Origin of the sequence: Colwellia demingiae (assembly GCF_007954275.1) — a bacterium.
Classification (GTDB): Bacteria; Pseudomonadota; Gammaproteobacteria; order Enterobacterales; family Alteromonadaceae; genus Colwellia; species Colwellia demingiae.
Genome location: NZ_VOLT01000015.1, coordinates 1 through 57671, shown reverse-complemented (window position 1 = coordinate 57671; position 57671 = coordinate 1). Strand labels below are relative to the sequence as shown.

The 57671-nt window shown below is 37.2% G+C and carries 46 protein-coding genes and 1 tRNA gene; 20 read left to right on the top strand and 27 right to left on the bottom strand.

Annotated features, from left to right (window positions below):
* Positions 1-28: 28 nt before the first annotated feature.
* The 4 genes from ESZ36_RS20825 to ESZ36_RS20810 all read right to left on the bottom strand — a co-directional run bounded on the left by ESZ36_RS20825 (position 29) and on the right by ESZ36_RS20810 (position 11162).
* A complete protein-coding gene (locus tag ESZ36_RS20825) occupies positions 29-1600 on the bottom strand; it encodes an N-acyl-D-amino-acid deacylase family protein (protein WP_146791448.1) in 1572 nt (523 codons plus the stop codon).
* 8 nt (positions 1601-1608) lie between these two features.
* A complete protein-coding gene (locus tag ESZ36_RS20820) occupies positions 1609-2898 on the bottom strand; it encodes a M14 family metallopeptidase (protein ID WP_146791446.1) in 1290 nt (429 codons plus the stop codon).
* A gap of 90 nt (positions 2899-2988) precedes the next feature.
* Positions 2989-6024 carry a TonB-dependent receptor domain-containing protein gene (locus tag ESZ36_RS20815; RefSeq protein WP_246129189.1) on the bottom strand — a complete coding sequence of 1012 codons (3036 nt, stop codon included), beginning with the start codon at positions 6022-6024 and terminating at the stop codon, positions 2989-2991.
* Between the two features lie 392 nt (positions 6025-6416).
* Positions 6417-11162 carry an NAD-glutamate dehydrogenase gene (locus ESZ36_RS20810; protein WP_246129188.1) on the bottom strand — a complete coding sequence of 1582 codons (4746 nt, stop codon included), beginning with the start codon at positions 11160-11162 and terminating at the stop codon, positions 6417-6419.
* A gap of 622 nt (positions 11163-11784) precedes the next feature.
* On the opposite strand from ESZ36_RS20810, the gene ESZ36_RS20805 reads away from it, so the two are divergent.
* The 4 genes from ESZ36_RS20805 (at position 11785) to ESZ36_RS20790 (ending at position 17373) form a co-directional block, all read left to right on the top strand.
* The gene (locus ESZ36_RS20805; RefSeq protein ID WP_146791444.1) at positions 11785-13062 is read left to right on the top strand and encodes a type III PLP-dependent enzyme domain-containing protein; all 1278 of its coding nucleotides are present in this window, start codon (positions 11785-11787) and stop codon (positions 13060-13062) included.
* Between the two features lie 128 nt (positions 13063-13190).
* Complete coding sequence (gene gltS / locus ESZ36_RS20800; protein WP_146791442.1) at positions 13191-14402, top strand: sodium/glutamate symporter; 1212 nt, start codon at positions 13191-13193, stop codon at positions 14400-14402.
* 288 nt (positions 14403-14690) lie between these two features.
* Complete coding sequence (locus ESZ36_RS20795; protein ID WP_146791440.1) at positions 14691-16412, top strand: Na+/H+ antiporter NhaC family protein; 1722 nt, start codon at positions 14691-14693, stop codon at positions 16410-16412.
* A gap of 70 nt (positions 16413-16482) precedes the next feature.
* Positions 16483-17373, top strand: a complete 891-nt coding sequence (locus ESZ36_RS20790; RefSeq protein ID WP_146791438.1) for a LysR family transcriptional regulator — start codon at positions 16483-16485, stop codon at positions 17371-17373.
* Between the two features lie 105 nt (positions 17374-17478).
* Here ESZ36_RS20790 and ESZ36_RS20785 read toward each other — a convergent pair whose 3' ends face one another.
* From ESZ36_RS20785 to ESZ36_RS20760, 6 genes are all read right to left on the bottom strand, one after another.
* Positions 17479-18120 (bottom strand): DsbA family protein, encoded by a 642-nt coding sequence (locus ESZ36_RS20785; RefSeq protein WP_146791436.1) that lies wholly within the window; start codon positions 18118-18120, stop codon positions 17479-17481.
* Positions 18121-18166: 46 nt separating this feature from the next.
* The gene (locus ESZ36_RS20780) at positions 18167-18631 is read right to left on the bottom strand and encodes a disulfide bond formation protein B (protein ID WP_146791434.1); all 465 of its coding nucleotides are present in this window, start codon (positions 18629-18631) and stop codon (positions 18167-18169) included.
* A 128-nt stretch (positions 18632-18759) separates the two neighbouring features.
* Positions 18760-19758 carry a M20/M25/M40 family metallo-hydrolase gene (locus ESZ36_RS20775; RefSeq protein ID WP_246129187.1) on the bottom strand — a complete coding sequence of 333 codons (999 nt, stop codon included), beginning with the start codon at positions 19756-19758 and terminating at the stop codon, positions 18760-18762.
* A complete protein-coding gene (locus ESZ36_RS20770; protein ID WP_146791432.1) occupies positions 19755-20939 on the bottom strand; it encodes a tetratricopeptide repeat protein in 1185 nt (394 codons plus the stop codon). Before ESZ36_RS20770 ends, ESZ36_RS20775 begins: the two co-directional genes overlap by 4 nt.
* A 137-nt stretch (positions 20940-21076) precedes the next feature.
* Positions 21077-22540 carry an acyloxyacyl hydrolase gene (locus ESZ36_RS20765; protein ID WP_146791430.1) on the bottom strand — a complete coding sequence of 488 codons (1464 nt, stop codon included), beginning with the start codon at positions 22538-22540 and terminating at the stop codon, positions 21077-21079.
* Between the two features lie 133 nt (positions 22541-22673).
* Positions 22674-22764: transfer RNA gene (locus tag ESZ36_RS20760), tRNA-Ser, on the bottom strand.
* Positions 22765-23245: 481 nt separating this feature from the next.
* Here ESZ36_RS20760 and ESZ36_RS23145 point away from each other — a divergent pair.
* From ESZ36_RS23145 to ESZ36_RS20740, 4 genes are all read left to right on the top strand, one after another.
* A complete protein-coding gene (locus tag ESZ36_RS23145) occupies positions 23246-23617 on the top strand; it encodes a lipid-binding SYLF domain-containing protein (RefSeq protein WP_342779755.1) in 372 nt (123 codons plus the stop codon).
* A 684-nt stretch (positions 23618-24301) separates the two neighbouring features.
* Positions 24302-25822: a hypothetical protein gene (locus ESZ36_RS20750; RefSeq protein ID WP_146791428.1), complete on the top strand. Its 1521-nt coding sequence runs from the start codon at positions 24302-24304 to the stop codon at positions 25820-25822.
* A 223-nt stretch (positions 25823-26045) separates the two neighbouring features.
* Complete coding sequence (locus ESZ36_RS20745) at positions 26046-27869, top strand: nitrilase-related carbon-nitrogen hydrolase (RefSeq protein ID WP_146791426.1); 1824 nt, start codon at positions 26046-26048, stop codon at positions 27867-27869.
* A 140-nt stretch (positions 27870-28009) separates the two neighbouring features.
* Positions 28010-28729, top strand: a complete 720-nt coding sequence (locus ESZ36_RS20740; protein ID WP_146791424.1) for a substrate-binding periplasmic protein — start codon at positions 28010-28012, stop codon at positions 28727-28729.
* Between the two features lie 50 nt (positions 28730-28779).
* Here the strand turns inward: ESZ36_RS20740 and ESZ36_RS20735 are convergent, their stop codons facing one another.
* Positions 28780-29775, bottom strand: a complete 996-nt coding sequence (locus ESZ36_RS20735) for an AraC family transcriptional regulator (RefSeq protein WP_146791423.1) — start codon at positions 29773-29775, stop codon at positions 28780-28782.
* A gap of 270 nt (positions 29776-30045) precedes the next feature.
* Between ESZ36_RS20735 and ESZ36_RS20730 the strand changes: the two genes are divergently transcribed.
* From ESZ36_RS20730 to ESZ36_RS20720, 3 genes are all read left to right on the top strand, one after another.
* Complete coding sequence (locus tag ESZ36_RS20730; RefSeq protein ID WP_146791421.1) at positions 30046-31203, top strand: acyl-CoA dehydrogenase family protein; 1158 nt, start codon at positions 30046-30048, stop codon at positions 31201-31203.
* A 14-nt stretch (positions 31204-31217) separates the two neighbouring features.
* Positions 31218-31985 (top strand): 3-hydroxyacyl-CoA dehydrogenase, encoded by a 768-nt coding sequence (locus tag ESZ36_RS20725; protein ID WP_146791419.1) that lies wholly within the window; start codon positions 31218-31220, stop codon positions 31983-31985.
* Between the two features lie 77 nt (positions 31986-32062).
* Complete coding sequence (locus tag ESZ36_RS20720) at positions 32063-33232, top strand: CaiB/BaiF CoA transferase family protein (RefSeq protein ID WP_146791417.1); 1170 nt, start codon at positions 32063-32065, stop codon at positions 33230-33232.
* Between the two features lie 101 nt (positions 33233-33333).
* Here ESZ36_RS20720 and ESZ36_RS20715 read toward each other — a convergent pair whose 3' ends face one another.
* Entirely contained in the window at positions 33334-34452 is a 1119-nt protein-coding gene (locus ESZ36_RS20715; protein WP_146791415.1) for a PepSY-associated TM helix domain-containing protein, read from the bottom strand.
* A 54-nt stretch (positions 34453-34506) separates the two neighbouring features.
* On the bottom strand, positions 34507-36588 hold the full coding sequence (locus tag ESZ36_RS20710; protein ID WP_146791533.1) for a TonB-dependent siderophore receptor: 2082 nt from the start codon (positions 36586-36588) through the stop codon (positions 34507-34509).
* A gap of 344 nt (positions 36589-36932) precedes the next feature.
* Here ESZ36_RS20710 and ESZ36_RS20705 point away from each other — a divergent pair, with 344 nt between their 5' ends.
* Both ESZ36_RS20705 and ESZ36_RS20700 read left to right on the top strand, forming a co-directional pair.
* Positions 36933-37988, top strand: a complete 1056-nt coding sequence (locus ESZ36_RS20705) for a lipase family protein (protein WP_146791413.1) — start codon at positions 36933-36935, stop codon at positions 37986-37988.
* A complete protein-coding gene (locus ESZ36_RS20700) occupies positions 37981-39006 on the top strand; it encodes a hypothetical protein (protein ID WP_146791411.1) in 1026 nt (341 codons plus the stop codon). Before ESZ36_RS20705 ends, ESZ36_RS20700 begins: the two co-directional genes overlap by 8 nt.
* A gap of 190 nt (positions 39007-39196) precedes the next feature.
* Here ESZ36_RS20700 and ESZ36_RS20695 read toward each other — a convergent pair whose 3' ends face one another.
* Positions 39197-39838: an NAD(P)-dependent oxidoreductase gene (locus tag ESZ36_RS20695; protein ID WP_146791409.1), complete on the bottom strand. Its 642-nt coding sequence runs from the start codon at positions 39836-39838 to the stop codon at positions 39197-39199.
* Between the two features lie 228 nt (positions 39839-40066).
* Between ESZ36_RS20695 and ESZ36_RS20690 the strand changes: the two genes are divergently transcribed.
* The 3 genes from ESZ36_RS20690 to ESZ36_RS20680 are packed head-to-tail and all read left to right on the top strand — an operon-like array spanning position 40067 to position 42401.
* Positions 40067-40888, top strand: coding sequence for an arylamine N-acetyltransferase family protein (locus tag ESZ36_RS20690; RefSeq protein ID WP_146791407.1), 822 nt, complete (start codon positions 40067-40069; stop codon positions 40886-40888).
* A gap of 9 nt (positions 40889-40897) precedes the next feature.
* Entirely contained in the window at positions 40898-41773 is an 876-nt protein-coding gene (locus ESZ36_RS20685) for a DMT family transporter (RefSeq protein ID WP_146791406.1), read from the top strand.
* A 37-nt stretch (positions 41774-41810) separates the two neighbouring features.
* Positions 41811-42401: a Crp/Fnr family transcriptional regulator gene (locus tag ESZ36_RS20680; RefSeq protein WP_246129186.1), complete on the top strand. Its 591-nt coding sequence runs from the start codon at positions 41811-41813 to the stop codon at positions 42399-42401.
* Between the two features lie 140 nt (positions 42402-42541).
* Here the strand turns inward: ESZ36_RS20680 and ESZ36_RS20675 are convergent, their stop codons facing one another.
* From ESZ36_RS20675 to ESZ36_RS20655, 6 genes are all read right to left on the bottom strand, one after another.
* Positions 42542-42931, bottom strand: coding sequence for a hypothetical protein (locus tag ESZ36_RS20675; RefSeq protein ID WP_146791404.1), 390 nt, complete (start codon positions 42929-42931; stop codon positions 42542-42544).
* Between the two features lie 100 nt (positions 42932-43031).
* Positions 43032-44516 (bottom strand): methyl-accepting chemotaxis protein, encoded by a 1485-nt coding sequence (locus ESZ36_RS20670; RefSeq protein WP_146791402.1) that lies wholly within the window; start codon positions 44514-44516, stop codon positions 43032-43034.
* 79 nt (positions 44517-44595) lie between these two features.
* Positions 44596-44763: a hypothetical protein gene (locus ESZ36_RS22615; RefSeq protein WP_170235908.1), complete on the bottom strand. Its 168-nt coding sequence runs from the start codon at positions 44761-44763 to the stop codon at positions 44596-44598.
* Positions 44764-44959: 196 nt separating this feature from the next.
* Complete coding sequence (locus ESZ36_RS20665) at positions 44960-45412, bottom strand: DUF302 domain-containing protein (RefSeq protein ID WP_146791400.1); 453 nt, start codon at positions 45410-45412, stop codon at positions 44960-44962.
* Between the two features lie 112 nt (positions 45413-45524).
* Positions 45525-45959: a hypothetical protein gene (locus ESZ36_RS20660; protein ID WP_146791398.1), complete on the bottom strand. Its 435-nt coding sequence runs from the start codon at positions 45957-45959 to the stop codon at positions 45525-45527.
* A 156-nt stretch (positions 45960-46115) separates the two neighbouring features.
* Positions 46116-46742 carry a LysE family translocator gene (locus ESZ36_RS20655; RefSeq protein ID WP_146791396.1) on the bottom strand — a complete coding sequence of 209 codons (627 nt, stop codon included), beginning with the start codon at positions 46740-46742 and terminating at the stop codon, positions 46116-46118.
* A gap of 1015 nt (positions 46743-47757) precedes the next feature.
* Here ESZ36_RS20655 and ESZ36_RS20650 point away from each other — a divergent pair.
* The 3 genes from ESZ36_RS20650 (at position 47758) to ESZ36_RS20640 (ending at position 49957) form a co-directional block, all read left to right on the top strand.
* Complete coding sequence (locus tag ESZ36_RS20650; RefSeq protein ID WP_146791394.1) at positions 47758-48207, top strand: DoxX family protein; 450 nt, start codon at positions 47758-47760, stop codon at positions 48205-48207.
* An 80-nt stretch (positions 48208-48287) separates the two neighbouring features.
* Positions 48288-49250 carry a glutathione S-transferase family protein gene (locus ESZ36_RS20645; protein WP_146791392.1) on the top strand — a complete coding sequence of 321 codons (963 nt, stop codon included), beginning with the start codon at positions 48288-48290 and terminating at the stop codon, positions 49248-49250.
* On the top strand, positions 49247-49957 hold the full coding sequence (locus ESZ36_RS20640) for a pirin family protein (RefSeq protein ID WP_146791390.1): 711 nt from the start codon (positions 49247-49249) through the stop codon (positions 49955-49957). The genes ESZ36_RS20645 and ESZ36_RS20640 overlap by 4 nt, the downstream gene beginning before the upstream one ends.
* A 667-nt stretch (positions 49958-50624) precedes the next feature.
* Here the strand turns inward: ESZ36_RS20640 and ESZ36_RS20630 are convergent.
* The 4 genes from ESZ36_RS20630 to ESZ36_RS22610 all read right to left on the bottom strand — a co-directional run bounded on the left by ESZ36_RS20630 (position 50625) and on the right by ESZ36_RS22610 (position 52983).
* The gene (locus tag ESZ36_RS20630; protein ID WP_146791388.1) at positions 50625-51527 is read right to left on the bottom strand and encodes a LysR substrate-binding domain-containing protein; all 903 of its coding nucleotides are present in this window, start codon (positions 51525-51527) and stop codon (positions 50625-50627) included.
* Between the two features lie 409 nt (positions 51528-51936).
* Positions 51937-52266, bottom strand: coding sequence for a VF530 family protein (locus ESZ36_RS20625; RefSeq protein ID WP_146791386.1), 330 nt, complete (start codon positions 52264-52266; stop codon positions 51937-51939).
* A 370-nt stretch (positions 52267-52636) separates the two neighbouring features.
* Positions 52637-52843 carry a cold-shock protein gene (locus tag ESZ36_RS20620; RefSeq protein ID WP_019028241.1) on the bottom strand — a complete coding sequence of 69 codons (207 nt, stop codon included), beginning with the start codon at positions 52841-52843 and terminating at the stop codon, positions 52637-52639.
* Positions 52840-52983 (bottom strand): hypothetical protein, encoded by a 144-nt coding sequence (locus ESZ36_RS22610; RefSeq protein ID WP_170235907.1) that lies wholly within the window; start codon positions 52981-52983, stop codon positions 52840-52842. The genes ESZ36_RS20620 and ESZ36_RS22610 overlap by 4 nt, the downstream gene beginning before the upstream one ends.
* Positions 52984-53434: 451 nt before the next feature.
* On the opposite strand from ESZ36_RS22610, the gene ESZ36_RS20615 reads away from it, so the two are divergent.
* Positions 53435-55150: a diguanylate cyclase gene (locus tag ESZ36_RS20615; RefSeq protein WP_146791384.1), complete on the top strand. Its 1716-nt coding sequence runs from the start codon at positions 53435-53437 to the stop codon at positions 55148-55150.
* 13 nt (positions 55151-55163) lie between these two features.
* On the opposite strand, the gene ESZ36_RS20610 is transcribed toward ESZ36_RS20615, so the two are convergent.
* From ESZ36_RS20610 to ESZ36_RS20600, 3 genes are all read right to left on the bottom strand, one after another.
* Positions 55164-55763 (bottom strand): helix-turn-helix domain-containing protein, encoded by a 600-nt coding sequence (locus tag ESZ36_RS20610; RefSeq protein ID WP_146791382.1) that lies wholly within the window; start codon positions 55761-55763, stop codon positions 55164-55166.
* Positions 55764-55992: 229 nt separating this feature from the next.
* Complete coding sequence (purU, locus tag ESZ36_RS20605) at positions 55993-56871, bottom strand: formyltetrahydrofolate deformylase (protein WP_146791380.1); 879 nt, start codon at positions 56869-56871, stop codon at positions 55993-55995.
* Between the two features lie 243 nt (positions 56872-57114).
* The coding region (locus tag ESZ36_RS20600) for a sarcosine oxidase subunit gamma (RefSeq protein WP_146791378.1) at positions 57115-57671 on the bottom strand (557 nt) is incomplete at its 5' end.

Below are 57671 nucleotides of genomic sequence, written 5' to 3'. Positions count from 1 at the left end.
CTGAGTAATTAGTTTAACCACACCATACTTATTGAATAAACTTTCCGGCTAAGATTCCGCTAAACTTTTCGTTTTCTATCACCAGTGTGCCGTTGACAATAACCTGCTCTACTCCTACCGAGTAATTATTCCACTGGCTAAAGTTTGCCTTAGGCGCAAAACCTTGTTGATCAAAAACAATAACGTCGGCCTTATAGCCTACTTTTAAAAGACCTCGTTCATTAAGACCAAGGAGTTTGGCTGTTTGGGAAGAACTTCGATTGATAAACTCAGCAATAGTGAGCAATTTTTTATCGACTACATATTTTTGATATTTCTGCGGGAAACTTGCATATTTTCTGGGGTGACCGTTTGTGCCATCAGATGAAGTGACCACCCAAGGTTGTACCATAAAACGTTCAACATCCTCAGGGGACATATTAAAAGACGCTACTCTAACATCACCTTGTAGTACCATCCAAATAGCGGTATCAACGACAGATAAACCTTTCAACTCTGAAACCTGCAGTAAATTCAAACTTACTAAGCTTGAATCATTAAACTCAGTAATATAAAGCGAATCTGGACCACCTCTTCGGCGAATATTCTCAGTAATTTCTTCCGCTAATTTTGCTGATAAATCAGTTTGATGTAGACGTTGATGAAAAGCATTTTTTGAATCAGCCATTACCCATTTAGGAATTACCGCACTACGTAGCTTAGTACCTGATGCTAACCAAGGATATTGGTCAGCAGATATTGAGGTACCCTTTTGTTGTGCTTGAGTAATAGTGTCAATTGCTTGCTTACTTTGCCCCCAAACATCAACGCCTAATGCCTTTATATGTGCTAAGTGCAAATGTATATCCGCTTTATCAGCAATATTAATGGCTTCGTCTAAGGCGGCATTAAAGCCTATATTAAAGGTACTTTCATCACGTAAATGAGTATCATAAATTCCGCCAAAGTGACTAGAAATTTTAGCTAAGGTGATGACTTCATCTGTATTAGCATAACTACCTGGCACGTAATATAACCCCGTTGATAAACCAATGCCGCCGGCTTCCATCGCTGTTGTTAATAGCGCCGACATTTCACTGAGTTCTTCAGGCGTGGCAAAACGCTCTGCTCTGCCCATGACTTGTTCTCTTAAACTGCCATGACCCACTAATAATGCAGTGTTAGTGCCAATACCATTAGTTTTTAGCTTTTTAGCCATCGCTGTTATATCAACTGGACCACCACCATCATTACCATTGACCACGGTAGTTACACCTTGAGTTAAGTAATTTAAGTTATGGTTTTTATCTTTACTGAGCAGCTCTGCTAAAGAGTGAGTGTGTGGGTCAATGAAACCAGGGCTAACAATTTTATCTTTAGCATCAATTACCTTTTTGGCCTCAATACTGTGCTCACCACGGGGATATAAACCACAAATAATTTGCTGACAAATCGCTACATCGAGTTGCTGAGCTTGACCATTTTCTCCGGTGTAAACAGTGCCATTGGTGATCAATAAATCAACGTTATTATCGGTAAGCTTTTGTTCTTCAGTCGAGCAGGCACTCAAAAATACCATACTGATCGCTAAGCTGATTGCTGTTTTGTTAAGGACATTCATAGTCTTTCCTATTCTTTTTCATGGTCAACATCTGATAACATGTTAATCATCAATATGTTAGCTGATTTATATGCAATACTTTTTATTTTAGTACGATCGGTATTATCACCCATTTCATAGGTAATGGCATGAACGCCAAACTGATCAGAAAAATACTGCTTTGATACACCTAAGTTTGGATTATTCCCTGGTCTTAAAACCACATTGAAGTTTGGCATTTGTCTATCGAGTTCACCTAACCAATGCCTAACAAAGTATGAGCTTTCAACGCCATAGTCTACTGGCATAGTATAAAAAATATCATTTTTAGTGGAGTGAAAATCAACAGCAAACTTAATTTTTTGCCCTTGTGCTACTAAGCCCTGCAAATAGTCATTTATTAATCGAGTTTCGATCTGTGAAAAATCATTCCAATCACGATTTAAATCCTTACCATTAGCATTACTACGCCAATTACCAGCATGTACTCCATCTGGATTTATATTAGGAATAACTAGCACATTATATTTTCTAAGAAAGTACTTACTAAGTTCGCTATTTGATAATAGTGTCTCGACAAACGGAAATAAAGCCAGAGCACCGGTAACCTCTGGTGGATGTTGTCGTCCTAGAATAACGACCCACTCATTAGTATTTTCACCTCGACTTTCGATTTTGTAGATAGGACGACCTTGAGTAGATGCTCCTAAAATGCTTTGGGTGAAAGCGCTCTCTTCGATAAGTTCTTCTGCCCAATTAACATAATATTGATTATTTATAATTTCTTGTGCGGCAATAGTCACTGGTTGGGGAGATGCTTTCACTTTCATGATTAAGCGCTCACCTTTTTGTTGGTAACTTTGTAGCTGCCACGACTTACCATCACGACTAATTTTAGGGGGGTAACGATGCTTATCGCCACGTACCTTCATGGTAATAGTGATATCCGTAACTTGCTCAGCCTGTATTTTAAAAGCATACCAAGGGCTTGAGTTGATAGGCGTGTTTTCTGGCACTAATATTATTGAATATTCATTTTCACCTGTTCTTTTACATTCATCCATACGCCCTGCAGCAAAATCACTGGTCAGCTTTACCTTACCGTCGCTACAGGACTGACTATTAACGTTTGAAACTTTATTTACTTCAGGTTTAAATTGTTCTTTTACAGGACGATAAACGTTTGCTGAAGTATCGGTTTTCGTGTCTTCAGAGAGAATTGGTGCTGTGTTTTCAATATTTTTTTGAGGTGCTGAACAGGAAAATACTACTAATAATAACGGTAAAAGCAAAGTTGATGAGTTAAGTGCATTTTTCATAATTGGTTCTTTATAAACTTGCATGAGAAAGAAAATATGGCCTGACTACTTTGAGTTAGCCAAGCCATATGGTTTGTTACTAATTAATCATTAAAAACTGAAATTAGCACTGGTATAGAAGTATCTTCCACGGCTTGAATGTAATGAACCGTCATAACCAAAGGTAGTATCAGCCAATGGTGGTTCTTGATCAAAGACATTATTAATACCAAAACTTAGACTCACACCTTCGTATCCCATGAAGTCATTACGAGTTACGTAAGTATTTGCTCGAGTTTGCGCTTTGGAGGTATAGAATGTTGTTACGCTATCAACGGTTTTGGATACACTGGTATTGTCAACTTCACCAACGTATTTAACAAATAAACCTGCGCCCCATAGCGCATCATTTGATTTCCATTTTAATGATGCTGTTGCTTGCCATTCTGGAATACTGTTTGTTCCAACGATATCACCCACTGCAGTACCTAATACTTCAGGATCAGCACCCGCATCGACAATTAACGACGCATCACCGCCAGCTTCTTGGTCAAATTTTAATGTTCTAGCACCATTTAATGATAGGCCAAAATCACCCACTGAAGTATTCAAATCATAATTGATAGCAATATCGTAACCAGTAATTGTACGAGTGTTTAGGTTTTCATAGCGGCGATTAATTTGAACAATTTCTCCTAATGGATTATCCGCGTCAATAGGGCCTCGAATAACGTCAGGATTTGATGAACCTTCTCCTCTTGCAATCAAGTCTAAACGTGAAATATTCTCATCAGAAAGAACACCAACAGTACCTGTTGTCTCAATTTCCCACCAATCATAAGTAAAGGTTAAGTTATCCATAACTTGTAATGTTAAACCTACACTTATATTTTCACTTTCTTCAGCCTCTAAATCTTTGTTACCTGATGTTGATAGATTGTAGTTACCATTACCAGAGCCGCCATCTGCTAAAGTATCAGAATTAACAACAACGTTTCCATTGGCATCCAAGGAATTTTCAGCATAATCATCTACACCTGTAGTCAATGTAGCGCCTGGTGAATTTAGCTGAATGAGGTTTGGCGCTCTAAAGCCTTTAGATACGGCACCTCTAAATTGAAGCATTTCAACGGGGAACCATGACACGGCCATTTTAGGTCGAGTTATATTACCTATATCGCTAAAGTCTTCATAACGTGCGGCTAATTGCACATCTAAACTATGAATAGCAGGAAGATCTGCGAGTAATGGTAAAGCAAGCTCTACATAAGCAGAATAAACTTCACGCTCACCAGAAACATCTAGGCGAACACTACTACCTTGTAAACTACTTAGGTTAACCGGATCAGCATTACCTTCAACAAAAGGTTCTGATCCATCAAAGTTTGAACTATTGTCTTCATCTAACGTTTCTTTACGATATTCTAAACCGAAAGCTAGACCGGCCTCACCGCCAGGTAATTCAAACATAAATGGATTTGAAGCTTTGAAATCTAGCATTGTTAATGATGTTTTTGCACTACGTTGAGCGGTAGTTAAAAACGGATTAATACTAGATTGTGGGTTAGGCGTTGAATCTATGATGCTCGCTGGGTTATCTGGATTAACACCTGTAAAAGGGTTGTAAGCGTCAGCAGTATCTAAACTTAACTGTGCTAGTAATAAAGGAGAACTAATACGATTACTCATGTTATCGTCAGTTTTTGCTTCACTATATAATACACCCGTATCCCAATCCCAATCGTCGTAGGTACCACGAAAACCATTTAAGAAACGGTAACTAGTACTTTCAACTTCAACTTGACGTGGACCAACATCAGTTGGGCGAATACGTAAATTATAAGCAAGACCTTCAACGGGTACTACCGCAGGGTCTAAACCAGCAATACGATTAGGATTAACACGGCCATCGGCAAAGTTTACAGGACCAAATGGATTGTAATAACTGTGTGCTGGTACATCAAAAGTACCATTACTTAATATGGCTGATTGTTCCCATTGACGCTTAGTTTTAGAACGGTAATAAGTAGACTCGTTATAAAATTCTACACCATTATTAAATTCATGACTTAAGTTAGTAAAAAGATTTAATCGATCAATATCAGGTACTAAGGTACGTTCTTCATTACGGTTAGGACGTAATGCTCTATCGTGACTACCTGCGGCATCAAGACATACATCACCCATAACTCCGCCACCGGAAGCTAAAGCTCCACCACCACAACTGCCAGCGGATTGTTGTTCACCCGCATTATTAATATATGACACTGGGCGAACGATGTAATCATCAATTTTGCTCGGTAAACCTATATAATGTAGATCTGCATGAGGCTCTAATGTAGAACGGTTATCAAAATCGGTATCGCCGGCAAATTCTTCAGGTGCTCTTGAGCGTAAATCTTGATTACTAGAGAAACCATTTTCTGACGCTTGTAAACCCGTTTTCTTGGCGTAGTTTGCACTAATCATGAAAAATGTTTGGCTATTATTGAATTCAAAACCTTTGTTACCAGATAAGGTGAAATCATTACGATCGGTGCCTTGCTCTGCGCCATAACGCACTTTAAAATTGCCACCTTCAAAATCTTCTTTGGTCACGTAGTTCACTACGCCCGCAACAGCATCAGAGCCATACAGTGCGCCAGCACCATCACGTAAAACTTCAACACGCGCAAGTCCTGAAATAGGTAAGGTATTAGAGTTAACCGAGGTTACCGGTACGCCAAAGTTTGTTTGAGTAATCGGGTGATTAACCATACGGCGACCATTAAGTAAAACTAAGGTATTACCTTCACCTATGCTACGTAAGTTAACTGAGCCAACATCACCACGTGCGGCATTCGTTCCGGTATTACCACCTCGAGTGCCTGTAAAGCCAACAGCACCTATTTGAGGAATAGAACGTAAAAGTTCATCTCCATCTAAAGCGCCAGTTGCAGCGATGTCTTCAGCATCAAGCTCGGTAACAGGTAAAACACTTGTCATAGTGCTACCCTTGATATTTGAACCTACGATAGAAATTCTTTCAATTTCTTCCTCTTTCACTTCTGCTTTCTCTGCAGCAAAGACAACTTGAGAAGTAAGTGCTGTTAGCACACATAAACTCAAATGTGATAGTTTAGACTTAAGCATTGATCTATCTTTCATGACATCCACCATTGTAATTTCGCTTGTTTTATAATTGTCAGGTTATTAGCTACCTGATCATTTAGTTACGTTTCATTCACCTTAACCATGAACTTAAATTACAGCTTTAACAATTGACCCTTTATTGCTTATCTATAACCTAGGGTTATAGGTTGAATTTTATCTAAGTATATTAATGCTATCTTTAACGGAAAAAGTAGCATTATTCAGATAAATTATAGAAAACTATTATGAAATAGAAGAATGATTTGTTGATAGCTATTGATTTAATTAAGAAAGTGGACGGTTAAAGGTGACAGATAAAATCATTAAGCAGTGATCATTACCTATCACTGCTTATTACAAGCAAGTGACAGGTAATTAATGCTGCTGCAGTTGTTAAAAGTTAATAGTTAAGCGATTAAAGCTTTTAGTTGGCGATTGGCGAAGTAGAGTTTATTAATGTGTACCGTACCGGCAACCTTTAAATCGTCCAACACTCTATGCACCCTATTTAATTCCGTTTTTTTGCTTGTAGCCCATAGTTCAATTGCAATATCAGTAGATGACTCTCGGTTATTCTTGAGCACCGTAAGTACGAGTTTTTCCCTGAACTCTAACAAATCAAGTAACAAACTAAAACGTGCTAACCTTGACCAATGATCTTTAGCCTGCACTTTTTCCGTTTGCTCAATTAACCAAGCAAGACCAAGTATTTTACTTACTTGACAGTAACAAGGAAGAATTTCTGTCACCGATAAATTAAGCTCTGAAGCCGTTTTAACAATGTCGCAAAAAACCACGCTCGATACTTTTAATTGATGAATAGTATCCACTAAGACTAAACCGTCAACTTCACTTTTAAGTTGATACAGTGATTCATCAACTGGCGAAAAAGGCAAAGTGATTTCATCACCATTAAGTTGCTGTAGGGTGTTAATTCCAGGGGAATAACGCTGCACTATAGTAGCAATACTATCACCTGAGCTAGAATGGTTGATAAACCAGATAGCCATCAGACGATAAAATCGTTGCACCTCTATCATCATCTTAATTTGTACTTGTGCCGAGACGTTCCCATGTAAAGACTCAATTTCAGACCAAATATTATCAAGTGAAAAAACTTCTTTCGCAATAATAAAAGCTTTAACAATTTCGGCTATAGTCGCACCTGTCTGCTCTCTTACAGCATGTATTCCACCACGATTAAAGATTTCATTAGCGACACTGGTAGCGATAATTTGTTGTGCTAAAGGATGACTGAGAATGTCTTGAGTATATTTTTTAGCTAACACATTAGGAAACGCTGATAATAAGTACTTTTGGAAATACCCATCCGTTAGTAATTGTTTTTCTTCTAATAGAGCATCATGCACATCCATTTTTGAATACGCCATCAACACCGCTAACTCAGGCCTAGTTAACCCTTGTTGTGCTAAATTTCTCGATTGTAGTTCTTCATCATCAGGCAAGTATTCTAACTCACGATTTAAGCCAACATTATTAACCAAGTATTGGCTCAAACGGGTAAAACTATCAAAGTGAGACTGACTGTTCGCCTCATCAATACTTAACGCTTGCGCTTGATAATAATTATTACGCAGTACCATAGCGCCAACTTCGTCTGTCATGGTTGCTAATAAGTGATCACGTTCAGCTTTTGTCATACTTTTATTATCAACTAAACCATTAAGCAAAATTTTAATATTCACTTCACTGTCTGAACAATTAACACCTGCTGAGTTATCAACTGCATCGGTATTAATTTTACCACCACCTTTTGAAAACTCTACTCGGGCAAGCTGACTGCAACCTAAGTTGCCACCTTCACCAATGACTTTGCACTGTAATTCATTACCATTAATACGTAATAGATCATTAGCCTTGTCCCCTACTTCGGTATTAATTTCAGTACTAGCTTTGACATAAGTTCCAATGCCACCAAACCAAAGTAAATCTGCCTGACACTGTAAAATCTGACGAATTAATTCATCTGGCGACAACTGTTTTATCTGGTTATCAATATTAAGTAATTGTTTTATTTCTGTCGTTAATTCAATATGTTTGACCGAGCGACTAAAAACACCACCACCGTAAGAAATTAATGCTTTGTCGTAATCCTGCCACGATGAACGTTCAAGGTGGTAAAGCCTGTTTCGTTCAACATAACTCAAGGCACTATCAGGATTAGGATCGATAAATATATCGCGATGGTCAAAAGCAGCCACCAGTTTTATCGTTTTGGAAGATAACATGCCATTGCCAAAGACATCTCCGGACATATCACCAATACCAATCACACTGATTTCATCTTGTTGGACATCAATATCCATCTCACTAAAATGCCGTTGTACTGATACCCAAGCACCTTTAGCAGTGATACCCATCTTTTTATGGTCGTAGCCAACACTACCTCCCGAGGCAAACGCATCACCCAGCCAAAAGCCATAATCATTAGCTATTTTGTTAGCAATATCAGAAAAGGTAGCCGTACCTTTATCCGCAGCTACAACGAGGTAACTATCATCATCGTCAAAACAAACAACATTTTGAGGCTTAACTATTCCGTTAGCAGTATTATTATCAGTGATGTCTAATAAAGCAGAGATAAAGACCTTATAACAACTAATCGCTTCGTTAGTAACACTTTCACGCGAGCCGTTGTCGGGTAGTTGCTTAGGTACAAAGCCGCCTTTAGCACCTTGTGGCACGATAACAACATTTTTAACTTGTTGCGCTTTAACTAATCCTAATACTTCAGTTCTAAAGTCTTCTTGCCTGTCGGACCATCGTAAACCACCCCGAGAAACGGGAGCAAACCTTAAATGAACGCCTTCAACTTGAGGAGAATAAACAAAGGTTTCTACATAAGGTCTCGGTTGTGGTGCATCATCTATTTCGCCGCTGCGTATTTTAAAGGAGCAATAAGTTTTTGCCTCACCCGTAGACGATTTTTGATAAAAGTTAGTTCTTACTGTTGCCGAGATAGCAGCAATAAAATTACGCAAAATCCTGTCATGATCTATTTTTGAGACGGTAGTTAAGCTTTGCAGTAGATCCGCTTTGATGAGCTCAGTTACTGCTTTTCGTTGTTCAATACCTTGATCACTTAGTGCAAAACGTGCTTCGAATAAGTTGACTAAGCCATGAACGATACTAGGGTAACTAATCAAAGCTTGCTGGAAGTACTCTTCAGAGTAACCAAGACCTAATTGACGTAAATATTTACCGTATGCACGGATAACAACAATTTGTCTGATATTGAGATTGGCACCAAGTAATAACTTGTTGTAACCATCACTTTCAATTTTACCCACCCAAACCTCTGCTAATGCGTGTTCAAGATTGATTTTTATAGCATCAATATCTACATCTTCATTAGAGTACTCAAGGGTATAACTATAAACTTTGCTCCTAGCATCGCTATTTGAACAACTGACTTTGAAGCTAAATTCATCCACAGGTCTGAAACCAAACTGCTCTAGAATGGGGATAGAATCACTTAACGCAATGGTTTTCTCTACGGTATATATATTTAAGGTAAGCTCACTTTGACTTTGTGCTGAACGATAAATTTGAAACTGATGAGTATTATTAGCATGTAAACACTCGATGTTATTTATCGCTCCGATGGCTTGTTTTGGAGAAAAGTGCTCTCGATAGCTTTTTGAAAAAGCATTATTATATTTCTTAAGTAATAAACTTACTTGTTGGCCCTGACATAATTGCGAAACCAGCGTGATTAAATTTTCATTCCAACTTTGCGTTTTAGTCTCGATACTTGCTATCAGCGCGCTAATATCGACTTCTTGATTAAGGCATTCGCCTTTTTTAACAATAAAATGCCATTGCGCTAGGTAATTATCATTGAGCATCGAATTACGTGATAATATTTCGCCTTGATAAGCCCTTGATAACTCACCTTCAATTTCATCGCGTAAATCCGTACAAAATGCATCTTTAGAAACAAATACCAGCACGGAAATTTGTTCATCAAAATCATTTTCTCTGATAAAAACACCTGAGTTACTTCTCACGTTAAGACTATGTATGCTCTTCGCTAAAACAAGTAGTTGTTCAACGCTACTTTCATATAATTCCCTTTTGGGTAAAACCGCAAGAATATGGATAAAATTACGATAATCATGACTATCCAATTTCAGGTTAAGCTGTTGTAGGACTTGTGCTAACTTCGCATTCAAAAAAGGAATCTTATTCGGGTGGAGGTTATTAGCAACTTGAGTAAACAAACCTGAAAACTGATGAATAGCAATTAGCTTTCTATCTTTTGAGAACTCTTTAACACTGACCAAATCAAGATAGTCATGCCGATGAATAGTTGATTTTACTAATGACTTACTTACTTTCAGTGTGCTTTGCGTGGCAATAAATTGTTTAAATTCCGCACTAGTAAGCGTTAACGCGGGATTACTTGCTTTAACATCATCATTGAATACACCTAAACAGTTGTTTTCTAGTATCGCGTTACCGATATTATTTGCACCAATAAAATTATAACCAATAAAAACAAAGTGTTCCTGACAAAGCCAGGATAAAAACCTTTTGGCATTAATACCATCGAAACTCGACGACTCATGCGTTATTTCTTCACTTTTGGCCATCATTAAAGGCCAATCTTGAGTCACTCTAGCGATATCAGCCAACAATTTCTGGATTGTTTCAACCAGCTCTCCAATCACTATTGGCCCTAGTTGATTAGCAAGCTCTATATATAAAATTGACTCATCTTGAAAAAAATTATCCGTTTGTTCTTTGCTTTCTAAAATTTGATTTCGATTGACGACTGGGTGCAAAAACATATTAATTTTATACCCATGTGCCATCATTAACGCAGAGATTGAATCAACAATAAAAGCTTTATCATCAGTAATAATTGATATGATTGCTCCATCAGCTAGCGCATCTTGTTGTGTTCTATTTTCGATAACAACTTTATTTTCATTTGTACTACGACAGCAAAAAGATTGCCATAATAACAAGGCTATTTGATAACGCTGTAACGTTGAAAGCGTTTTTAAATCAGCACTGAGCGCGCTGTTAAACATTTGCTGAGAGAATCTTTCAAAAGCAATAACGTCTGCTTCCTGGTAGCTTTCATTTATAAAACGACATAATTCTAAATCAGTAGTGACAGTCACAATAAATTGCCTTAATTGGTATAATAAGAGCCATTCTCATAAGGGAGAAGGTGCTAACACCAAATGGTTTATTAATGAATCCAGTTGGTGTAATACCAATTGAAGTAATGAATAGATCATTCAGCGAGAATTAAAAGGTGTAGAGGCAAGGCATTGATTGAAGAGAATGGTTATTCCCTTGTCAAAATCAATAACGCTGCATATATACCTTTTAAACTCGCCCTTGGGAGCTTGTCAGGAAAGTGATAACGTCACAAATTTGTTTGATATAGAACGACTATATACGCACAAACTTTACTTGTTCTAACTTCCCTGACACAGCTCTAACTTGACCCATTCATTATTTCATTTGGTATAAGTAAAAGCGTAGCTATTGCCGCTTTTACAGGCAAATTCATTTCTTTGTCGAGGGTATAACCAAACGTTGTAGCAGTAATTTTATTCGCTAATAGCAGCTTATGGAACTTAATCACATACTACTTAAGCACATAACCCAAAGTTATTACCGAGCAAAGATTAACTATTATCCATTTACACCTTGCTACATTATCTTAAAGGTATCGACAAAGAATCACCTGTTACCACAACAGTTGCATGTTTCCTTAATTTAAAAGATACCAATATGAACAGAAAACAAAACATAATTAAAACGGCTATTAACAATCAAGTTATTGATCACAATTTAACTGCTATTGGCGTAATGGATTTAGATGGTTTGAGAAAAACAGTTAATGACGCCTATGCAGCTTTTCCTGCCAACTTTTTTCATACCTTTGCGGTCAAGGCTAATGCATTAGTTAAAGTGTTAGAGCCTTTGCGTGAATATGGCATGGGAGCCGAAGTTGCTAGTCCTGGAGAACTATTAATAGCCCTTACCGCCGGATTTTCAACCGAAAATATTATTTTTGATTCGCCAGCAAAAACAATTCAGGACTTAAGAACTTGTATAAAGAGTGGCATAGCACTAAACATAGATAACTTGCAGGAACTTGAGCGTATTGATGCATTAATGCTTGAATTTCCTGAAAGTAAATCCGTGATAGGTTTTCGTGTAAACCCTCAAATTGGTGGTGGAAAAATAGGTTCAACGAGCACAGCGACAGCAACCTCTAAATTTGGTTACGCCTTAGTAGATGGTGACAATCGTAATGAACTCATCAACATTTATAAAAAGCGTCCATGGTTAAATAGCATTCATACGCACTCTGGCTCTCATGGCTGTGAATTATCTTTAATGGCAAATGGGATTAAAATAATTACCGAACTTGCAGAGGAAATCAATTCACTGGTCGGCGTTCAACAAATAACGCGTTTAGATATTGGCGGCGGCTTACCTGTTAATTTTAGTTCAGAGATCATTAAGCCAAGTTTTAAAGATTATGCTGATATTTTAAAAGCCGAAGTCCCCTTATTATTTACCGATAAGTATCAAGTAAAAACTGAATTTGGTCGTGCTATTGTTGCTAAAAATGGCGTTATTATCACTCGCGTTGAATACACTAAAAACTCTGGCGGACGCCATATTGCAACGACTCATGCTGGTGCACAAATTATAACCCGCACTGCTTTTTTACCTAAATCATGGCCTATAAGAGTGACTGGCTATACAACAGATGGTGAAGAAAAAACCGCGCGAACATCAGAAGTAGTAACAACCGATGTGGCAGGTCCCTGTTGTTTTGCTGGTGATCTTATTTGTAGTAATCAAGCCTTACCAAAACTAGAAAGCAACGATTATGTGATGGTGCACGATACTGGTGGCTATTACTTTACCAATCATTTTGATTATAACAGCCTACCTAGAGTGGCGATCTATACCGTAACAGGTAACGATGATGATCTAACAATCAAATGTATCCGCAAAGGCGAATCTCTTGAGGATGTTCTAAACAAAATGTAACGATTGTTATCCGATAAAAAAGCATAAAAAAATAAAACCTCAATTAAAAATACTCAATCTAGTTTACTTTGTTTTAATTAACAGCAAAGCCTACTTTTTGAGTTACTAATAATAAAGTGAGCTTAGCTATGGAAATAAATGTCAGTATTCTTGAAACGCTCGTGGTAGCACTCATCATTCTTTTTTCAGGGTATTATTGTAATAGCAAAGTTTCAATCTTACGAAATAACAACATTCCAGAGCCTGTTGTTGGCGGCATTATTTTTTCAATATTGGCTGCAATCGCACACTCAATTTTTGACATTCACTTTAATTTTGATATGAGTTTTAAAAATCCACTCATGACAGTATTTTTTACCACCGTAGGTTTAGGTGCTAGTTATTCACTGTTACTAAAAGGTGGCCCTAAAGTTGTTTTATTTCTAGGTGTGGCAACCGTGTACTTACTCGTACAAAATGCTATCGGTGTTTCAATCGCAATAGGGACTGGAATGAATCCATTAATGGGTTTAATTGGCGGTTCCGTCACTTTATCAGGTGGCCACGGTAATGGCGCAACTTACGCTGATTTATTCATTACTGAGTATAATATGCCCGCTAACATCTTTGAATTGGCTATGGCTGCTGCAACAATGGGCTTGGTTTTAGGCGGTTTGGTTGGTGGTCCGGTGAGTAAAAGACTTATTACTCGTTATAATCTTAAAGCTGATGAATATCATGAAGAGCTCGATGACATAGTAACATTCAATCCTGAAGATCATGATTTAGTGACGCCTAAAAAAATGATGGAAACCTTATTTGTCATCTTATTGTGTATGACGGTTGGTCATGTCGTTTACCTTAGCTTAAAAGAAGCTGATGTTGTCCTACCCGCTTTTTTAATGCCTTTGTTATTTGGCGTGATGGCCACCAACTTATGTGAAGTATCTAAACGGTACACTATCAGCAGAGCTTGCATAGATTTATGGGGAACGATGGCACTTTCTATTTTCTTAGCCTTAGCCTTAATGTCATTAAAGGTATGGCAATTAGCAAGCTTAGCTGGTCCTATGGTGGTGATCATTTTGATTCAAACTGTCATGCTAATGATGTTTGCGTATTTTATTACCTTTAGAATAATGGGGAAAAATTATAATGCTGCCATTATTGCTGGTGGTCATTGTGGTTTTGGTTTAGGCGCTACTCCAACTGCAGTAGCCAATATGGAATCTCTTGTCGCAAGACATGGTCCCTCACCACAGGCTTTCTTAGTCGTCCCTTTAGTTGGCGCATTCTTTATAGATATTACCAATGCTCTGGTTATTCAACTCTACTTGAGTCTTCCTTTTGTCAGCCCATAGTTAATAATAACTACTAGTAAATATGCCATTTAGATGAACGATATGGTTTATAAAACAACGAAGATTGTTTATAAACCAGTTATCTACAAGATGTTGGTGCAATTTTAAAATAAAATCATTACTTCCTTTATCTACTTAAGTCTATCCTATAACCTTAGGTTATAACTTAGAGCTAAAATAATAAAGTTCGTGTTGTTTTTCCATCAAAATTTTATTTTATGGATTAGCTTCCAAAGGGAAAAAGAATGATTAAACACTATAAAATCCTTATCTGCGAGGGTTTCAGAAATGAGTAGCAATAATACCCTGGCATTAGTCATTGCTATATTAGGCTTAATTGCTGCAATATTTGTCGGTAATTCGGTTAATAAAACCTGGCTGGAGCAATCTTATGTTTATGATACTTACCAAACAGACTCAGGTAATCACGCCTATATATATAAAGGTAAAGAAGTTCTTATTGCAACGATTGTTCCTTATCAACAATCACCACTTAGGCAAGAAAACTTAAATAGACTCACCGAAGATCCCTTATTAGAACAACAATGGGTTAAAGATTCAGCCCATAAAATAACGCTACTTAGGCCCGCTTTTCATTTTGGTTTTTGGTCGCTACTGCCTGCTTTTATCACGATTGCTTTATGTTTATTAACTCGAGAGCCGCTTACCTCACTCTTTAGCGGTATAGTGGTCGGCTCATTAATGTTGGGTCAATATGATTTAACTGATGCTGTTATCATTCCCAACTTAGCTAAAGAAGGCACAGCCGCGTTACTATTACTCTATTTATGGTTGTTGGGTGGCTTATTAGGCATTTGGTCTAAAACAGGTGCTGCACAAGCCTTTGCTAACTATATGACACAACATTACGTTAGAGGTCCGCGCTCAGCTAAAGTAATTTCTTGGTTACTTGGTATTTTATTTTTCCAAGGTGGCACTATGAGCACCGTATTAGTAGGTACTACCGTTAGACCTTTAGCGGACAAAGCCAATGTAAGCCATGAAGAGATGAGCTACATTGTCGATTCTACCGCCTCCCCTATTGCAACTATTATTGCCTTTAATGCGTGGCCAGCTTATGTTCAAGCGTTAATATTTGTTCCCGGCGTATCCTTCTTAGCAACAGAAACGGATAGATTAAACTTCTTTTTTAGTAGTATCCCTTTTAGTTTTTATGCCATTTTTGCCGTACTAGGTACTTTGTTATTAAGTTTAAATATTACCACCTTCTCAGGTAAACGGATTCGTGCTGCCCATCAACGAGCTTTATCATCTGGCCAACTAGACGCTGAAGGTGCAAGACCATTAAGTGCTAAAGAGTTACAACGCTGTGATGTACCATCTGGATATAAACCCCATGTTTTAGAGTTTATTTTACCCTTAGTCACCTTAATCGCTATTGCAGTGTTCACTTTTATATTTTTAGGATCACCTAAGATCAATTGGGCTTTTGGTACTGCCTTATTGTTGTCTGCGGGCATCGCATTAGCAAAAGGTATGTCATTAACAAATCTTATTGATGGCTTTGGCAATGGCTTAAAAGGTGTAGTACTTGCTTCGGTGATATTAATGTTAGCCGTTATTATAGGTAGCATCAGTAAAGAAATTGGTGGTGGTTTATATTTGGTCTCACAACTTGGTGAGCAATTACCCTTTTGGATCTTACCGTTTATATTACAGTTAATCACTATGGTTATTGCCTTTTCTACCGGCACAAGTTGGGGAACTTATGCCATAGCATTTCCGTTAGCCATGCCATTAGCGTGGGCTGTTTGTCAGTCTCAAGGACTGGAAAATCCAGAAATTTATATGATGGTTTGTTTTGCGACGGTACTTAACGGCAGTGTATTTGGTGATCAATGCTCGCCCATTTCGGATACAACTATACTAAGTGCTATGACTACTGGTTGTGACTTAATGGATCATGTTAAATCACAATTAGTTCCTGCAACGTTTGCCGCAACATTTGCCGCTTGCTTATGGACACTAACCGTTTACCTGTTTGCCTAAAGAAGTGCTTAGTTAATTTTTTACCTAAGCCTCATAATAAATTATCCCCTAACTAACTTAGGAAATAAAAATGCGCTTAAGACATATTGAAATTTTTCATGCCATTTACACTACTGGCTCAATTACCAATGCGGCAAAAATATTACACGTTTCACAGCCCTCTGTTAGTAAAGTGCTATCTCATGCTGAAATGCAACTCGGTTTTGACTTATTTGAACGGGTTAAAGGCCGTTTGACTCCAACCGACGAAGCGGAAATGCTCTTTGATGAAGTAGACAAAATATACCAACAGATGCGTTCGATAAAAAATACCGCAGAGAACATAAAGAAATCAGAGTACGGCCAAATAAATATTGCTGGTAGCCCTGCATTAGGCTTTGACGTTATTCCTAGTGCAATCGCAAAATACCATCATAAACATCATCAGGTGAACTTCAATGTACAAACCGTGCATAACGATGCTGTAATGCAAACCTTGTTAGAACATAAATGTGATCTAGCGATATTATTTGCACCAAATATCATGCCAGGCGTAACCTCAATTGAGTTAGCTCAGTCAGAGTTAGTCATTGTTTATCCAAAATTAAGTTTCCCAGACTGCCCTAAAGAGTTGACCTTAAACCAACTAAAAGAGTTTGAATATATCGATATTGGTGACAGTGGCCCGTTGGCAGATTTATTATGGACTAGAATGATGAAAGACAACATCAGCCTAGAAGCGTTAATAAAAGTACAAACCTATTTTATTGCCGCCAGACTCGTTGCTCAAGGCGTTGGAGTTTGCGTGGTAGATCGTTTTACCGCTGAAGGAAATTTATCAGATAATACGGCTATTGCATCTTTTAATCCACCATTAACATTTCCTGTCAAAGCCTTGTATCTAGAAAACAAATGTCTTTCTAAAGTGAGCCAAGAGTTTCTATCCTATTTAACAACAGAGTTTTCTGATGATTCAAAATAATAACTAAGAAGGGTTATAATCATAATGCAAATCATTAGACAAATAACACAGTACAAATAATGCTTATATTTGTACTGTGTTTGACTATTTTGCTAATGAGGTTAACTAATAAGCCTCGGCAACTGCCTCTTCTACTAAGTTAACAAGCTCCTCATAACCAAACACAACTAAAGGTTTTCCATTAACAAAAAACTGCGGTGTCGCCCGTACTTTTAATGTTTGTCCATCTTGAATATCTTGAGCAATTATTTTGGCTATTTTGCTGCTTTGCCAATCTTTATCAAGTTGGTCATGGTCTACATTTATCGTTTTTATGCCCGCTAAAGCACGAGTAGGATTTGATACGTGATGTTCAACCCAGCGCTGTTGGTTAGCAAATAATAATTCAAGTGCTGGCCAATACATTCCTTGTAGGTTCGCTGCTGCTAACATTTTCACTACATCTTCAGAGCCTTGATGTAATGGCGCATAACGCATAACAACGTTAACTTTACCTTGATACTTTTTAACTAAGTTATTAATTAATGGATAGAATTGACTACAAGTACCGCAAGCTGGATCGAAAAATTCAACAATTGTCACTTTCGCTTGTTTGCCACCTTTAGAGGGAGCACCAATACGTTCTAATGCCGGTAATTGTTCGCTAGCTATCGTTGATGGCTGTTGGCTTTTGTATACCCCAACTGCTGCGATAAATATGACGCCGATAAATGCTGCAACACTGATAAAAATAGTTTTATTATTCATGATTATTCCGAGTAAAGATCCTAGTAAATTTAGAGTTTATGTTCTGTTAAGTGTTTTTGTTATTAGTTTGAATAAATGATTTTTTAGCAAGAAAGAGTAACAGCCCTAAAAGAGAAAACGCGATCAATGACATCACTGGGATATTTATAAAACCAAGTAAGTTAAAGTGGGTTTCAGAACAAGGAACTCCAAGCACACAAGGTTGTGCCGCTTCAGGGATAATGCCAGCAACAACTAACACATGAAATAGCGCAACAAACCAGCCAAAGATAACCAATGGGTTTGCGTAGCGAATAATGCTTACATCAAAAGGAAATAGTGCCAAAGGCAGCATAATTACTAAAGGGTAAAGCGCAATCCGTTGATACCAACACAAGACACAAACGGGTAACTGCACTATTTCGCTGAAAAATAGACTGATTAAAGTACCACTTGTGGCTAATACCCATGCGACGAAAAGTAGATTCCATGGTTTATTATTCTCAACGCCAGCTGTTTTTGTATTATTCATTTGCCTTTATCTGTTCAATATAAATGAGCGCTAAGTGTAACTAATTTTAGTAGCTGTCATCTGTATCATTTTTGTAGCTTTGCAATAAATTATCGTTAACTTTGTTTTAGGTCAGATAATTTACTAAATCAATCAGGTATTGCTCCCTCATACATAGCATTATCTATGTAAACCAATTGTTGAAAAATGATGTTTATAGCAGCTAAATAGAAATTCTGATTAATATTGGCATAATTATCAAATTCACTGTGATAGTTTTTATGGGTACCTACGCCAAAATATATAAAGGGGATTCCTGCTTTACTGAACACACCATGATCACTTGCCATAAGCCAATTTGCTCGGTTGACATTAGAGCCTACGCTTTTAACACGTCTAAAACCAGGCGTTAAGTTAACGCTTGAGTTGGTTTTAAAGTGATTTTGAAGTTGAGTTAACGCTTCAAGTTTCTGCGTTGAAAGTATTTGTGAAAGATCCTTTTTTAAAAAGTGTAATTTTTTAGTTTTTTTGCTTCCTGCAATCATGTCTAGATTTATGTTTAATTTAATCTTACTTAGTATCTTAGACTGCTGAGCAATAAAAGCTTTAGCGCCTAACAAATCAACTTCTTCGCCATCAGTAAATAACAAAATAACACTGTACTTCAATGGACTCTTCTTTAGCAATTTAGCATAAAGTAATAAGGCTGCGGTCCCTGAAGCATTGTCATCTGCGCCGTTATAGACTTTATTTCGTTTAGTGCCAAGGTGATCATAATGAGCAGTTAGTACTATGTATTCATCTTTTTGATGAGTACCTTGTATATAAGCAATAATATTAGTGCCCTGCTTTGACTGAAATAAACCTGATTGCTTGAAGTTGTGGTGATATTGATTGTTAAATGCGGGTATTGAGAGCGCCTTAAGCGCAGAGACAAGATAGGCCTGACTTTCAACACTGCCTTGGCTAGCAAATTTACGTCCTGTAAATTGATCAGATGATAAATTTTTTAAATGCTCAAGCACTGATAAATTGTCTTTCTCAGTTATAACTGCTGGTAATTGTTCTATGCTTCGCCAAGGACTACCCCAAGCTATTGATATACATAATATGTATATCAATACAAAAGGTATTATACTTTTATTCAAGGAGTGGTTGTCTCATGGTATTTAAGAAAATTTAGCTTCGCAATATATTGTTTTTGCGTGTCTTTCGTTTTTGTTAGTGCGACCGCTTTTTTCATGGCATGTTTAGATAAGGCTAATTTATCTTGTTTGTAATAAGCTTTAGCTAAGCCGAAATAAAACTCATGTTGTTCATCATCAAGTTGAATCGCTTTTTTGTAATGCTTTATCGATTGTTCATAGGACTGTTTAAAGAAGGCTTCATTACCGAGTAGAGCATGATAATAAGGATTTTTAACACGCGCTTTATGTATAAACTCTTCTATTGGCTTTGCTTCGTTATAACGCTCTTGTTTATTAAGAAGTAAAGCTAGATTACCTAGAGAGGTAAGATTGTCACGGTTTAAGTTAATAGCATGACTATAAGCGCTTTCAGCCATATCGTAATGACCCGAAAGTTTATATAAAATACCTAAGTTCCCCCAGGCGGAAGAAAACTGGCTATCTGTGATTGTAGCTCTTTTAAGGTATTGATAAGCCAGAGGGTAGTTTTTATTTAGCATCTCCTCTGCCCCTTTATTATTATAAAACATAGCGAGTAAAGTATGTTTTTCAATCGTATGAGAAGGGAAGCTTTTCTTAGCAACAAAAGGGTCAAAATCTATTCGGATTTTTCTTTTCCCCCAAACAACTCGCTTATCAACATCCTTGCTTTCTTCTACGAGTAAATTCACATGACCGGTTAATAAACTATATTGGCCATTACGTACCCAGTATTCTGGAACATCGACATTTTGAAAGCTAATATTCATGCCCGCTTCATCAGCTAAAGCGTACGCTAAAATGGTAAGTGACATGCAATTGGCTAATTTACTATGATAAGCCTCTTGTGCAGTAACATTGGCATTACCGTCGTAACTTAACGCTATATTCTCTTCATTAAACAGGTGATCAAGTAAAACTCGAGCTTTTTGCTGAGTGGTTAGGTTATTACTTAACTTATTCTGAACCATGCCACGCATATCATCATCAAGCTGAAAAATTTCTTGTTCAGTTTCGATACTCATGGGTTTTATAGAGAGGTATTGATTGTCTAAATATAAATCGGTTGGAGAAGTAACTTGGCTAACGTGGGGGTTTTGATTACTTTGACAAGCAAGTAAAAGTGGCAAGCATAGTAAAAGACTGCAGAATTTACTTTTCATGATCACTCCAATAGAACGAGGAATGATCAAAGCGTATTATAAAAGTGAATAACTTGCTACTTAGGCAACTAACTATTCATATTTAATTACAATTTATGCCATGACTAATAGCTTAAATTATTACGAAATATAAGCGTTTATCTCTCACCCTTACCTAATAAGTAAACTAAACGTAGTGAGGTATTATGATCAGAGGTATTCGCATTAGTACTGTGGTAAAAACGCCAATCTAACTGTAAGGCAAAATTATCATTGAGTTTATAATGCGCACCAACACCTGCATTTACTTGGAATCTCTTAGTGTCTATGTCTCTTTTCCACAACGTTTCACCAAAACCTGTCGTTAAGTACGGTCTGATGTCGTTTTCACTATTAAAATAGAATTGACTGTCTAAGCTATAGTTTTCATAATTTATTTCTGCTGGACTCAAACCGTCAGTAAACTTTCCTTTAGAATAAGTCACCCTGCTCGAAAATTGGCGGGTAAAATATAAGCCTAAACTGTATTCAGTGGTTGTGTCGCCTTCAACATCCCATAAGTCATCTAGCTGTGTCTGACCCACACCATAACTAACACCAATAATACCAGTATCAATAGGATCTCTATCTCTTGATGAACGTTTGGCTGTACTTGGCGAGTAATGACCACCATCACCCAGTTGTAATGAAATATTGAAGCTAACTTGACTATCAGTTTGACCTGTATCACCGTAAGGGATTTCGTTAAAGCTTACATAACCAGTACCCGCTCTGATAATTTCTTTACCGAACATGTTGTTAATACCAACACTCATACTATCAACCGGGTCGAGAAAGAATAATGCAGTGCTACCAAGAATGCTTGAACCCCAAACATCACCACCGTCTTCTCTAATATCCATTTCGGTATTGAATGCCCACTCACCGTAGGCCCAACCAAGTACAGGAGTAATAACTAAATCTTGAATTGAAGGTACTTCAGCAAAGGCTTCAATGCCGTATTCCCAGTAGAAGGTCGACATAATGGTTGCGTATACAAATGAATCCCACTGACGATAACCTGACTTACGGGCTACTTGATAATACACACCACCAAAATAAGGATGACCGATCAGGTTTAACATGCCCGTGTCTCTGTCCCATACAGGGCCAGCTTTCACGTTCTCAGTCCATTTATTAAAAACGCCTTCTTCTTTATCCCAATTTGAGATGTCTTCTGGTAATAAAGCAATTAAACCGATGACACCAAAACCGTAAGCAAAAATCGAGTTAGTTTGAGACCAAAGTCTTTCACTATCCTCACCGTTTGGATTCGAAAAAATAGAAATCTGATAAGGTGATTCGAAAAAATCATTTGATGGTGATAAATTCTCAAAACGGGTATTAGTCGCCATTTCTCGATAAATTTCATCAAGATTTTCAACGGTAATTGCGGGACTCAGCGCTACATCAGTTTCTGCTTGTTGTGATGCAACAGACACTTGCGGTTCAATGTCTTGGCTGGCTTCTGCTTGAGCAAATGAGTGAATAGGTAATAAAGAGGATGTTACGAGTGATACGGCTAAAGCAATACGTTTAACATGTTGTGTATTTGCCTTATTGGAATTTTTATTCGTATCCATAATGATCACGCGCAGTCCTTAAGTATTAACAATATTCAATCACTTTATAATCAGCAATAGCTTTTTATATCACTTTTATAAAATTATAAAAGCAAAAAGCCGCTAACTTTTCAGTTAGCGGCTTTTTTGAATGTGGCGGTGAGATAGAGATTTGAACTCTAGAAGGGCTACAAACCCTTGCCGGTTTTCAAGACCGGTGCTTTCGACCACTCAGCCATCTCACCAAGTTACTTTAAAGAAAGATTCTGCTATTCCTCAAAAGTGGGCGCATTCTAAATACTGGTGCTCTATTTGTAAAGCGTTAAATATAAAAATTGTTAAATAAAGTTATATAAACATATAAATCGAGTATTTTAAAAACAAGTTGTCTTAAAAAGCATCATTTTACGGTGTTACGGTTACATGAAGTATTAACTATTTCATTAACGCTAATTGTTTAGCAAACTGAAACGCAAATAAAGCACCCATTATACTATTGATAACATTACCACTGATAAATAATGAAAGCCCTACCCCAACCTTTACAATATTTGGTGCTATTTTGTGGGTAAATTACTTTTGATAACATGTCAGTCTACGAATTTAAAAAAAATGATGTAAAAACATTATCTTTATCAATTAATTAATCCTATATTAATTAATTGATTTACTAAAAAAGTTAAATAATAAAAAACTGATTTACAATTAACTCTTGAGGGATAACTAATGACAGTAAAAAATCTTATTTTGGCAGGCGTAACCACCAGTTTATTATTGGGTTGTGCTACAGGTAATACCCCAGCTGATAAAAAGAAAAATGCCGTTAAAGAAACGTCTGAAGCGCTAGAACAAATTTATGAAGATCATCCAACCGCTAAAGGTGTGTTAAGTAAAAGCTTGGGTTATTTGGTTTGTACCGGTAGTGATAGTTATTTATTTGCCGCATCTACTGGTGGTGGTGTTTGTGTTCTTAAAGAGAATGGCCAGTCTGAATTTTATCGCTTTGCTTCGTTAGGTGTTGGTGTTGGCATTGGTTTTAAATCGGTAGCTTTTGTTTATGCTTATAGCAGTGCTGATGCATTAAAACGTTTTAAATAAGAAGGTTGGGATGCCGGTGCTCGAGCTGAAGCAAGTGCAAAGCACGAAGAAGAAGGTGGACAAGCAGCAGCCAATACTTCTTATGATGTCGAAGGAGTAAGAATATATCAATCCGCATTATGGGGTGCAGCAGCACAAGCGACGGTGCAAGGTTATAAATTTTGGCCAACTGACTTTACTGATGATGTAGTGCAGAACGCTGAGTAAACTGGCCGTCTTCTGTTTATTGCCTTAATGTAAAGGCATTAGGTAACTTTGCTATTGAGTACAGTGAATGAAGTAAATTTCATTCACTGTTTTAACTTCTAACACCAACTGATTTATCCCCCTCATACAAACCCTCCCTACTCTCAAATCTAATGATGTCGGTTCCCATATCAAAGTTGAAATCCGTATTAATGATTTATATGGGAAATTAGATCATATATTGGGCCATATTTAGGACATAGTTGACCTAAGTACTTAAAAAGATTAATGTCTTCTTATAACATTCAGCAGAAATTCTATCTTACAATTTTAGCGCTTCTTTAAAACGTTAATGGATAGTTTTCAGCTGATAGCTCCTTTATTAAAGGACACAATGCAACGATATTACTGTCGTGAATAATATGTGCTTATAGCGCAAGACAACGTTTCAAACGACAAGCTGGTTTATGGAATTTATTTTAACAGGGACAATCATTCATGATTAATAACAATAACAAACTAATCATCTCATCAGTGTTCGCACTTTCACTTACCGCTTGCGGCGGTGGTGGCTCTGACACCCCAGAGATACTACTAACACCAGATACCGTAGAAAAACCAATACCAGTACCAGTGCCTATAACAAAACCCGCGCCACTACCTTCCGAGACGACAATAAGATCAAGCGGAAAAGTTATTGATGGCTATGTCGTCGGTGCAACCGTTTGGTTAGATTTTGACGGGGATGGAAAATATGACCAACAAACAGAACCCTCTACCGTCTCAGGTGAGTCCGGTGATTACAGCTTTGAATTCTCTGAAGATCAAGCTGCATGTGTCCCGTATTCAACCACTTATGTCGACGTTCCCGTAGGGGCTATGGATCTTGACCTCGGTGAAGTTACCGAAGCTTACCAAATGTCATTCCCACCATCCATCGAAGCAATATCTGATAATGATATCCGCAACATTTCACCACTCACCACGGTTATTTGGGGACAGCTAAAACGCCAACTCAAAGCTAGCGGTAAAGGCAATTTAACCTGTGACCAACTTAAACAAGACAGTGCCCTTCGCAACGAAATAAAAAATGAAGTTGAAAATGTAATGCTAAACCTAGTGCAGCACTACAACCTATCAGAAGAGCAAATATATTCCGACTTTATCGCCTCTAAAGATACTGAGACGTATGATCATGCTCAAGCAATCGTCAAAGGCCTAAAAGCAGCATACAAACACAAGAAAAAGCTTGAAAAAATTTACCCTGACGCAGCAGAAATACGGGTCACTGTATACCAAGATGCAGTCAGAGATGAAGAGCTAGGATTCACAGATGCATGGTATCGCGATGAAATTATTTTCCTTGATACAGAAGATTTTTCAGAATTTGTAAAACTAGCTGACGATCAATCACTCTCTAAGGCAGATATAATCTTATCTAAATTTCATGAAAGCGGACAACCTTGGGGCGATCAAAACGTTGGAGGCTGGTTGCGTGTTCGTCAAGATATCTATCGTAACGATGATAACTCTTATCGTTGTGGCAATATAGAACGTGTCAGTTTCGAAGAAAACAGCGTGCAATATGAACTTAGTAATATTGTACCCACCGTATCATTTGCAACAATAGAAGAATGCTCAAATGATAATCTAGAAAACCCTTATGAGCGTAGCTACTCATACCGCTTCGCCGAAGGAAATTCGACCTATTCCACTGAATTACACTTTAGAGAACAAAACCAAGAGTTCACGGCTCTACCTGATTGGATCAACATTAAAGACAAAAGCGACATGTTAGCTGCTACTGAGATAATCAGCAACATGTCTTCCTTTGCGATCGGTTGGAACCAAGATGTGCTTGTTGATACCGATTATTGGCGTAAACGCCTGGAATACGACAACATTGTTATTGACAAAGATAATGAGAATAACTGGGTCAAATCAATCAAACAAGAAGACAACACCACCCTCTTCGAATGTAGTGTAGATGGCGTGGTTTGGATTGCCTGTGAAGGCTAATGATTGGAAACAGTGTGTGTGAAAAACCCACACGCTGTGTTTTACAGTAAAAGGTTGTCGATCACCCATTTTGGATGAAAGATCGACAGCCTGTAATTACCCCAGAAAAAATCTATTAAAATAGCCTCAACCATACATTTTTCATGTAAAATCTCTTCGATAAAGCATCATGCTTTCACATTGTTAAATTCAAACATCATAAGTTATCTGGAAAGTATAAATCATGCGAGTAGCCGTTTCTCAGTTTGCCACCTCTTCAAATTCTCAAGAAAACCTAGCAAGTTGCGTACGTATGATAAATGAGGCTGCAACCTGTAAGCCGGCACTGATCGTTCTTCCTGAATATTGTAATACCCTTTTTACTAATACCCCTATTAGTAATATATCTTTTGATAAGGCTCAAACTTGTTACGTCGACCATAATCAGGCTTGGGATGAAGCTTTACAGATTGATGGTGAATTTTTACAAGAGATAGCGCAGCAAGCGAAAAAGCATGGTTGTTATATTGTGCTCAATGTCACGTTACGACGAGACCAGTCCCGCAATATCACTGGTACTAAGCAAGGTAGTTCGTTTAAATCGAACATTAGTGTGACCTCATGCTTATTTTCCCCACGTGGAGATCTCATCAACCAAACGGATAAACACACGTTAACTGGGCATGAAAGTGATTTTTTCACTAATATGAGTACAGAACATGAAGTAGTAATAACCCCAATTGGAAAATTCGGACTACTCACAGGTAACGATAGCATGAGCTTCGAAGCATCACGGGAGTTAGCCTTAAGTGGTGCGCAATTACTGTGTAACTCCATCAATACCTTCGCAATCGATCAAAGCAATTTACATGACCCAACTCGAGCTTTCGAAAACAATGTATTCGTAGCAACGGCAAATAAAGTGGGTACATTGAGACCATCAGAACAAGCGGAAGAAGATCTTGATTGTACTAGCGTTGGTGCTGGTCAAAGCCAAATAGTTTCTCCTGATGGCAAGATACTAGCAAAGCTCACTAATAATGAAGAAGGTTTTATTTTTGCTGATATAGAGTTAACTGAAGTGATAACTGGATCAGAAACTAAAACAAATGTCGGGCTTAATCAAAAATTTCGTCCTGATGGCACACAGTTTTCAAAACAATTGCGCCCTGAGCTTTATCAAAAGCTAACAGCAGCTATAAAACAAACAGATAATATCGAAGGAGCGCCACAGCATGTGAATGCTAATAAGGTGCCATTAACGGCTAATGTTGCGATATTTGCAACATATAAGTCTAACGAGCAAGCCATTGAAGATGTTTGTCAGTATATTGAGAATAATGTTACTGACATTATTCAATTACCTGAATTATTCTTTATTGCAGATAAAACAATCACCCATGAGATTGAACAAAGAACTCAGATTGAAAATTTGAGCAAACAGCTAATCGAACAAGTCAGTTCCGTGCTTAGACCTTTTCAATACTTATGTACTAGTTTAATTATTGAGGGTGTTCATCAGGCAGTGCTAATAAATGAACATGGCTTATTGGCAACACAGCAGCAGTTACATTTTTGCCAACGATATCAATGGACTTCACTCGGTAATGAGTTAACTATTATTGAATTACCCTTAGAGCAAGGGAATATCATCGTTGCTATGCTAACAGCAGATGACGCTAATATCCCTGAAATAGTCAACATTGCGACGTTACATGGCATCCACGTATTACTGGTTCCGTTTGATATTCAAGAGCCAAGCGAGGTTGAATATAGTTTGTTATCTCGCGCCGCTGAAAATCGAATTTGCATTGTGGCAGCAAGTCGTGAAAAAAGCTTCGCTAACCATTTACCAACTGATAACGCTAGTGACAATATTTATGGTAAAAACAAAGTAAAAGCACAGAAATCCACAGGATTAATTGCTAATTTAACTACCGACCCTGCTTTATTGCCTCAGTGGAGAACACGACAGTTTACTGGCTATATCAACCAACCTCTCGTTAAACTTCAGTACGGTAAAATCACCAAAGCGGTGGTTCATCCTATTGCAGCCTGTACTAAGTGATTAATTTAAGCTGATGGCTGGGAACAGCACAAAGTCCTTGCCACTATCAGATTAGCACTTCAATTATAAATCCATTAATATAATTACTATTGAAAATAATCACTTAGTACAATTGCTATAACTATGGTCTTCAAATTAATATGATAACTCGACTAGTATGCCTATTTATCCTTGCTAGTATTAGCTTTAATAGTTATTCAAATAGTAAAGTGACACTTGCCGTTGAAAATAGCTGGCCCCCATATTCTAATAATCAAGGGAATGGCTTATCTAAAGAAATCATCAAAAAAGCCTATCATGCTGTCAATGTAGAGGTTGAGTTTATAGTAGTCCCTTATGCCAGAGCACTACATATGGTTAAGGTGGGTAGCGCCGATGGTGCCTTTAATGTCACCAAACAAGCCAATACCGAGAGTATATTCAATTTTGGTGAAGAGCCTCTATTACAAGCTACAGCTTCATTTTATTATAATAATGATTCTGATCTAGACTTTTCATCGGCAAGTGACATTCCTGACCGAACAACAATCGCTTTAATATTGGGTTATGAATATGGCGACGCTTTCCAACAAAACAAACATCGATTTCAAGAAGTTAGAGTGGGAACTCAAAAACAAATAGTCCATCTTCTTCGTAAAAAAAGAGTAGATATGGCAATCATGTTTGATGAAGTAGCCAAAGATACAATGACAAGAATGGGTTTAGAACATTCATCCATCAAACAAGGACAGGTGAATCATCAAAGTAATATATATGTCGCATTTAGTAAAAAAAGTGACACGAAAGCAATGATGAAGTTACTTGATAAAGGGTTAAAGAGCCTTAAAGCATCTTTAGAAAATCATCCGTTAAATCCGTAGTAGTCTAATGCTATCTCACTAATGAAGTGGTCCGCACCAAGTTAATTAGATCACACCTTAGAACGGCTGTATTTTGATGGTGATACTCCCGTCCAGTGTTTAAAAGCGCGGGTAAATGAGCGTGGTTCGCTGAAACCCAATATATTGGAAATATCGGTAATGTTGCGGTTACTCATAACTAAATAATCAATTGCCAAGTCGCGCCTGATTTCATCCTTAATCATCGGATAACTTGTCCCTTCAACTTTAAGACGACGGCGTAGCGTTTGTGCACTCATATTTAAGTTCAGGGCAAGTCTTTCAAAACTTGGACAATAAAGAATATCGTTCTCATCATGTATCAGTATTGCTCTAATTTTGGCTTTAAAACTTTGCCCACTTCCTGGAATAGTTATTAAATCTTCAGGTGAATTTCGTAAAAATCGAGTGAGTTCTTTCCTCGTTCTAACGCAGGGTAAATCTAAATATTTCGCATGAAAACATAATTTTACTACTGGACGGTTAAAACTATGCCGACATGAAAAAAGTAACTTTACCTCCTGAGAGTGCTTTGGTTTTGGATGAGAAAAACAAACTTGGCTCAACGGAATTTTCACATCAATTAACCAACTAGAAAAACGATGCCAAATAATTAACCAGAACTCGAGAAAGAAATGCTTAGGGTCACATTCAGGATGGGTAAAAACAAATTCTAATTCAGCAACGTCACCTCCCCTAACTAACTTCATTTGCATATCATTTGTCACTAAATTGTAAAACAAAATACCTTGCTCAAGCATTTTTCCAAGGCTTTTATAGTGAAACACATGATGAGCCATAAAAGGAAATATCCCCGTCTTACAAGGATTTTTAGTACAGCCTAGGAATTCATCGTTTAGGTTTGCCCACACATATTGCACTAAACGAGTCATTTGTTCACCATCAACTCGTTGTTGGTTGGGCGTAATAGTAATACCTAATGATAATAATATTTTGTCACCATCAAAGCCTTTACGTACAGCACAATCGAGCGCTTGGTGAAAATAATGAATATCTACTTTGGCCATGATTATCGTTTCTATCGCCTATATTTATAATCAACTATACCTTAACTACACTTAACGTGTAATGTTTAGTGAGTTATATCGTTACCTTTTGTCATTTAAATTAACTTTAATTCTACTTATAGTATTAGCATCTATTTTTAAGTCTTATCTTTCAATATCCAAGTGTCGATACATGAGATTAGAAATAACGTGCTTGTACTTCTCCAAATAAGTGCGAGCAATAATTAATAAGCACCTAATTTTACTAAGAAAAACTAAAAGAGAACTATTATGGACCTTTCACTAACTGAAGACCAAGCGATGATAAAAGACATGGCGGCTAAGTTTGCACAAACTGAACTTGCGCCTGTGGCTGAAAAACTCGATCAACATGGTGACCGCGAACTGTTCTTAAGTAATTTGAAAAAACTCGCTGAGCTCGGTTTTATGGGACTAAATGTGGGTTCACAATACGGTGGAGCTGAAGCTGGTACTGTAGTCTTTAGCCTAGCAATGACTGAAATTTCACGTGCCTGCGCTTCAACAGCAGTCACCATGTCAGTAACAAATATGGTTGGTGAAGTCATTGAGTCTGTGGCTAGTGAAGCGCAAAAAGAAAAGTATCTACCTAAACTTTGTAGTGGTGAATATGCAGCAGGTGGCTTTTGTTTGACCGAGTCTGGTGCGGGTTCAGATCCATCAGGTATGAAAACTAAAGCCATTTTAGAAGGTGATGAATGGGTTATTAATGGCGCTAAACAATATATCACTAGCGGTGAATATGCTGGTGTATTCGTATTATGGGCAGTAACTGACCCTAGTGCGCCAAGAGGTAAAGGTATTTCGTGCTTCTTAGTTGAAGCCGATGCGCCAGGTCTAATTATATCACCAGCCGAGAAAAAAATGGGCCAACATGCTTCTGCTACTAACGAAGTGGTCTTTGATAATTGTCGACTGCCTAAAGATGCCTTAATGGGCAAACTAAACCAAGGTTTTAAAGTAGCGGTATCCGAACTTGCTGGTGGTCGTATTGGTATTGGTTCACTTTCTTTAGGCATAGGTTTAGCTGCCATCGATTTTGCCCGTGATTATGTTAACGAGCGTCAACAATTTGGTCAAAAGATAGCAAAGTTCCAAGGCATTCAATGGATGCTAGCCGATGCTTATACTGATCTAGAAGCAGCACGTTTATTACTGATGAACGCAGCGGATAAAAAAGATAAAGGACAACCTTTTGGAAAAGAAGCTTCAATGGCCAAACTTTTTGCTTCTGAAAAAGCTAATCAGGTTTGTTATACCGCACTGCAACTAATGGGCGGCGCAGGCTACATTAAAGACTATCCACTAGAACGCTATGCACGAGATGTACGTGTGGCATCGATTTATGAAGGTACGAGCGAAATTCAAAGAGTGATTATCGCGCGTGATTTGTTACAAGAAATAAACTAATTTAAGGATTTACCATGGATTTAAATAACAAAGTCGTTGTCGTAACTGGCGCCGCTTCAGGCTTAGGTTTAGTTACTTGCCAAGAATTGGCCAAACAAGGTGCAAAAATTGTTGCCTTTGACTTGAACGAAGATGCAGGAAATTCCCTTGTTGCAATGTTAGGCGAAAAGTCGATTTTCGCTAAAGTAAATGTTACTGACGAAACTTCAGTTGTTGCCGGTATAAAAGCAGCCGTTGATGCCTTTGGCACCATTCACGCTTGTATTAATTGTGCAGGTATTGCTCCTGGCGGTAAAACCGTTGGTCGTAATGGCGCATTAGCTTTAGATAAATTTTCACAGGTTATCAATATTAACCTGATTGGTACCTTTAATGTACTACGTTTAGCTGCTGAGCAAATGGCTAAAAACGAACCTGATGCTAAAGGCGAACGTGGCGTAATTATCAATACAGCCTCAGTTGCTGCCTACGATGGTCAAGTTGGTCAATCAGCCTATAGCGCTAGTAAAGGCGGTATTGTTTCGATGACTTTGCCTATTGCCCGCGATTTAGCACCATTTGGCATTCGTATTATGACCATAGCACCTGGTATTTTCGATACGGCTATGATGAAAGGATTCAGTGATGAAGTTCGCGAACCACTAATCAAAATGGTGCAAAGTCCTAAGCGTTTTGGCGATCCGGTCGAATATGCTGCTTTAGCCGCTCACATCATTACCAATAGTTACCTCAATGGCGAAGTTATACGTCTTGATGGCGCTATTCGAATGGAACCTAAATAAAGTTTGCGTTTTTGGGGGGGCAAATTATTAGCCCCCTTTTTTTTCTGCTAGTTTTAATTTTTCTGTTGGAGTAGTCCATGTTAAGCGATGTTAAAATTTTAGATCTTTCTACCCTACTTCCCGGCCCATACGCCTCCATGGTGCTTGCCGATCTCGGCGCAAAAGTTTTACGAGTCGAATCGCCAACACGCATAGATTTAGTCAGAGAAATGTCACCCCAAGTAGGCACTTCTTCTGCTGCTCATCAATATTTGAACCGTTCTAAAGAATCCATTGCACTGGACTTAAAACAACCAGAAGCCATTGAAATTATTAAAGCGCTTGTCCAAGAGTATGATGTGGTGCTTGAGCAGTTCAGGCCTGGCGTTATGGATAGGCTTGGTATTGGCTATGAAACCCTAAAAGCAATAAACCCGAAATTAATTTATTGTGCAATCACAGGTTACGGTCAAACAGGTCCTTACAAAGATCGCGCGGGACATGATTTAAATTACCTCGCTATTGCTGGCATCAGTAGTTATTCCAAAAGAAAAGAACAATCTCCCATTCCTCAGGGCATTCAAATAGCTGATGTTGCCGGCGGGTCTCTGCATGGTGTTATTGGTATATTAACCGCACTACATCACCGTCAACGTACAAGTGAAGGTCAAATGATTGATATCAGCATGACCGACTGTGCTTTTGCATTGAATGCAATGAGTGGTGCAGGAGCACTCGCGGGTAATGAAATACCAGGAGCTGAATCTCAACTGCTTAATGGGGGTACTTTTTATGATTATTATCAGACCAGCGATGGTCGTTACCTTTCCGTTGGTAGCTTAGAGCCAAAGTTTTTCAGTGGTTTGTGCCAACTACTCGATTTAGAACACTTACTCCCACTAGCGAGCAAGCCCTCAGCGCAGCAACAAATTAAAGACAGTTTTACTCTCGCTTTTAAGCAAAAAACTTATCAGCAATGGCAGGCAATATTTATCAAACTTGATTTATGTGTTGAACCTGTACTTAATTTAAAAGAAGCCTGTGAGCATCCTCATATTGTTGCCAGAGAGTTGATTGTCGATGTGCAGCACCCGCAAACAGGTATACAAAAGCAACTAGCTTGTCCCATTAAGTTTTCAGGTTACCAACCTGAGTATCAACAAGCAGGTGGTGAGGTTGGTGTTGATGGCAAGCAAATACTATCTGAATTGGGCTTAAGCAATAGCAAAATAACGGCATTTAAAAAAAGTGGCGTGGTAACTTTTTAGTAAACCACTGCTACTCAGAACACCTGCATAGTCATTTAATTAAATAATAAAGTGTGCTTTGTAAATTAGTAGACACCTAAGCAGACTTTATTGTTATACGGCTAAATTAGCTGTTTTATCGGCGTTTTAACGCGAGAAACAAACAATAACTTTCTATTCCTGTTTTTATATAAATAAAGATACAAACCTGTAAACGCTAAAATTAATGGACTTAATCCTAAAACACACCAAATTAACTTGCTGGTTAAACCACCAAAATGACCAAAGTGTAACTTTCTAAAACTGTCAATGGTTACATGTAATGCATTCGCCGATCTCACATCTTCTGAATGAATCATTTCCCCTGAATTTTTATCGTAAGATATCGTACTCGAATAGTTACTATTTAGTGGATTTGCTGAGTTCACTGTGCCGTAAAACATGATATCCATTCCTGGTTCAAATGGCATTAATAGGTAAGTTGCTTCAAAGTTTTTAATCGTTTCTTGATTACTGTCTAATAATGTCTGTATTGAAAGCTCTTGATTATGTAATTGTTTTTCAATTAAATACGGCGCTTCAACAATATGTTCTGATACCTCATGTATCACCAGTGAAATATTCCAATATGCCCCCGTAAACGCGAGAATAAGGATAACGGGTGAGCTTGATATACCAATCATCTTATGTAGGTCACTAAAAAATATTCTGCGGGCAAGTCTTAATCGTAAAGTGAAAAAATTGATCCAAAACTTACGATATAAAATGATGCCACTAATGCCTAAAAACAAAAGCAATAACGATACAATAGCCCCTAGAAACATGCCGTAGGTGTCTAACAGTAATTTATAATGTAAATCTAATAACCAATCACTCAGATCATCTGACAAACCAACCGGTGTTGAAAGCAATTTCCCGGTATATTGGTTTAAATATAACTTCGACCAATCCGTTGTATGCTGCTTAATGAGATAAGCGGTATCGGTTCTACTTTTATCATCAAATAATTCCCAACTGCCTATTTCATGATCAGGGTATTTTGATTTCACGTTCGCCATGAGTACATCTAACGAGAGTCTCTCCCCAGAACTAGTGTTACTCACTTGCATTTTATCAGGCATTAATAAAGTATCTAGCTCAACCTTAAAGACTAAAATACTTCCTGTAAGGGAAATAATTAACAAGGGTAACATGGCAAAAAGCGCTCCAACAGAATGCCATTTATATAATTTTTTTCTCATAATATTTTACAATGACAAGTGGTATTACCTATCGTAATACCACTACGTTTTTCCTTAAAGTGACCAGCTTAATGTGGCTGAATAGTTAGCGGGTGCACCGTAATATCCTTGAGCCCAATATAAGCTGTTGATATATTTTTCATCGGTTATATTATTGGCATTAAGTGATAAACTGACATTGTCGGTAATAGCATACGCCATCATTAAATTAACAACCGCGTAGGCGTCTTGTTTGGTGATTATTTCATCACCTGCGTTAGCGAATCCATCACCAACAACACCTTGTTTACGTGAAATATCATCTTGCCAATTCATATTGACACCTATTGATAACCCTTCAATGGCGGGAACTGTGTAGGTAGCAGCTAACTTAAGTAAGGTCGATGGTGTGTAACTTGCCACAACTTCATCACCTGAAATATTGAAATCGGTAAAACCAAAGCTTATCTGCAAGTTATCATATATTTGCCCTGCTAATTCCAATTCAAAACCATGACTCTTAATACCGTCAGCACCAATATAGCGTTGTTGATCAATAGGTAAGTTTATTGTGTCTTCATTGAGTTTAGCGACATTCGTTTGCTGAACGTCAAAGTAGGCAAAAGATCCTATCAATAGGCCATCGAAGAATTCACTTTTAATGCCTATCTCTTTGCTTTCACCTGTAATAGGAGCGAGAATTTTATCGTTAATATCTAATTTTGTTTGTGATAAAAATGTTTCGGTATAACTGGTATACGCAACTAATTCTGGCGTAATTTGATATACCGCGCCTAAATAGGGAATAAATTCTTTATCAGATGCGTCTTGAATAACATTATATGAACTGCCTTTCACTTTCCAATCGTTATAACGTCCACCAGCTATCACATGTAAATTGTCTAACACTTCAAAACGTGCGGTAAAGTAGGCTGCTTTTTGTTCATTAGTGATATCACTGCCCGTTAAGCCGTCATTAAATGTTGGCTTAGGTGTATTCCCGTCCCATTGAGGTAACGGTGGCATAGCAGGGAAACCATTACCTGTTGTGTAATCATAGAGTGATTTATCAACATAACTCATCTTCGCGTAATTGATACCCGCGACTATTTGATGTTCACGGCCGAATAATGAAAAATCCCCATTGATGTAAGCATCAAATGAATTATGTTTATCATCTAGATCATATTCACTCGCATAACCAAGCAGACCTAACTCAGTGGTTTTATCTGGTGTGCCGTAAACATAGAATAATTCAGTGTCTTCATCTGTTGTTTTATGTGAGTAAGTTGCACGTAAACTCCATTGGGAATTGAAATAATGTGCTAATTCAACAACAGTGTTATTTTTAACGACTTGCCAGTTTGACCAATTTGCTGAAGTATTCGTTGAAGTTTCATAATCGGTCGCGCTGCCATCAGTATAATAAAGAGGATTAGCACCCCAATTATTGCCTTTGGCATCGCTTTCATTATAACTATGACTTATTGATAGATAGGTGCTGTCTGTCAATTCTGCACCAATAAAGGCATAGGCGACGCTTTTATCTTGTTCGTATCGATCTAAATAAGATTTATTGTCTTGTTTAACTAACACAACACGAGCACTCACTTTATCAGTAAGTGGAGTTGACGCATCTACCTCTAGACGCGTTTTATCCCAAGAACCAACCGTTCCTCTAACATTCACTTCTGTTTCTTCTGTTGGGCGTTTACGAATAAAATTAATGGTTGCTGATGGATTACCAACACCCGTCATCAAACCATTTGCACCACGAATAACCTCTATACGTTCATAAATAGCAGTATCTTCATCCGCGTGGTTATTGCCAGACGTTAAAGGTAAACCTACACCATCAATCTGAAAGTTTGTTACGTCAAAACCGCGTGCTGTGTAATAAGTTCTATCTGTTTCAATTCGTTCAACATTGATACCTGTTGCAGAGTCTAGTGCTGCATTGATGTCAGATAATTGAAAGTCTCTCATTTGTGCACTGGTAATTACGGACACAGATTGCGGTATTTCTATAATAGATAAATCTAAACGTGATGCCCCACTGACTTCATGGGCACCATATCCTTCGATATAGGTGCCTTGAACTTCAATCTTCTCTACATCTTTATCTTTACTGCCTTCGGCAAATGCATTTGTTGTCATTAAAATGGTGATGGTAATCAAATTTAAAGGGAGGTTTTTCACTGCTATAGCCTAATAAGTATCTTGTTTTAATTGAGTACATAATACATAAGCAAACCCTCGATGTAAATGCTAATCATTATCGTTTGATTAGCTGTAGATCTGTTGACTGTACAGTATGAAAAACGATGGTAGTTACGAGTAAGATGATATTTTGGTTGAATTATCTTTTCTTTTTATAGGTATCGTAATTGGACAACATTTAATCTGGTAACTATATTTATCGACTGAGCAAGGGAATAAATTTTTGAGCTTACCTTCCTAGATGTTTCTCCATTTTTTATGTCAACAAAGGACTGATTAAAATGAGTGAAAAACCAATTTTAATACTATTTCATGGTATGGGCGTTCATACCGCTAATTCATTTAAAAATGAGGTTGTTAGTGCCGCGAATAATGCTCTAGGCCGATATGAGGGATATGGCAACATTAAGTTTGAAGACAAAGTAGATATTGTCTCTATTGGTTATGACAAGCATTTTGAACAAATTAGAAAGCAACTTGCAGATAATTCAAGCAGTATCACAGATGTGTTAAAGGCAAAGTTACCTGGTGTTAATGTTCCGAGTATTATCCAAAACTTACTCGATTTGGAAAGTTCGCTGGGTGATGACAAGTTTGCTTATACGCATATCTTAGACGTTGTGTTATATATAACTGAAGTTGGTCAATATGTAAGGGCACAAGTCAGTGAAGAAATTGTGAAGGTGATACATAAAAACCATCACCGACCTATTCACGTATTATGTCATTCATTAGGTACAGCCGTTGCCCATGATGCGTTTAATCAAATTTATACCAATGATAATTCTCCATTACCTGCTCAGTTACATACCCTATCCTTCCCTATCACTAGCTATTGGGCATTCGCTAACGTTAGCCGACTAGTAACGTCATTTACAGGATTACCCTCACCATTTGATTCTGTGGTCAAGCCGGGACACCAAGGCTTTATTTCGATGTTTTATAATATTAGACATGCACTTGATCCATTCACATTAAAGCCATTTAAGCGATTCGACCCAAATGGTAAAAAAAATTGGCTTACGCCAGATTCCTTTAAATATGATTACAAAGGAATTATGACAACTAAAGTCAGCCGTAAAAATACACATGACATTGGTGGTTATATTGAAGATCCTGATGTTTGCCATGATTTCTTTAATACCTTTTTTGATTTTTACCCACCTGATGATGTGAAAAAAGCTGGCGATAATCAGTTTAAAAATATTCAAGGAGATTATCTGAAAATTAAAGAGTATGTTGAAAAATTAGAACAATTGGATCTTGAAGGAATAGCAGAATTTATAAACATGATGAAATCCTTTACCGACTATATTAAGGAGCTCAAGGATGAGTAAAATACTAACGTTATTGATACTCGGGGTGTTGATTAGTTTTAATGTCTACGCTGAAGATAATCCTGAAAACAAAAACGATTGCTCATCGTTTAACACCAGTGAAACAATAATTTTTAAAGGATCCTACTCAAGTGGTAAAATATATGGTGAAGCACTTTGTCAATTTTATACCGGTCATGAACAAAGCCCTACTTTCGAAGAATTAACTAGGCTATCAAATGATTGGCAAGCACAGCTACTATTAGAAAGTGCAGCCTTGATACAATTAGTCCCTAACTTATCTACCTATCCTAGTATATTAAACAATTCATTTATTAATGATTATCCAGTTAAGACTGTAACGAGTAAAGGCAGTGATCAATTATCAATAAAAACAGATAATACTGTCATACGGTCAGTATTTGGTGATCGAAGTGCATGTGCGAATACCTTTATAAAAGCTGCAAATTGTAGAGATGTGATCAGCAACTATGTTTCAGTTGCTAACTTACCAGCTGAGCCTATTAAAACGATACAAAGTGGTAATGCATTAAAGCAGTTAAACCTCTACTCAAAACAGTGGCAAAATTATTACACCAAAGCTCGGTCACAGACATTTATTGATATTCTCTTGAACAGCTACATTAACCGAAAAGACTATCAAAAAGGTGAGCCTGTCTCGCCACCAAGTGAGCAATGGTTTGCATTGCACCCTTCTATTGTTTTGGAATATGTTGATGGTGCTACAGACGGGGAGCAGTTTAAAGAGGCGTTAGTTGTTGAATGGTTTGGCTACAATAATTGGGATTCTTCACTGCCGTTAGGTGTCTCTTTGGTTACCCTCTATTCAGATAGAGCGTCGGTTGATGATGTAGGTCATGGTTTAATGTTCCATGTTGATAACAACTATTCTATTGGTGTGACAAAACATGATGATGAAGCAGGTGTTTTCATTACCGTTGATTTACTAAAACTATTTGAAGATAAACAAAGTAATTATAAAAGGCAGGTATCAAAGGTTAAGGAGTATTTGAATTAAGGTTGTTACCAACTGAACAAGGATTTCATTTACACAGATTAATTCATAGTCGAATATATTGGAATAGTTTCCATATATTATCTAACGAATGATATCGCGTATGTTACTGAGACACTTCAGTAACATACATAATCGATATTTGATTAACTGACAGTTATTTTATTAGTTTTCCGCATTACAGTTAGCAATATCAATAAGCAACCGTAAAGCGTTTTCTTTTATTTTTAGCTAGCTCAGCTTCATCTAACAAAGCGATTGCAAAATCTTCAAGTGAAATAGTTGATTCTCCTTGCTCATCGACTAACAACTCATCAGTTCCTGTTCGAAATGTTCCGGTTCGTTTTCCTGGAACAATGACAGCAGGAGGACTTAAATAACTCCAATCGACCAACTCATTTTCTTGACAAAGCTTGTACTGCGCTAGACACGCCAAAGCGATATCTCGCCAAGCAGTAGGAACTAAGTCAGTATCATCAACCACGAGAATACCGTTACTGTTTGGCACGGTTAAACTGGCTGCGCCTCCCACCAATAACAATCGTACTTTGGTTTGTGCAAGCCCTGATAACAATGCTTTTGCTGTGTCGACTAGTTGACTCTCTAACCCTTGTGGTGGGCGTGTTGCACTAATGATAAGATCTTGTCCATCGCTCCACTTAACAATGTCATCGACATTATCCGCATGACCAATAACAACCTTCACCGAGGCATCAAATTCATTAGCCCGAGCATTATTTCGTAACACAGCCGTGATCTCATGACCCCGTAATAACGCTTCAGTTATGACCCTAGTACCTACATTACCCGTTGCACCAAAAACTGTAATTTTCATTTGTAATACCCTTTATTAAGTTGAGCTTGTCATCGATTTGATAGAGCCAGTCTACAAACAAGTTTTGATAACAACATTAACCTAGGTTTAGTGCTTTAATAATATTAATCAACAGACCCTAATAACGAAATAACTATTTTAACTAAACCTAGGTTAATTACCTTCGAGCTTTTCTCGGTTAAACTTCACTTATTAATTGATACCCGTATTAAGTAAAGGAATAACAACGTGACCAACGCCCAAATAGCCCAATCCTATCTAGCCGACTTAAAGATTAACAAAAGTTCGCTAGATATAGACTTTCTAAATGAACTGCAAAGCAAACATATTGCACAATATAGTTTTAATAATGTTGCCGTGCTATTAGGACAAGAATTACCACTAGACTCTGAGTCACTATTTACTAAAATTGTTGAAAGACGACGTGGCGGTTATTGTTTTGAGCATAATAAGCTTGTATTTACCGTATTATCCGAACTTGATTTTGATGTGCGTTTGTTGCTGTCTAAAGTTATTTATAACCAAGATATCGAAGTTGCCAGAACTCATAGAATGACGCTACTTACGTTAGCAGGCGAAGATTATATTGTTGATGCTGGCTTTGGGCATTTAGGCGCGCGTTTTCCAGTAAAAATAGCGCTTGGCTTAATACAAGACCAAGGAGATGCTCAATATCGTATTACCAAAATTATTCATGGCGATTACTGTTATCAAGTATTTAAGGATGGCGATTTCTTTACGCTATATACCTTTGATTTACAACACTATACCGAATCAGATTGTTTGTTAGGTCACTTCTACTCACATAAGCATCCTAACGCAGCTTTTGTCAATAATTTAGTTATTTGTCGTAAGTTCTTCAATGATATTCAATCACTGCGAAACAATGAATTTCATCACGTTAGAGATGGTCTTACACAAACAACAAAAATAACCAGTGCCAAGCAATTACATCAATTATTAATTGATGTTTATCAACTAGATATTGATATTGCTATATCAGAGTTTTTATTTAATAAGTTTGTCATTCCCTCGCATAATAAAGTTTGATAAAAGCAGATGAAATCTACAATAATTGATAATTTTACTTTACTGCTTTGGGTTAGTTTAATGGCATCTTCATTTGTCGTTTCAGAGCAATTACTCCCTTATGCTAATCCTATTGCAAGTACAGCATTAAGGTTTATATTGGCAACATTATTGATGATGCCCTTTATAGGGAAAGCATTCATTAAACAATTGAACTACAAAATATTGCTACGCTATAGCGTCATCAGTTTATTTTTAGTTCTATTCTTTATTGGGTTATTTGAGGCACTAAAAACCACCAATGCTATGCGTACTTCGGTTATTTATACCCTGCTGCCTTTAATCAGCGTAGTACTAACTTATATCGGTCTTAAACTCGTAACACCTAACAAGCAAATAGCCGGCTTCTTGATTGGCACACTAGGTGCCATTTGGGTATTAGTGGCGTTTACACAAGATAAATTAGTCTTGGTAGAATGGCGACTCGGCGATAGTATATTTTTAGTCGCTTGCTGTTGTTTAGCTTTACACGTGATTTTAATCAAAAAGTGGGCAACTGACGTTCAGCCAATGTTAGGAGCATTTTATATTATGCTACTAGGTAGCTTAATTTTATTGCCATTTTTAGTGTTTTTTGGAGACTTAAATAATATAGCTTGGCAACAAGATCAGTTCTGGAAAGCATTATTATATTTAACGTTATTTACCACTATCGCAACTTTTTTCTTACAACAACATTTATTAAAAAAAGTGGGTCCTAATCGCCTCTTAGGTTTCACCTATTTAATTCCAAGTATTGTACTTATACCGCAAGGGGTAACAAATATGTCTCAACTATACAGCGCGGTACCAGGAATAATGTTAACCTTTCTAGCGCTTTATTTGATCTCCCCTAAACATCAGTAATTACCTTTGGAACACAATAAATGGATAGCGTAAATACATGAGCCTGCAAATTCATATGGAAGACTTTATCCAATTCTTTTCAGGTAGCAACCTGAATATTGATACAGCTAATTTTGATAAGTTTGGTCTTAAAGGCAAACTCAAACATTATAAAAAAGGTCAGCAATTAATTACTCAAGGACAACCCGCGCCTAAGTTATTTTTTCTAATCAAAGGTATGGTTCGTTACATGAGTGTTTCTGCTGAAGGCAAAGAATTCACTCAGTCTTTCGCTTTTGCACCCGGTATTAGTGGGTCAACTCGGGCGATGACAAGAAATGTAGATGCCCTGTTTAGTATCGAAGCTTTAGATGATGTGATTTGTTTGGAATTTGAATGGCATGTTTTTTTTGAAAAAATGCAATCGCAACCCGGATTTATGGCCGCGTACAACCACTTACTTGAAAACATGTTCATTAAAAAAGAAGAACGTGAATTTGCTTTTGTACAACAAAGTGCTGAGCAGAGATATTTAACTTTTTTAGATATGAACCCACAACTACGTAACAAAATATCGCTTAAAATGATCGCCTCGCATATTGGTATTACCCCAATAGCGCTAAGTCGTATTCGAAATAAGCTCAAATAAATCTACCTAGCTCTATCCATTACAGTCAAAACTAAGTTAATTCCTTTATAGTTCGTAACGCCTTGTATTGAAACTGTTCAAACACTCTAAAATATGAACCTTGATTGGTAAACCGGTATAGATTTATTCCAGTGCAACTTTTATAACGTTAAAAACCATTTATTAGCATCATGAATTGATGCAGTGTAGTTGTGTTTTACGCGTGCATGGTCATAGCAGCGGCTCATTTGAGTTTTTATTAATGATTCTCCTTCAACATTCATCAATACTATCGCACAGGCTATCAGCCCTCTTGATCTTCTATTTATCACCGTGTTAGTTAGTACTTGTTCTGCTTCAGGCGTAAATAAGCTTAATTGATGAAGTGTGATGACTTGATTCCACTCAGATACTTCCAAAGTGCGGATGCAGGTATCTAGAGCCTTTTCATATTGTATTAGCAATTCTTTATTAAAAGGCCCTGTTGCATCGACTAGCAATAACTTGCCTTCAATTTTGACCTCAAATAAACCATGTTCCATGAAAATCATTAAATAACCTATAATTTGATCTAAGATGACTTAAATATTTCAATCTATTCAGGTCATCTATTTACTGGTGATGTACTACAAGAAGTACCACATTTAACGGTTAAACTTTGAATTGGCTCGTTAATGTTTGTAAATTATTAACATGGTCGTCTAGCTCATTGGCTTTCACTTTGATTTGATTGATAAGCCCATTACTTTCTTGGCCACTACTGACAATGCCATTGATATTAACGTCTAAAGAAGACGTCACACTACTTTGTTCTTGCACACTGGTGGAAATTTGTAGTGAAGTATCACTGATATCATCACTTGCTGAGATGATTTTTGTAATATATTCAACCGAATGCAGCATCATTTTAGTTGTCTCTTCTCCTTTGGTTTTGCTGTTTTGTACAACCACTACAGCTGAGCTCGTTCCTTGTTGTAATTCAGCAATCATTTGACTAATTTCTTCGGTGCTCTGTTGAGTTCGGCTAGCTAAAGCTCTTACTTCATCAGCAACGACAGCAAAACCACGTCCTTGCTCTCCGGCTCGCGCCGCTTCAATTGCAGCATTAAGCGCTAATAAATTAGTTTGCTCTGCAATGGCTTTAATGACATCAATAACACTTACCATTTGATCAACTGTTGTCGCGAGTGCACTTATCACTTGGCTGGCATTATCCAAATCAGAAGAAAGTTCATTCACTGATAACATCGATTTGTTGACCACTAGACCAACTTCATTAGCTTGTTCTTTTGCGTCAAATGCTGACTGTGATGATTGCTGAGATGTTAATGAAATATCTTTTGTACTGGCTGCCATTTCAGTGATAGCTGTCGCTAACATGTCGATTTCAATATATTGCTTTTCAAATAATGTGTTAGCCTCACTTACATCTGATTTTACTGCACTTGAAGTATCACTTATGACTTGAGCAGTGCTGATAATGGTATTAATCATTGCCTGAGTTTTATCAAAAAAATGATTGATTTGTCCCGCTAATTCACCCATTTCATCTTGAGTGTTTATTTCTAACCTTTTAGTTAAGTCACCATCACCATGTGCAATATCGGTCACAGCGAGAATAACTTTTTTTAACGGGTTAGTGACAATGACACGAGTAAGAATGAATAAGATAAGCACCAGTAAAACGTCCACTAACACCACACCGATAATGATTTGTACTAATGCCGCTTGAGTTTTTGTATTAATCGCTTGTTGATTAATGCTAATGATAATATCACCCACAATAGTTTTTTCGTCGTATTCATCATGTACCAGAGGTTGCTTTATTTCTGCTCCCTTTATGCCATGATTATGTTTGGTATATTTAACTTCACCGTCTACTGTTTTTATTTCAATACCGTAAACAAAAGGGGTTTGTAATTCAGATGAAGCTATTTTGAGTATCTGTTCAGATAAATCCATCCATATCGCCGCTGGTAAATTCAGTTTTAATCTTTCTGACACTAGAGTAATACTTCTATTTGCTTCTACTAATAAAGAGGACTTTACAACTTTATAGTCATAAGCTCCTTTTGCAATTAACACAATACTGACCAGAATGGTCGACATTACGATCAATCGAAATTTAATACTCAAGTTAGAAAAAATCTTGATAAGTTATTACTCCAAAGTTTAGTTTATGACAATGTTATTAAGGTCATAGATAAATTTACCGTCATTTTTTATTACTTAAAGCTAATAACTCAAACTCACCTGACAGTTTGGTAATAGACTTTAAGCACAGTTCAATTGCATTTTTAAGTGTTTTAGGGGCGTTAATAGAAACTAAATCATCGATCGTGCTAGTAAAACCGGCTGAATCAGGAATCGCACAGGTACTCATAAGTATTATTTTTGTGAATCAAATATCACTAATAAAGTAATGACTAACAATCGATAATTAGTATTAATCCAAAAGAATTAGGGCTTTAGTGCTAGTACTTTCGGTGAGAAAATTTTAAGAAGAGGTTATTGGAATAATCGATACTGGAGCAACACTAACTGTTTTGTCCCTTGTTAAAAGGCCTGTTATACGCTGGCTACTTAGATGTTGCGGCAATGCTTAGTTTATTAAGTACCGCTGTAATTTTATTTATGACTTTATCGCAACCCTGAATATCATGACGTACTTTAATGTATGCAGGATTATTATATGAGAGCCAAACTTTTTGTTCTGAATCTTCAGTAATTAGAACTTTTTGAGGAAGATCAATTGCTGCATTTTGAGCACACAGCATTAATGGAGTACCAATTTTAGGGTTGCCAAAAATAATAACTTCCGTTGCCCTTAGTTCTAAATTAACACCAGAGGCATTTTTTTTGTGATCAATTCTGGCAAATAGTGTTAACCCTTTGCTTTTTATTATGGACTCAAACCTATCCGCAGTTTCTTTGGCTGAGTATTCACTTTCAAGTGTAACCAGGCTTTCTTCTGCACTAACATAAGAAGAAGCTATTAAGATAAAAATTGCAAAGCTCATAACTCTAATCATAATTTTTCCTTTTTATTATTTGATGACTGCTGATATTAATCAATAAACGTCTAACGCCCTAATAACAGGAAAAAATTGTTTACTAAAATGTGAAGCGACATGTAGCCAACTGTTACGTGTCTTTGTTGCTGTTCTTGTTAGCTGCGATACTTGCATCTATACCAACAACAAATTTTTTTAATTCTATTAATGATACGTTTTCACTATCAGTAACTTGTGATTTATAGCTAGTAACTGCTTTATAAAACACTTTATCAGCATCTTTATTCAAACCTAATTTTTCATATAAAAGCCCTAGACGAAGATATGATAATGCTAGGCTAGCTGGGCCTGTTTTATGTAATAGTTCACTAGAGCGATCTGATTCTTGTAGTCTGATTACTGATTCCATAGCATAAATGCCTACTTCAAGAGAACTGTACACATATTTTTTATAAGAAATATCGATTTCATTGAGTAAGAAGTCTGGTGAAATATTATTAGCCAGGCTAAAGTTTGAAGTAATTGCAGTAACTACAATTAGAGTAGATTTGATGATCATATTCATATTAATTTCCTTATTAAATAGAAAACATTGCTAAACATCGAAAGCAGCCATCGCCCATTTATAGGGCTGATAATAATTTGCTAAAATGTGTAGCTCAGCAGAACCCAAAAAGCTGTTACCAGTCCCGATTTAAATTCTTGTTGGCATACTAGTACACTAACGCTGCTTTAATACTGCTATAGCTAAACCTGATGTGATAAAGGTTAATCCTGCTCCAATATTTAACCCATTTACAATTTTAGGTTTTTCATGAAGCCAACCTGCCAATCGTGATGCAAAAATGCCCATAAGTGCGAAGCCGACAGCAGTTAACAAGGCAAACCAGACTCCGTAAACAATCATTTGGGTAGTCACTGATCCAAGCTCAGGGTCCACAAATTGCGGTATAAATGCAAGAACAAAAATCCCAGGTTTCGGGTTGAGTGCAGCGGATAAGAATCCAGTTACAAATATGCTACTAAGTGGCTGTTTTTCAGTAGGTGCTAAATTTATAAGGCTTCGAGACCTTAATACTTTGATACCTAGCCAAATAAGATAACCTGCGCCTATTAATTTCACAGTAATAAAAGCTAACTCTGAAGTTTGTATTAACAACGTAAGTCCAAATGTCGCGGTTAGTATATGAAATAGAATACCAGTCCCCGAGGCCGCCCCCGAAAAACATGCTGCAAGTTTACCTTGGCTTAAACCTCGACCAATAGCCAAAATATTATCCGGTCCTGGCGAAATAACTAAAAGTAAACACGCCAATGTATATGTAATCCAAACTTCGATGGGGAACATCAATCCTCCTTGAGTATGCTAACGCCCTAACAATAACTTACAATAAAACAAACTAATCATTTTAATTTAAATACTTACAGTTACCTTATATAGGTTTTGTATTTTATTTTTAGCACATGTGTAGCGTTTTTATTTGCAATATTTATTGCTTAAATAATATCACTAAAATGTCGCTAAATACCACAAAACCGACCTAATTTAGACATAACTTTATCTTAATAAATAGTCCGATTTGCCACCACAGCAGTCATTGATGCTTTAAATTAAAGCTACAACTCTTCCGATAAAGCAGCAATACAGAAGAGAATAAAGTCGTTCCAATTTCTCAACGTGAAGTTTGAAAAATCAATATTTAATCTTGATTTAAATTACTGAAAGCAGACATTCAATTAACATAACTTTTATGCTTTAAACCTTTCATAGTTCTAAGACGCAAAGGGGCACATAGTGCCATAGGGATAATGGTCATTTTGTTCGTATTTCTGACGTTAGCTATTGCTTTACTAATGACAGCGACAATGCAGACATTATCATCAATGACTACCTTATGACTTCATTTAGCCAAAAGCCGACATATCATTAAACTAATTGAGACTCTTCGCTTGCCAATCATGAAACCGTAACGCTTTAATATTTTTGATAGTTGACCTGTTGCTCTTAGCCTTATTAATACTTGATCAAATACATTGATGTATTTCACTTTAGACTTAGGATCATAACCAATATAAAGAGGAACAAAATCACCAGCTGTAGCAAAGCTACCGTGTCTAGCACTATGAGTGCTTCTAATGTTAGTGGAGAGCTATACATTATTATTCCTATAACAAAACACAGCTAATTATACGTTTTAAATTTTTGTTCAATATTTTTGAATGATTCGTTCAAAATATAGGGGTTATTCATTTTAAAAGCAAACTATACAATAGCTTCATCAAATAGAGGAAGCAATTAATCCGCTCAACAGCTTTAAACAAAATTTTTTAAACTAACTTTAAACACTAACTAAGAGAATATTATGACTACATCAAAAATCACATCAACATTTAACAAAATTATTAAAACAGAAGCAACATTATCTGCGTTGCCTTTACGTGTATTATCCGGAATTATATTTGCTGCTCACGGTGCGCAAAAACTTTTTTCTTGGTTTGGTGGTTACGGTTTAGAAGGTACTGGCCAATGGATGGACTCTATTGGTATGTCTCCGGGTTTCGTTATGGCTTTACTTGCCGGTAGCGCTGAATTCTTCGGTGGTTTATTCCTTATTGTTGGTCTACTCACAAGACCTTCAGCCTTCGTATTAGCTATCACTATGATTGTCGCTATCTTAAGTGTTCATATCGGTAATGGTCTATTTATGGCTACTAACGGCTACGAATTTGCCTTGTCATTATTGGCCATTACACTTGCTTTGTTAATTCAAGGTGGCGGTAAATACTCGATTGATCACAAATTAAGCAAGTAATCTATCTATAAATGCACTACGTATCTCGTCGTGCATTAACAATTCACAATGAAAATTGTAACAATATCGAGGAGAAAATCATGGGATTGATCGTTAACGGAAAGTGGGTTCAGCAATGGTACGACGAAGATTCAAAAGGAAACTTCAAACGTCCTGATAGTCGCTTTAGAAATACAATTTCAACTGACAGTAATAATGTTTATCAACCAGAAGCAGGGAGATATCATTTGTATATTTCACTTGCTTGTCCATGGGCACATCGCACCTTAATTTTTAGAAACCTTAAAGGCCTAGAAGATATTATTAGTGTTAGTGTGGTTGAGCCTGAAATGTTAGAAAATGGCTGGACCTTTGGTGATAAAGGCGATCCATTATATAACTTAGATTATGCTTATCAACTTTATCTAAAGGCTGATAAAACTTATGAAGGCCGAGTCACTGTTCCTATATTGTGGGATAAGAAAACACAAAGTATTGTTAATAATGAATCAAGTGAAATAATTAGACTGTTTAACACGGCATTTAATGACTTAACACAAAATACAGATGATTATTATCCTGAAGCGCTTCGTAGTGATATAGATAATATCAACGATAAAATATACAACAGTATTAATAATGGTGTTTATCGCTGTGGTTTTGCAACAACCCAAAGCGCTTATGAGACAGCATTTGATGATTTGTTTGAGAACTTAGATTGGCTTGAAAATACGCTAGCTACACAACGTTACCTATTAGACGACACTTTAACAGAGGCTGACTGGCGCTTATTTGTTACTCTTATTCGTTTTGACTCTGTTTATCATGGCCATTTCAAATGTAATAGAAACAAGTTAAGTGAGTTTCATCATATCAGTCATTATTTACGTGAGTTATACCAAGTTCCGGGGATTGCTGAAACAGTCGATATGGAATATATAAAAACACATTATTATGCAAGCCATACACTAGTGAATCCTTCATTAATTGTTGCGAAAGGTCCAAAGCCTCAATTTGATTTGCCTCATGAGCGCGATAGTATTTTTATTAAGGAAAAATTATGATTAAACTTTATAAACATGCAGAATTGGGTAAAGCAAATTATGGTTGGTTAAAAGCAAATTACCACTTTAGCTTTGCCCATTACTATAATTCTAACCGCATGGGATTTGGAGCATTAAGAGTTATCAATGATGATTGGGTCGCATCAGGTAGAGGGATGCCCCCTCATCCTCACAAAAATATGGAGATCATTACTTTTGTTAGAACGGGCTCTGTAACACATGAAGATAGTGTAGGAAATAAAGGTATGACAAAAAACGGTGAAGTACAGGTAATGAGCGCGGGTTCAGGAATTACCCATTCAGAATATAATCGTTCAAATGGGCCTTTAACGCTTTATCAAATTTGGATTGAACCGAATGAACATAATGTTAAACCTAGATGGGATACAAAGTCTTTTCCAAGTAAAGTAAAGAATAATGGCCTGTCATTACTCGTATCAGGTTATCCTGAAGATAAAAATGAAGCCTTATTCATTCACCAAGAAGCTAGGATTTATGGTGGTAAAGTTGCTAAAGGTTCTCGTTTTGAACACCCTATTACACACCAAGCGTATGTGTTAGCTTCAAGTGGTCGATTTGAAATAATAACAAACAATGCGGTGACCTTAAATAAAGGCGATGGAGCTGAAGTAACTAAAACACCCTCAATGGAAATTATTGCGCTAGAAGACTGTGAAATATTAGTGATTGATACACCTAAGTCATAATATAGGGGCTCTGTGCATCAACGGAATTTTTTTCGCTTAAATATCTGTACCCTATGACGGGCATAACCTGTAAAGGCTAGGTTATATTTAGGGTTTCAGATTATTTAACTGTAGTTTTTTCGAAACTTTATAAATTGTTGAGCGAGAATAACCTAAAATGTGCTCAATATAGTCATAGGATTTTTTATCCGACAACATGCCTTCAACCTTTTATTGTAATTCTATATCTATTGGTCGTCCACGATAACGACCTTCTAACCTAGTCTTAATAATACCTTCTTTTTTGTCGTTAGCTACGGGTTGTTTTTTAGGGCAACTGATAGCCAAAAGCTGATATTAACTTTTGTGAAGTCATGAACATATTAGGAAAAAATATAGCAAAAAAGGATAATGTTGCCATTGCGCTAGCAGGGTAGCGTTTGTTTTTTTGTAAATGAAAAGAATGAAGACATAATCGGCCTTAAAAATAACAGACTAACGTCAAATTATCAGAGTATTGGTTTGGTGTCATCGCTATAAGGAGTTTTTTTCGTTTACACTAAAGATTGACTGTATCGAATGGGATGTTTATATTCCTTATACTCAACTATGTCGTTATTGCGTTACCTGTCGGCCCGAATTCACTCGTGCGGTATTTGTAACGCTTAAATGTATTATTGATATGAATTTAAGGTTGATCCTGAAAAGCTTTTTCAAGTAAGGTTCTTAATGCTTGCAAGCCCTTGCCCTTGTTAACTATTTTCCATGCTAATAAGGCGTCAGAAATTTGTGCTGTAGCATTAAAAGGGATCTCTACTAATTTTCCCGATTGAAGGAGATGTTTTATTCTATCAGTTGGTAAAAAACCGACACCTATTCCAACCAAAATGGCCGCTATTTTTTGTTCTACCGAAGAAACATAAAAATGAGAGGTCTCTTCAATTATATTGGTTGACCGAGGTATTTCTTTTTTGACTGAATCGTGGACGATAACGGTTCTAAACTGGCTTAAGTCAGTCTTATTAATAGGGTGTGAGAGTTGTAAAATATCATGACCGTTAGTAGCAACTAAAACATGCTCTTGGCTTTTTAGCTTAATAGAACGGAACCCTTGTTGCGTTGGCATTGGGGCAGCCGCGCCAATAACTAAATCTACATCATTATCAATAAGTGCTTCCCAAGTACCATTCATTACTTCCTCAGAAATATCAATTTCAATAGATGGATGCAGTGATAAAAATTCTTCAATAACAGTAAATATCAAGGAGGTTTCTATTATAGAGTCTATCGCTATTTTTATTTTAGGCTCCCAACCATGTGCAATTGTTTGCGTTTGCTCTGTAATTTTACTTACCGCACCAAGTATCTTTCTTCCTTCTTCTAGTAAATGCACACCTGCAGGCGTTAAAACAGAACGTCTACCTTGACGGACAAAAAGGGTGACACTTAACTGCTCTTCTAATTTTTGGACAACGTAAGAAAGTGCAGAGGGTACTTTATTTAGCTGCTCTGCGGCTGCAGCAAAACTACCACGACGTTCAATCGCATCTAAAACAAGTAGTGCATCAAGTGTTAAAGGTGTGCTGTACATGATTCTTCCTTACAGGAGTAATATCTAAAAGAGTATTCTAAATTATAGTTCAATTTTTTTGAATGTTTCAATCTAAAATTGAGGGTTATTTACTAAGGCGGCAATCTATACAATGGCTTTATCAAATGCAGAGAGCAAACAACAGCATTGAAACTTGAATGATTCCAATGTCCGCTTTGGGGATTTGAGACCTAACGCCATGCAAAAATCATAGGCCAAATTTCAATTGTAAATGGTTGTGATTTTTTAAATGAAAATTGCAGTTTTAGGCTAAAGTTAACATCAAGTGATGGAAGTCAACGGCAGCTATCGGGAAACTGCTAGAGGAATGTGATTGTTAAGCCATGTCCGCTGTAGATCAAAACATACAAAATTCTTCAAATGCTAACGTCTTCAGTGTGGCATAAGTCTATTTGTTTTTCGATGTTGGCCAAACAAAGGGAGCGGGCTTGGTGGAAGTCGTTTTTGCTACTGCTGTATTCTGGGCGAGTATCCCCCTGATTAATTTCCCCGTTTCTTTATGCTTACTACAAAATGTTTTTAGGTATAGAATTTCAACTCTACTGCGTGCCCAAGGGGTTGTACGCAGAAATTTCAAACTTGATTTAAGACGCGGCTTATTGGTGAAACAACGAATATTAAGTAATTCACCCATCTTATCCCAACCAATTTTTTTCTCCAGCTCGGTTAAAATCTGTTCAAGTTTCACGCCGTGTAGCGGGTCATTACTTTTATTCATAGTCTACCTAAAATCAAAAATAGCATTGTAACAAGTTTCCTAAATATTGACAGACTTATGCGTTTAACTCAGGTAAAAGTGCACCAAGAACTTTATGGAAAAGCTAATATCCCCAGAGAGCTTGAAGCAAACTTTAGGATTAATGAGTTATAGCTTCCACTAAGCGCACTAAGTCAACATTGGCACCACCCACTATTACTGCCAAAAAAAGAAACTGCTTGGGGTAGTCGGTTTAGGATCACTTTTGCCACAAAGACGACATTAGGGATTTAGGTGATGAAGCTAATTTGGATTAGTTTTTCTATCGATAACGCATAAGTAAGTGAGTGCGTGTAACGCATCCGCTTACTTACTTGTTATGTGCTACGGTTTAAACAGCAACAACTTTATTTGCACATGGGCCTTTCTGTCCTTGTCCCACTTCATACTCAACGGCTTGACCATCAGCCAATGTTGCATATTCACCGCCTGATTGAATTTCTGAATGATGAACAAACAAATCTTTACTTCCGTCTTCTGGAGTAATAAATCCGAAACCTTTATCTGCATTAAACCACTTAACTATACCTTTACTCATAATGTTCTCTTTATTTTTGGTGAAAAAATATAATTCTGATTTGCTATCACCATTACAAAATCAGATTTTGAATTTAATTCAGCTACTTTAAGCTGCAAATTGTATTGCTGATTAACGATGCTTACCTTTTTATTTTTCATACTAGCCACCTTTCGCGCAATAACAAGTAACTCAGGTAAACAATTTTTCACTATTCATTGTTAAAAGCTAAAGCTCACCTTACCACAAAGCGGTCATAGCTCATTCAGGTGATACATTTGATTCGGATTAGATTGTATATATCTAATGCACAATCAACGGGTTAATTTAGTAGTGGCTAAAATATTGAACGAAGTGATCTTAGCTAACTGTACAGGAATAATTCATTAGACAATATATGACAACCCATAGATAGTTAACATCCCTGCCCCTTTTATTAGTGACAAGCACTTAATACCGAAATATTATCCACAAGCTTATAATAAACGTGATCCTGAATATTATACTATGTTTTTTTATCAATTATTCTAGTTATCTTATTGTTATATTATTGTTTATTTTACATAATATGTAGTGTGTAGTCTTAACTCGTTATAAGGATATTTTAAATTTATGCATAACGCTCAAATAGGTATTGGCACCCTAAAAAACGTTAACATTATGACAAAATATTCTATATTCTGTGTTTTTTTCTTATTTTCAATGTTCGTCAATTCTATAAATGCACAACCCTACGTAGCATTAGATAATCGCAATAAAATTGAATTAAATGAACATAATCTCTGGTTCCAAACTCAGTCCCTTGATACCAATCCTAGCTTTGTAGCATTAAGTAAATTGCACCAAAACACCAATAGAGTCACGTCTACCTTTGGCGGGAGTGGCGCCTATATTACAAAAATTAAATTAACCAATACTAAGGGTAAAAAAGATACTTGGTTTGTTAATATTCATGCGGTTTACTTAGATGTAGGAACCGCTTATTGGCAACCTGAGCATGGTGAAGCAATACCATTAGAAAACTTTGGTCAGATGGGAAGTGAAAATCCAAAGCTGGCTCATTCACAAGCTTTTTCTCTTCCATTAAACCAGGAAGAAAGCGGCACGCTTTGGGTTTATATTCAAGCGAAAATGTTCGCAACACCCGTTGTGGTAGAGCTTTACAGTAAAAAAGAGTTCTATAGAAAACAGTTCCTTACCAATAGTATCACCTCAATTTCATTTACAGTAATGATGACGCTAGCTTTAATCGCTTTCTTTATTTACCTCAGAACCAAATATTTAGTTACCTTAGCTTGTACGGGTTATATTGGCATACAAGGCCTAGGTTGGTTTACTGCATCAGGAAGCTTTGGCCATCTATTTACTGTGTCGGCATTTAATCCTGTGTATAGTGGCATCGTTATCTTTCCTTTTGCTATAGCCTCTGCCAGCCAGTTCACTAAATTGCTGTTTAACTGTCCGCAAGAACACCCTAAATTGGCCTCAACATTTAACTTACTATCAATAGTCTGCTTGATTTTAGGCCTTATTATGCCTTTTATTCCCTTTACGCAGAGCTTCTTAATATCACATATCATCGCAACTATATGGATCCCACTTTGTGTTGGTACTGGTATATTTATGCTCGCGAAAAAGGATTTCAGAGCGAAGTATTACTTAATAGGCAACCTTGTATATGGTCTCACTTTAGCTGGCTATATATTATCTCACCTCTATAAAATCGACTGGGATATTTCTCTCGAAGTTATTGTGCAAATTGCATTAACTATTGATTGCATGTGCATTCTGCTGTCTTTATCAGAATGGCTGCAAATTCAACAAAAAGAATTTCATCGCAGCTATGCTATTTCTCGTATTGACCCATTAACGCAAATAGGCAATCGTTTTGCTCAAAATGAAAAGCTGGCTAGTTTAAAAGGACACTACTGCATCACTTTTATTGATCTTGATGGGTTTAAAAAAATTAATGACAAACTCGGCCATGAGGAAGGCGATAAAGTGCTAATTGCTACCGCCGATATTATGCAAAAGAAACTACAAGGCCTCGGTTCTATCTTTCGCTGTGGTGGTGATGAATTTATTTGGGTAGTCGATATTAAAACTGCGCAGCAAATTGAATCGATATTAATACAATTGTCTGATCTCCTTCTTCAAACGGAAAAAGAGCTAAAACAAAGAGGATGGAGTGAGGCTGGTCTTAGTTTTGGTATTGCCACCAGTTTTGAAACGCTAAATCAATCAGAGTGTTTATCACTAGCTGACCAACGAATGTATAAATATAAACAAAATAAGAAATTAATAAATGGGCTGGCCGCTTGTAGCTAGCTATAAACCAAAGCTATTTGGTGGTTACCCAAAGAATTTGTGCATCATCTTCACTCATCGAAATAACCAAGTGCCCCATCATGGCATCATAATAGACGCTATCACCTTCCACCAAGTTCACTGGTTCATAGAATTCAGTAAGCAACTGCACTTCCCCTTCTAACACCAACATGTATTCTTCACCACTATGGCGTACCCACTCACCGAAATCATCGAAGCTACGCGCGTGAACTCTGCACTTGTAGGGCATCATTTTTTTATGGCTAAATTGCGTAGAAAGTAATTCATGCTCATAAGTTGAGGTTAAATGATAATTACCTTTGTCCTTTAACGTTACATCTCGGCGCCCTGCAGCTTGAGCCACTGTTGGCTTAGTAAATAATTGTGGCAATTCGATATTTAAACCGGTTGCTAACTTCTGCATCACGGTAAAGGTTGGCGATATTTGTTCATTTTCAATTTTAGATAAGGTTGAAGGTGCCAAGTCAGTCAAGTTACCCGCTTCTTTAAGGGTGAGCTTATTCCGCATTCGGATCGACTTTAATTGTGCGCCGATACCAATAGCCCTAACTGCGCGCACGTCATGTTTACTTTTTGCTACCGTCATTGACATATAGATGTCCTTTTTTCACTATTGCTCATCACGTAACTTTGTATCCGATGTGAGCAGAACAAGAGACATTAATACGTTTGAAACAAACGTGTCTTTGCAAATGAAGGGTTAATACTTAAAAAAACAGCGACAATATTTACGATAAAATTAATAAACGTTGTCGTTGTTTACTGTTAATAAAAAATGCCTATTAGGAAGTGACTACTAAGAGCAGGCAATTAATAACTCACTATTTAGAAAAGACCACGGTCTTTTTCCCGTACATAAATATTCGATGCTCGATATGACAACGCACCGCGCGAGACAGCGTTAAACATTCTATATCACGCCCTTTAGCCGCTAAGTCCTTAGGATAGTAACCATGATCAACCGTCTCAACGCCTTGGCTAATGATTGGCCCTTCATCGAGATCATCACTGACATAATGCGCAGTCGCGCCCACTAATTTAATGCCGCGATCATAGGCTTGGAAATAAGGTCTAGCGCCTTTAAAACCGGGCAATAACGAGTGGTGAATATTAATGGCTTTACCGGACAGCTTTTTACACAAGTCGCTCGATAATACCTGCATATAACGCGCTAATACCACTAAGTCAGCGTCAGATTCTTGTATTATCTGCCACACTTTGGCTTCTTGCTCGGGTTTAGTTTCCTTCGTAATGGGCAGGTGGTAATAAGGAATACCATGCCATTTCGCCAAGTCTTCTAAATCGGGGTGATTAGAGATAATCGCCGGAATGTCGATATCTAGATCGCCCGTGCGATAACGGTATAATAAGTCATTCAAGCAATGATCGTGCTTTGATACCATGATCACAACTTTAGATTTATACGGACTGGATGCCAATTGCCATTGCATCTCAAATTCACTGGCGCGTTGCTCAAATTCTTGGCTAAATGCTTCTGCGCTAAAGTCTGTCGCCGTCTGTGCTCTAAATTCTATGCGGATGAAAAAACGGTTGACCGCGGTATCATCAAACGAGTGAATTTCATTAATATAGAACCCTTTTTCACACAAAAAACGGGTCACTACATCAACCGTGCCCGGTCTACTTGGACAATCTGCGGTGATAATATGCGTTTGCGAGACGGGTTTGATATCGGACATGTTCGATCCTATTTTTGAAGTTAAAACAGCTTAGTGTTAACTGAATAATGTTAATTGAGTAGTTTTCACTGAATAGTGTTCCATTCAAACCATTCAGTGAAACGTAAGCGGCTTTATGATGAGTGATCGCTACCCTTAACGCGCATTGAAACAACAAACAATTTGCGTTAAGGGGCGATTGATTTTAGTTAACACTGTGCTTAACCAAAGCTAAAAAAGCGTTAAAAAAAAGTTAAAAAATCATTAAACAATCGTCAGGCCGTATTCCTGGCTACCTTGTTGTATCCATAACCACACGTAGTCAGAAAAACTGCGACGAACGACGAGCTGAAACTTGTCTTCACTCACGCGCAAGATATGTGCGCCCGTTTTAGCAAACGTGGTACCAACCACTTTGCCAATCGGAAAACTATCTAGGTGTAAATCATAACCGGTCGATTTTTTCATCAAGTCGATAACATGCTCGCCGCTCAGTTCAATAAGGGTTTGCGCGCCACTGACATCACTGACCGCAAAGTGGCCTGTTAAATACGACCGAAGCTTTTGCTCAACATCCACTTCACTGCCTGAGGCAACAATAATTAACCATTCATCTGGCGCTAACCACATGATTTGAGCAAGCTCACTCTTGGCGCTGCTACATGGCGTAATAGGCAATGCGACCCCTAAAGCTTCTTGCACACCCGCTAAAAATTCAGCATCGGCACAGTTGCCACGTAAGTTAAGGTGACCCAATAACTTATGCTCATGTAAAATAATGCCACCAGCGCTTGATTGGCCAATTAATTGGTCAAGCTGAG

Excerpts from the sequence above, each read along its gene's own strand:
- ESZ36_RS20825 (WP_146791448.1), bottom strand. The coding sequence starts at position 1,600 with ATGAATGTCCTTAACAAAACAGCAATCAGCTTAGCGATCAGTATGGTA.
- ESZ36_RS20820 (WP_146791446.1), bottom strand. The coding sequence starts at position 2,898 with ATGAAAAATGCACTTAACTCATCAACTTTGCTTTTACCGTTATTATTA.
- ESZ36_RS20815 (WP_246129189.1), bottom strand. The coding sequence starts at position 6,024 with ATGAAAGATAGATCAATGCTTAAGTCTAAACTATCACATTTGAGTTTA.
- ESZ36_RS20805 (WP_146791444.1), top strand. The coding sequence starts at position 11,785 with ATGAACAGAAAACAAAACATAATTAAAACGGCTATTAACAATCAAGTT.
- gltS (WP_146791442.1), top strand. The coding sequence starts at position 13,191 with ATGGAAATAAATGTCAGTATTCTTGAAACGCTCGTGGTAGCACTCATC.
- ESZ36_RS20795 (WP_146791440.1), top strand. The coding sequence starts at position 14,691 with ATGAGTAGCAATAATACCCTGGCATTAGTCATTGCTATATTAGGCTTA.
- ESZ36_RS20790 (WP_146791438.1), top strand. The coding sequence starts at position 16,483 with ATGCGCTTAAGACATATTGAAATTTTTCATGCCATTTACACTACTGGC.
- ESZ36_RS20785 (WP_146791436.1), bottom strand. The coding sequence starts at position 18,120 with ATGAATAATAAAACTATTTTTATCAGTGTTGCAGCATTTATCGGCGTC.
- ESZ36_RS20780 (WP_146791434.1), bottom strand. The coding sequence starts at position 18,631 with ATGAATAATACAAAAACAGCTGGCGTTGAGAATAATAAACCATGGAAT.
- ESZ36_RS20770 (WP_146791432.1), bottom strand. The coding sequence starts at position 20,939 with ATGAAAAGTAAATTCTGCAGTCTTTTACTATGCTTGCCACTTTTACTT.
- ESZ36_RS20765 (WP_146791430.1), bottom strand. The coding sequence starts at position 22,540 with ATGGATACGAATAAAAATTCCAATAAGGCAAATACACAACATGTTAAA.
- ESZ36_RS23145 (WP_342779755.1), top strand. The coding sequence starts at position 23,246 with ATGACAGTAAAAAATCTTATTTTGGCAGGCGTAACCACCAGTTTATTA.
- ESZ36_RS20750 (WP_146791428.1), top strand. The coding sequence starts at position 24,302 with ATGATTAATAACAATAACAAACTAATCATCTCATCAGTGTTCGCACTT.
- ESZ36_RS20745 (WP_146791426.1), top strand. The coding sequence starts at position 26,046 with ATGCGAGTAGCCGTTTCTCAGTTTGCCACCTCTTCAAATTCTCAAGAA.
- ESZ36_RS20740 (WP_146791424.1), top strand. The coding sequence starts at position 28,010 with ATGATAACTCGACTAGTATGCCTATTTATCCTTGCTAGTATTAGCTTT.
- ESZ36_RS20735 (WP_146791423.1), bottom strand. The coding sequence starts at position 29,775 with ATGGCCAAAGTAGATATTCATTATTTTCACCAAGCGCTCGATTGTGCT.
- ESZ36_RS20730 (WP_146791421.1), top strand. The coding sequence starts at position 30,046 with ATGGACCTTTCACTAACTGAAGACCAAGCGATGATAAAAGACATGGCG.
- ESZ36_RS20725 (WP_146791419.1), top strand. The coding sequence starts at position 31,218 with ATGGATTTAAATAACAAAGTCGTTGTCGTAACTGGCGCCGCTTCAGGC.
- ESZ36_RS20720 (WP_146791417.1), top strand. The coding sequence starts at position 32,063 with ATGTTAAGCGATGTTAAAATTTTAGATCTTTCTACCCTACTTCCCGGC.
- ESZ36_RS20715 (WP_146791415.1), bottom strand. The coding sequence starts at position 34,452 with ATGAGAAAAAAATTATATAAATGGCATTCTGTTGGAGCGCTTTTTGCC.
- ESZ36_RS20710 (WP_146791533.1), bottom strand. The coding sequence starts at position 36,588 with ATGACAACAAATGCATTTGCCGAAGGCAGTAAAGATAAAGATGTAGAG.
- ESZ36_RS20705 (WP_146791413.1), top strand. The coding sequence starts at position 36,933 with ATGAGTGAAAAACCAATTTTAATACTATTTCATGGTATGGGCGTTCAT.
- ESZ36_RS20700 (WP_146791411.1), top strand. The coding sequence starts at position 37,981 with ATGAGTAAAATACTAACGTTATTGATACTCGGGGTGTTGATTAGTTTT.
- ESZ36_RS20695 (WP_146791409.1), bottom strand. The coding sequence starts at position 39,838 with ATGAAAATTACAGTTTTTGGTGCAACGGGTAATGTAGGTACTAGGGTC.
- ESZ36_RS20685 (WP_146791406.1), top strand. The coding sequence starts at position 40,898 with ATGAAATCTACAATAATTGATAATTTTACTTTACTGCTTTGGGTTAGT.
- ESZ36_RS20680 (WP_246129186.1), top strand. The coding sequence starts at position 41,811 with ATGAGCCTGCAAATTCATATGGAAGACTTTATCCAATTCTTTTCAGGT.
- ESZ36_RS20675 (WP_146791404.1), bottom strand. The coding sequence starts at position 42,931 with ATGATTTTCATGGAACATGGTTTATTTGAGGTCAAAATTGAAGGCAAG.
- ESZ36_RS22615 (WP_170235908.1), bottom strand. The coding sequence starts at position 44,763 with ATGAGTACCTGTGCGATTCCTGATTCAGCCGGTTTTACTAGCACGATC.
- ESZ36_RS20665 (WP_146791400.1), bottom strand. The coding sequence starts at position 45,412 with ATGATTAGAGTTATGAGCTTTGCAATTTTTATCTTAATAGCTTCTTCT.
- ESZ36_RS20660 (WP_146791398.1), bottom strand. The coding sequence starts at position 45,959 with ATGAATATGATCATCAAATCTACTCTAATTGTAGTTACTGCAATTACT.
- ESZ36_RS20655 (WP_146791396.1), bottom strand. The coding sequence starts at position 46,742 with ATGTTCCCCATCGAAGTTTGGATTACATATACATTGGCGTGTTTACTT.
- ESZ36_RS20650 (WP_146791394.1), top strand. The coding sequence starts at position 47,758 with ATGACTACATCAAAAATCACATCAACATTTAACAAAATTATTAAAACA.
- ESZ36_RS20645 (WP_146791392.1), top strand. The coding sequence starts at position 48,288 with ATGGGATTGATCGTTAACGGAAAGTGGGTTCAGCAATGGTACGACGAA.
- ESZ36_RS20640 (WP_146791390.1), top strand. The coding sequence starts at position 49,247 with ATGATTAAACTTTATAAACATGCAGAATTGGGTAAAGCAAATTATGGT.
- ESZ36_RS20630 (WP_146791388.1), bottom strand. The coding sequence starts at position 51,527 with ATGTACAGCACACCTTTAACACTTGATGCACTACTTGTTTTAGATGCG.
- ESZ36_RS20625 (WP_146791386.1), bottom strand. The coding sequence starts at position 52,266 with ATGAATAAAAGTAATGACCCGCTACACGGCGTGAAACTTGAACAGATT.
- ESZ36_RS20620 (WP_019028241.1), bottom strand. The coding sequence starts at position 52,843 with ATGAGTAAAGGTATAGTTAAGTGGTTTAATGCAGATAAAGGTTTCGGA.
- ESZ36_RS22610 (WP_170235907.1), bottom strand. The coding sequence starts at position 52,983 with ATGAAAAATAAAAAGGTAAGCATCGTTAATCAGCAATACAATTTGCAG.
- ESZ36_RS20615 (WP_146791384.1), top strand. The coding sequence starts at position 53,435 with ATGCATAACGCTCAAATAGGTATTGGCACCCTAAAAAACGTTAACATT.
- ESZ36_RS20610 (WP_146791382.1), bottom strand. The coding sequence starts at position 55,763 with ATGTCAATGACGGTAGCAAAAAGTAAACATGACGTGCGCGCAGTTAGG.
- purU (WP_146791380.1), bottom strand. The coding sequence starts at position 56,871 with ATGTCCGATATCAAACCCGTCTCGCAAACGCATATTATCACCGCAGAT.